49 protein-coding genes (1 of these 49 only partly in view) are annotated in these 57,671 nt (G+C 73.2%); 16 read left to right on the top strand and 33 right to left on the bottom strand.

Annotated elements, in window-relative coordinates; genetic code table 11:
• Positions 1–51 precede the first annotated feature (51 nt).
• Positions 52–213, top strand: coding sequence for a hypothetical protein (locus ACZ6RT_RS13860; protein WP_344904412.1), 162 nt, complete (start codon positions 52–54; stop codon positions 211–213).
• 751 nt (positions 214–964) lie between these two features.
• Positions 965–1,198 (top strand): hypothetical protein, encoded by a 234-nt coding sequence (locus tag ACZ6RT_RS13855; RefSeq protein WP_470153699.1) that lies wholly within the window; start codon positions 965–967, stop codon positions 1,196–1,198.
• A gap of 148 nt (positions 1,199–1,346) precedes the next feature.
• Here ACZ6RT_RS13855 and ACZ6RT_RS13850 read toward each other — a convergent pair whose 3' ends face one another.
• Positions 1,347–1,949 (bottom strand): LGFP repeat-containing protein, encoded by a 603-nt coding sequence (locus ACZ6RT_RS13850; RefSeq protein ID WP_399192115.1) that lies wholly within the window; start codon positions 1,947–1,949, stop codon positions 1,347–1,349.
• A gap of 331 nt (positions 1,950–2,280) precedes the next feature.
• On the opposite strand from ACZ6RT_RS13850, the gene ACZ6RT_RS13845 reads away from it, so the two are divergent.
• On the top strand, positions 2,281–2,676 hold the full coding sequence (locus tag ACZ6RT_RS13845; RefSeq protein ID WP_470153697.1) for a hypothetical protein: 396 nt from the start codon (positions 2,281–2,283) through the stop codon (positions 2,674–2,676).
• Positions 2,677–3,065: 389 nt separating this feature from the next.
• Here ACZ6RT_RS13845 and hisF read toward each other — a convergent pair whose 3' ends face one another.
• The 8 genes from hisF to hisD form a co-directional block, all read right to left on the bottom strand.
• Complete coding sequence (hisF, locus tag ACZ6RT_RS13840; protein ID WP_399192119.1) at positions 3,066–3,836, bottom strand: imidazole glycerol phosphate synthase subunit HisF; 771 nt, start codon at positions 3,834–3,836, stop codon at positions 3,066–3,068.
• A gap of 22 nt (positions 3,837–3,858) precedes the next feature.
• Positions 3,859–4,581, bottom strand: coding sequence for a bifunctional 1-(5-phosphoribosyl)-5-((5-phosphoribosylamino)methylideneamino)imidazole-4-carboxamide isomerase/phosphoribosylanthranilate isomerase PriA (gene priA, locus ACZ6RT_RS13835; protein WP_399192121.1), 723 nt, complete (start codon positions 4,579–4,581; stop codon positions 3,859–3,861).
• A gap of 4 nt (positions 4,582–4,585) precedes the next feature.
• Positions 4,586–4,927: a hypothetical protein gene (locus ACZ6RT_RS13830; protein WP_399192123.1), complete on the bottom strand. Its 342-nt coding sequence runs from the start codon at positions 4,925–4,927 to the stop codon at positions 4,586–4,588.
• Between the two features lie 66 nt (positions 4,928–4,993).
• On the bottom strand, positions 4,994–5,629 hold the full coding sequence (gene hisH / locus ACZ6RT_RS13825; protein ID WP_399192125.1) for an imidazole glycerol phosphate synthase subunit HisH: 636 nt from the start codon (positions 5,627–5,629) through the stop codon (positions 4,994–4,996).
• A complete protein-coding gene (locus ACZ6RT_RS13820) occupies positions 5,623–5,778 on the bottom strand; it encodes a hypothetical protein (protein WP_344904689.1) in 156 nt (51 codons plus the stop codon). Before ACZ6RT_RS13820 ends, hisH begins: the two co-directional genes overlap by 7 nt.
• Positions 5,779–5,803: 25 nt before the next feature.
• Positions 5,804–6,424, bottom strand: coding sequence for an imidazoleglycerol-phosphate dehydratase HisB (hisB, locus tag ACZ6RT_RS13815; RefSeq protein ID WP_470153694.1), 621 nt, complete (start codon positions 6,422–6,424; stop codon positions 5,804–5,806).
• Positions 6,421–7,491: a histidinol-phosphate transaminase gene (locus ACZ6RT_RS13810; RefSeq protein WP_399192285.1), complete on the bottom strand. Its 1,071-nt coding sequence runs from the start codon at positions 7,489–7,491 to the stop codon at positions 6,421–6,423. The genes hisB and ACZ6RT_RS13810 overlap by 4 nt, the downstream gene beginning before the upstream one ends.
• A 32-nt stretch (positions 7,492–7,523) precedes the next feature.
• A complete protein-coding gene (gene hisD, locus ACZ6RT_RS13805; protein WP_399192127.1) occupies positions 7,524–8,831 on the bottom strand; it encodes a histidinol dehydrogenase in 1,308 nt (435 codons plus the stop codon).
• A 99-nt stretch (positions 8,832–8,930) separates the two neighbouring features.
• Here hisD and ybaK point away from each other — a divergent pair, with 99 nt between their 5' ends.
• Positions 8,931–9,431, top strand: a complete 501-nt coding sequence (ybaK, locus tag ACZ6RT_RS13800; protein ID WP_470153692.1) for a Cys-tRNA(Pro) deacylase — start codon at positions 8,931–8,933, stop codon at positions 9,429–9,431.
• 280 nt (positions 9,432–9,711) lie between these two features.
• Positions 9,712–11,100, top strand: coding sequence for an amidase (locus ACZ6RT_RS13795; RefSeq protein WP_470153690.1), 1,389 nt, complete (start codon positions 9,712–9,714; stop codon positions 11,098–11,100).
• A gap of 158 nt (positions 11,101–11,258) precedes the next feature.
• Here the strand turns inward: ACZ6RT_RS13795 and ACZ6RT_RS13790 are convergent, their stop codons facing one another.
• Positions 11,259–11,810: a hypothetical protein gene (locus ACZ6RT_RS13790; protein ID WP_399192130.1), complete on the bottom strand. Its 552-nt coding sequence runs from the start codon at positions 11,808–11,810 to the stop codon at positions 11,259–11,261.
• 96 nt (positions 11,811–11,906) lie between these two features.
• Here ACZ6RT_RS13790 and murA point away from each other — a divergent pair, with 96 nt between their 5' ends.
• Positions 11,907–13,223: a UDP-N-acetylglucosamine 1-carboxyvinyltransferase gene (gene murA, locus ACZ6RT_RS13785; RefSeq protein ID WP_344904674.1), complete on the top strand. Its 1,317-nt coding sequence runs from the start codon at positions 11,907–11,909 to the stop codon at positions 13,221–13,223.
• Positions 13,224–13,275: 52 nt separating this feature from the next.
• The gene (locus tag ACZ6RT_RS13780; RefSeq protein ID WP_470153688.1) at positions 13,276–15,621 is read left to right on the top strand and encodes a transglycosylase domain-containing protein; all 2,346 of its coding nucleotides are present in this window, start codon (positions 13,276–13,278) and stop codon (positions 15,619–15,621) included.
• Positions 15,622–15,748: 127 nt separating this feature from the next.
• Here ACZ6RT_RS13780 and ACZ6RT_RS13775 read toward each other — a convergent pair whose 3' ends face one another.
• From ACZ6RT_RS13775 to ACZ6RT_RS13765, 3 genes are all read right to left on the bottom strand, one after another.
• Positions 15,749–17,110 carry a serine hydrolase domain-containing protein gene (locus ACZ6RT_RS13775; RefSeq protein WP_470153686.1) on the bottom strand — a complete coding sequence of 454 codons (1,362 nt, stop codon included), beginning with the start codon at positions 17,108–17,110 and terminating at the stop codon, positions 15,749–15,751.
• Positions 17,111–17,425: 315 nt separating this feature from the next.
• Complete coding sequence (dnaE, locus tag ACZ6RT_RS13770; protein ID WP_470153685.1) at positions 17,426–20,947, bottom strand: DNA polymerase III subunit alpha; 3,522 nt, start codon at positions 20,945–20,947, stop codon at positions 17,426–17,428.
• A gap of 180 nt (positions 20,948–21,127) precedes the next feature.
• Complete coding sequence (locus ACZ6RT_RS13765) at positions 21,128–22,207, bottom strand: chorismate mutase (RefSeq protein ID WP_470153683.1); 1,080 nt, start codon at positions 22,205–22,207, stop codon at positions 21,128–21,130.
• Between the two features lie 331 nt (positions 22,208–22,538).
• Here ACZ6RT_RS13765 and ACZ6RT_RS13760 point away from each other — a divergent pair, with 331 nt between their 5' ends.
• The 6 genes from ACZ6RT_RS13760 (at position 22,539) to ACZ6RT_RS13735 (ending at position 31,029) form a co-directional block, all read left to right on the top strand.
• On the top strand, positions 22,539–25,085 hold the full coding sequence (locus ACZ6RT_RS13760; RefSeq protein ID WP_470153681.1) for a serine/threonine-protein kinase: 2,547 nt from the start codon (positions 22,539–22,541) through the stop codon (positions 25,083–25,085).
• A 45-nt stretch (positions 25,086–25,130) separates the two neighbouring features.
• Positions 25,131–27,302, top strand: coding sequence for a serine/threonine-protein kinase (locus tag ACZ6RT_RS13755; protein WP_470153679.1), 2,172 nt, complete (start codon positions 25,131–25,133; stop codon positions 27,300–27,302).
• Positions 27,299–28,144, top strand: a complete 846-nt coding sequence (locus ACZ6RT_RS13750; RefSeq protein ID WP_470153678.1) for an AraC family transcriptional regulator — start codon at positions 27,299–27,301, stop codon at positions 28,142–28,144. Before ACZ6RT_RS13755 ends, ACZ6RT_RS13750 begins: the two co-directional genes overlap by 4 nt.
• Before the next feature lie 11 nt (positions 28,145–28,155).
• Positions 28,156–28,836, top strand: coding sequence for an AzlC family ABC transporter permease (locus ACZ6RT_RS13745; protein ID WP_470153676.1), 681 nt, complete (start codon positions 28,156–28,158; stop codon positions 28,834–28,836).
• A complete protein-coding gene (locus ACZ6RT_RS13740; protein ID WP_399192148.1) occupies positions 28,833–29,144 on the top strand; it encodes an AzlD domain-containing protein in 312 nt (103 codons plus the stop codon). The genes ACZ6RT_RS13745 and ACZ6RT_RS13740 overlap by 4 nt, the downstream gene beginning before the upstream one ends.
• A gap of 244 nt (positions 29,145–29,388) precedes the next feature.
• Positions 29,389–31,029, top strand: coding sequence for a serine/threonine-protein kinase (locus tag ACZ6RT_RS13735; protein WP_399192150.1), 1,641 nt, complete (start codon positions 29,389–29,391; stop codon positions 31,027–31,029).
• A 192-nt stretch (positions 31,030–31,221) separates the two neighbouring features.
• Here ACZ6RT_RS13735 and ACZ6RT_RS13730 read toward each other — a convergent pair whose 3' ends face one another.
• From ACZ6RT_RS13730 to ACZ6RT_RS13720, 3 genes are all read right to left on the bottom strand, one after another.
• The gene (locus ACZ6RT_RS13730) at positions 31,222–32,151 is read right to left on the bottom strand and encodes an RluA family pseudouridine synthase (protein ID WP_399192152.1); all 930 of its coding nucleotides are present in this window, start codon (positions 32,149–32,151) and stop codon (positions 31,222–31,224) included.
• The gene (locus tag ACZ6RT_RS13725; protein ID WP_399192154.1) at positions 32,144–32,722 is read right to left on the bottom strand and encodes a signal peptidase II; all 579 of its coding nucleotides are present in this window, start codon (positions 32,720–32,722) and stop codon (positions 32,144–32,146) included. The genes ACZ6RT_RS13730 and ACZ6RT_RS13725 overlap by 8 nt, the downstream gene beginning before the upstream one ends.
• 71 nt (positions 32,723–32,793) lie before the next feature.
• Positions 32,794–33,213, bottom strand: a complete 420-nt coding sequence (locus tag ACZ6RT_RS13720) for a TraR/DksA family transcriptional regulator (RefSeq protein WP_399192156.1) — start codon at positions 33,211–33,213, stop codon at positions 32,794–32,796.
• A gap of 475 nt (positions 33,214–33,688) precedes the next feature.
• Between ACZ6RT_RS13720 and ileS the strand changes: the two genes are divergently transcribed.
• Entirely contained in the window at positions 33,689–36,841 is a 3,153-nt protein-coding gene (gene ileS / locus ACZ6RT_RS13715) for an isoleucine--tRNA ligase (RefSeq protein WP_470153673.1), read from the top strand.
• A gap of 184 nt (positions 36,842–37,025) precedes the next feature.
• Here ileS and ACZ6RT_RS13710 read toward each other — a convergent pair whose 3' ends face one another.
• Entirely contained in the window at positions 37,026–37,196 is a 171-nt protein-coding gene (locus ACZ6RT_RS13710) for a hypothetical protein (protein ID WP_470153671.1), read from the bottom strand.
• Between ACZ6RT_RS13710 and ACZ6RT_RS13705 the strand changes: the two genes are divergently transcribed.
• Together ACZ6RT_RS13705 and ACZ6RT_RS13700 are read left to right on the top strand one after the other, a co-directional pair.
• Complete coding sequence (locus tag ACZ6RT_RS13705; protein WP_470153669.1) at positions 37,171–38,145, top strand: pentapeptide repeat-containing protein; 975 nt, start codon at positions 37,171–37,173, stop codon at positions 38,143–38,145. The genes ACZ6RT_RS13710 and ACZ6RT_RS13705 overlap by 26 nt on opposite strands.
• 723 nt (positions 38,146–38,868) lie before the next feature.
• A complete protein-coding gene (locus tag ACZ6RT_RS13700) occupies positions 38,869–39,024 on the top strand; it encodes a hypothetical protein (protein WP_470153667.1) in 156 nt (51 codons plus the stop codon).
• A gap of 329 nt (positions 39,025–39,353) precedes the next feature.
• Here the strand turns inward: ACZ6RT_RS13700 and ACZ6RT_RS13695 are convergent, their stop codons facing one another.
• The 16 genes from ACZ6RT_RS13695 to rsmH all read right to left on the bottom strand — a co-directional run.
• Positions 39,354–40,211: a DivIVA domain-containing protein gene (locus tag ACZ6RT_RS13695; protein ID WP_344904620.1), complete on the bottom strand. Its 858-nt coding sequence runs from the start codon at positions 40,209–40,211 to the stop codon at positions 39,354–39,356.
• Positions 40,212–40,260: 49 nt separating this feature from the next.
• Complete coding sequence (locus tag ACZ6RT_RS13690) at positions 40,261–40,548, bottom strand: YggT family protein (protein WP_344904616.1); 288 nt, start codon at positions 40,546–40,548, stop codon at positions 40,261–40,263.
• A gap of 82 nt (positions 40,549–40,630) precedes the next feature.
• Positions 40,631–41,134: a cell division protein SepF gene (locus ACZ6RT_RS13685; protein WP_344904613.1), complete on the bottom strand. Its 504-nt coding sequence runs from the start codon at positions 41,132–41,134 to the stop codon at positions 40,631–40,633.
• A 118-nt stretch (positions 41,135–41,252) separates the two neighbouring features.
• Complete coding sequence (locus ACZ6RT_RS13680) at positions 41,253–41,930, bottom strand: YggS family pyridoxal phosphate-dependent enzyme (RefSeq protein ID WP_470153818.1); 678 nt, start codon at positions 41,928–41,930, stop codon at positions 41,253–41,255.
• 119 nt (positions 41,931–42,049) lie between these two features.
• A complete protein-coding gene (ftsZ, locus tag ACZ6RT_RS13675) occupies positions 42,050–43,471 on the bottom strand; it encodes a cell division protein FtsZ (RefSeq protein WP_399192167.1) in 1,422 nt (473 codons plus the stop codon).
• A gap of 225 nt (positions 43,472–43,696) precedes the next feature.
• Positions 43,697–44,365: a cell division protein FtsQ/DivIB gene (locus tag ACZ6RT_RS13670; RefSeq protein WP_399192169.1), complete on the bottom strand. Its 669-nt coding sequence runs from the start codon at positions 44,363–44,365 to the stop codon at positions 43,697–43,699.
• Positions 44,366–44,416: 51 nt separating this feature from the next.
• Positions 44,417–45,826 (bottom strand): UDP-N-acetylmuramate--L-alanine ligase, encoded by a 1,410-nt coding sequence (gene murC / locus ACZ6RT_RS13665; RefSeq protein WP_470153664.1) that lies wholly within the window; start codon positions 45,824–45,826, stop codon positions 44,417–44,419.
• Positions 45,827–45,950: 124 nt separating this feature from the next.
• Positions 45,951–47,048, bottom strand: coding sequence for an undecaprenyldiphospho-muramoylpentapeptide beta-N-acetylglucosaminyltransferase (gene murG / locus ACZ6RT_RS13660; protein WP_399192173.1), 1,098 nt, complete (start codon positions 47,046–47,048; stop codon positions 45,951–45,953).
• A 14-nt stretch (positions 47,049–47,062) separates the two neighbouring features.
• Positions 47,063–48,373, bottom strand: coding sequence for a putative lipid II flippase FtsW (ftsW, locus tag ACZ6RT_RS13655; RefSeq protein WP_399192175.1), 1,311 nt, complete (start codon positions 48,371–48,373; stop codon positions 47,063–47,065).
• Positions 48,370–49,794, bottom strand: a complete 1,425-nt coding sequence (locus ACZ6RT_RS13650) for a Mur ligase family protein (RefSeq protein ID WP_399192289.1) — start codon at positions 49,792–49,794, stop codon at positions 48,370–48,372. The genes ftsW and ACZ6RT_RS13650 overlap by 4 nt, the downstream gene beginning before the upstream one ends.
• Before the next feature lie 148 nt (positions 49,795–49,942).
• A complete protein-coding gene (mraY, locus tag ACZ6RT_RS13645) occupies positions 49,943–51,001 on the bottom strand; it encodes a phospho-N-acetylmuramoyl-pentapeptide-transferase (RefSeq protein ID WP_344896777.1) in 1,059 nt (352 codons plus the stop codon).
• On the bottom strand, positions 50,998–52,395 hold the full coding sequence (locus ACZ6RT_RS13640; protein ID WP_470153662.1) for a UDP-N-acetylmuramoyl-tripeptide--D-alanyl-D-alanine ligase: 1,398 nt from the start codon (positions 52,393–52,395) through the stop codon (positions 50,998–51,000). Before ACZ6RT_RS13640 ends, mraY begins: the two co-directional genes overlap by 4 nt.
• Before the next feature lie 12 nt (positions 52,396–52,407).
• A complete protein-coding gene (locus ACZ6RT_RS13635; protein ID WP_399192179.1) occupies positions 52,408–53,952 on the bottom strand; it encodes a UDP-N-acetylmuramoyl-L-alanyl-D-glutamate--2,6-diaminopimelate ligase in 1,545 nt (514 codons plus the stop codon).
• Positions 53,953–53,993: 41 nt separating this feature from the next.
• Positions 53,994–55,724: a peptidoglycan D,D-transpeptidase FtsI family protein gene (locus ACZ6RT_RS13630; RefSeq protein WP_470153817.1), complete on the bottom strand. Its 1,731-nt coding sequence runs from the start codon at positions 55,722–55,724 to the stop codon at positions 53,994–53,996.
• Between the two features lie 1,147 nt (positions 55,725–56,871).
• Entirely contained in the window at positions 56,872–57,285 is a 414-nt protein-coding gene (locus ACZ6RT_RS13625) for a hypothetical protein (protein WP_399192183.1), read from the bottom strand.
• 82 nt (positions 57,286–57,367) lie between these two features.
• A protein-coding gene (rsmH, locus tag ACZ6RT_RS13620; RefSeq protein WP_399192291.1) for a 16S rRNA (cytosine(1402)-N(4))-methyltransferase RsmH crosses the window boundary here: on the bottom strand, positions 57,368–57,671 show its end. Its footprint extends 632 nt past the window's final position; the window shows 304 of its 936 coding nt (coding positions 633–936); its start codon lies beyond the right edge, outside the window; the stop codon is at positions 57,368–57,370.

Here is a 57,671-nt window from a genome sequence, read left to right as displayed (position 1 = left end):
CGATAAAATTCGGGTATATACGGCTGGGATTGGAACTGCCAGGAGGCCCCCATGCAGGTCAAGAAGGTCCTCACCTACCTCGCGGTAGCGTTCGTGGTCTTCTATCTGTTCACCAAACCCGCCGAAGCGGCGAGTGCGGTCAACGGAGTCTTCGACGGAATCGTGACCGGAGCGGATCGATTGGCTCTGTTCGTCACCCGAGTGCTCAACTGACCGTCGGGCGAGGCCCGGCCCCGCCCTGAACCATCGTCACCGCGCTCCCGGCCGATCCATGGGGGAGCGCGAACCTCTCCCGGACCCCGGACCGCCACACGATCGCCCAGCCCTTCCCGGAAACGACGCGCGGCCACCGCGACGACGGCACTCCGGCCGGTGACCCCGGTACCAGGCCACACCCCCCTCCGCCGCCCGAAGCCGCGCGGCCCCACCGTACAGAGCGGTACGGACACACCTCGCACGACGTGACATCGTCACCCGTACGGCGAACGCCCTGACCCGATCATGGGTGACCGCGGAGGGCATCGAGGCGCTCCCTTGATGATCTCTCCGGCATCGTGAGGGCAAGGTCCGTTTCTCGTACGGGGGATCGTCCATGCGGGGCAGTCAGGGTTTCTTCCGAGCCGGAATGATCATCGCCGGAGTCCTGGCGTACGGCCCCCCGGCCGCCGCGACGACCGTGCCACCGGCCACCGGCCGCCCCCCGATCCCGGCCCCCGCCGCCCTTCAGGCCCCCCTCCAGGTCCCCCGCCCCGTCCCCGCCCCGGACCCGGACCCGTCCCTCCCCTTCCCCGGCTCCCCGGCCACCCCGGTACCCCCGACCACGATGGCCCCGACCGCCCCGACGCCTCCGACGACGTCACGCCCCAGATCCCTCTCCCGGCCCGTCCCCCGCCCCCCGGCGGCCCACCCCGTCCTCGGCCGTTTCGGCGCCCCCGCCGGGCGGCCCCTGAGGGGCAGGATCACCGTGGCCGCCCCGGCAGGCGAGACGCCCGGCTTCAGGGTCCCCGACCCCACCCTGCTGCCCGCCGGGATCACGATCGACGCCGACGGCCTGCTCGGCGGCGCCTCCCGGGTGCCCGGCACCTGGGCGGTCCCGGTCGAGGCGTGCACCCTCGCCGGAGGCTGCACCACCGGCACGGTCACGATCACCGTCACCCCCCGGTGCGCGGCCCCGCCCTCGCAGGCCCCCGGCGCCTGACCCCGCACCCACCGGTGTCCCACCCGTCAGCGGCCCTGTGAGCCGCGGGATCGAGCCCGCCCCCGCCGACCGGCTCGACCCCGCCCCCCGGACACCCCCGCCGCCGTGACCCTCACCCGCTCCCCCGCGGCTCGCCGGACGCGACGGCTCAGTGCGCGACCCGGATGGACGTGGGAATGCTCCAGGGCCCGCAGTCGGAGCTGAACGTGCCGCGGTCACACCCCTGGACGACGAAGGCGAACCTGTTGACCTCGTGCCCGTTGGTGGTGCTGCACACGTCGCCGTCGCAGTAGGGCGTCATGACGTACTGGCCGCTCCACGGGGTCAACCGGCCGACCTTGGCCTGGGTGGCCCGGCCGCCGTCCTTGCTCCAGCGGACGTTGAAGAAGTCCCAGTCGCGCCCCACGCCGCTCCATTTGAAGACGATTTTGTTCCCCTTCTCGTACACGCGCACCAGGGTGCCGTTGCCCAGGTTCGGAGACCAGACGATCTTGCCGTTACGGAAGGTCTGCCAGGAGCCGCGTTTGTCGGGGTAGCCGAACTCCTTGCTGGTGGGGCAGCCGTAGACGCTGCTCTGGCCACCGTTGGAGCGCCACAGACCGCCGATCAGGCTGCCCTCGGGTGCCACCAGTGACGCGTCGCACGCGCTGTGAGCGGTCGAGGCCTGCGCGCCGGTCGGCACGGCGAGAACGGTGGCGCTCGCCGCGACGGCGACGGCGAGACCGAGAAGTGAACGAGAGGCGCGGCCCATGGAAGTGGTCCTTTCGGGTGGGATTCGCTGTTGCCCCTCATATGTACGATGAGCCGCTTTCACCCCGGCATCCACGCCTTGAGAATGACTTGCAAGCCGCATATCCGACCTTACAAAGCCCTAATATCTCGACATATCCATAAATACATAGGAGGTCAAAATAAAGACGGGAACCCTGACGCTCCCGGCCCTCGCCCTGCTGCTCTGCGGATGCACCCTCGTCACCGGGCGGGACGCGTCCCCGGTGCCGTACGTGACCCCGTCGGCGCTGCTGCCAGAACCACCGTCACCACCGCCGTCGTCGTCCCCCCGGCCGGACCGGGAGAGGCAGGTGGCACTGCCGCCCCCCGAGGGAAAGGGCGGCCGCGACCCCGGCGACGTCAACGGCGACGGGGACGACGACCTCGCGGTCGACCTGGGCCACGACATCTTCGGCCCCGGCCGCGTCGAGCTGTTCCACGGCGGAGGCTCCGGGCTGCGTCGTAGCGGGAAGACGACCCAGCGGCTCGGGCCGGCCACAAGCCCGACCGGCCGGAAGGAGTCCGGCTCGAACCGCCGGGCAGAACTGCAGACGGCGGCCGACTACGACGGCGACGGCCGGGACGAGCTGGCGCTGACCTGGTCCGCCCCTTACTCCGAGGAATCGGGGTGGGAGCGGGGGCTGTCGGTGTGGTGGATCACGGACGGCACCCGCGACGAGACCGTCTTCGGCACCGGCGGCTGGTGAGCGCGGCGCCGCACCGCGTCACGGGGGCCGTACCGTCGCCGAAGGGCCCGGCCCTGCGCTCCTTTCCGCAGGGGGCGCTTCAGCTACGGCGGCTCCCCCGGGCCGTCCCGCAGGGAGGCTTCAGCGCCGGCGCGCACCCTGGGCGGCCGGAGACGGAGCGGCTACGGTCTGCACCCCCTACGGCCGGATCGCGGTGCGCGGAGGCGGGCCGGTGCTCCGGGCGGCGTATGGAAAAGCGTAACCGTCGCGCCCGCCAGGCCGGAGGCCTGACCGCCGGAGCGTGCCACGACGGCCGCCCGGAGCACCGGCCCGCCGCAGCGCGAACCCCGCCCGCTCTCACCCCGGACGCCGCCCCACCCTGAGAATCACCACATCCAGGAAAACCAGGATCAGCGAACCGGATGCCCCGCCAGCCGCAGCGTCTCCTTGACGTCACCGATCTTCAACTGCCCGAAGTGGAACACCGAGGCGGCCAGCACCGCGTCCGCCCCCGCCTCCACCGCCGGTGGGAAGTGCTCCAGCTCCCCGGCGCCGCCGCTGGCGATGACCGGGACCGACACCGCGGCCCGGACGAGCCGGATCAGCTCCAGGTCGTAGCCGTCACGCGTGCCGTCGCCGTCCATGGAGTTGAGCAGGATCTCCCCCACGCCGAGCTCCTCGCCCCGCCGCGCCCACTCGACCGCGTCGAGGCCGGCGCCCCGGCGACCGCCGTGCGTGGTCACCTCGAACCCCGAGGCCATGGGCGGGCCGTCGACGACCCGGCGGGCGTCCACCGACAACACGATGCACTGTGCCCCGTACCGCTGCGACGCCTCGGTCAGCAGCTCGGGCCTGGCGATGGCCGCGGTGTTCAGGACGACCTTGTCCGCGCCCGCCCGCAGCAGCTTGTTCACGTCGTCCACCGAACGTATCCCGCCGCCCACCGACAGCGGGATGAACACCTGCTCGGCGGTCCGGCTGACCACGTCGTACATGGTCGTCCGGTCGGAGCTGGAGGCCGTGATGTCCAGGAACGTGAGCTCGTCGGCCCCCTCCGCGTCGTAGCGGCGGGCCAGCTCCACCGGGTCCCCGGCATCGCGGATGTTCTCGAAGTTGACGCCCTTGACCACCCGCCCGGCGTCCACGTCCAGGCAGGGGATCACGCGCACCGCGACACTCATCACAGGCTCCTCGAAAGGCAGATCATGAACGTACCGCCGCGAGGGCGTCCTCAAGGGTGAAGGCCTGGGCGTACAGCGCCTTGCCGACGATGGCGCCCTCGACGCCGATCGGGACCAGCGAGGCCAGGGCGCGCAGGTCGTCCAGCGACGAGACGCCGCCGCTGGCGACCACGGGCTTGTCCGTACGGGAGCAGACCTCGCGGAGCAGGTCCAGGTTGGGGCCGCGCAGCGTGCCGTCCTTGGTGACGTCGGTGACGACGTAGCGGGGACAGCCGTCGCCCTCCAGCCGCTCCAGGACCTCCCACAGGTCCCCGCCCTCCTGGGTCCAGCCCCGGGCCGCCAGGGTGGTCCCCCGCACGTCGAGGCCGATCGCGATCCGGTCCCCGTACTCAGAGATGATCTTCGCGCACCAGGCCGGGTTCTCCAGCGCGGCGGTGCCGATGTTCACCCTGCGGCAACCGGTGGCCAGCGCCAGCTCCAGGGTCGCGTCGTCGCGGATGCCTCCGGACAGCTCCACCTTGACGTCGAGCGCGCCCACCACGGTGGCGAGCAGCTCGCGGTTGCTGCCCCGGCCGAAGGCCGCGTCCAGGTCGACCAGATGGATCCACTCCGCACCGGCCTCCTGCCAGGCGAGCGCGGCCGACAGGGGGTCGCCGTAGGAGGTCTCGGTGCCCGCCTCGCCCTGGACCAGGCGGACCGCCTGGCCGTCGGCGACGTCCACGGCGGGGAGCAGCTCAAGCGACATCTGTTCAGGTCCTCCGGTCGAAAACAAGGGTGAGGAAAAGCGGTACGAACAACAGGGACAGAACCAGGGTGCCGAACCGTGCGGCCCACGAGGACCAGAGTAGCCAGGCGATGACCTGGACGATCAGGAACAGCACCGCCGCGACGGCGTTCTGCGCCCGGCGGCGCCGGGCCATGATGCCGCCCTGGGACACGATTCTGACGGGTCTGCCGGGCAGCAGCGCGGTCACCCTGCCGACGCGCTCGCGCCGGCGCGCCAGCCTGGCCTCCCGCTCGGCGCGCAGGGCCTCCTGACGGGCCCGCTCCGCCTCCCGCTCGGCCCGCCGCCTGGCCCGCTCCCTGCTCATCGGAACCTCACCGGCGGCCTGCCGGAAACCCTGCCGGAAATCCTGCCGAGGAACGTCATCAGGAACTCACCCGACACTCCCCAGCCAGTTCGCGAGCAGCTGGGCCCCGGCGTCGCCCGACTTCTCCGGGTGGAACTGGGTGGCCGCCAGCGGCCCGTTCTCCACGGCCGCGACGAACGGCACGCCGTGCTCGGCCCAGGTGACCAGCGGGTCGTCGAAGCCCGGCCCGGGGTGCAGCTCCCAGGAACGTACGCCGTAGGAGTGCACGAAGTAGAAGCGCGTGGCCGCGTCGAGCCCGGCGAACAGCGTGGTCTCCGCCGGGGCCTTGACCGTGTTCCACCCCATGTGCGGCAGGACCGGCGCCTCCAGGCGCTCCACCGTGCCCGGCCACTCCCCGCAGCCCTCGGTCGTGACGCCGTGCTCGACGCCCGTCTCGAAGAGGATCTGCATGCCGACGCAGATGCCGAGCACCGGCCGCCCCGCCGACAGGCGCCGCGCGACGATCCGCTCGCCCCGCACGGCCCGCAGCCCGGCCATGCAGGCGGCGAACGCCCCCACCCCGGGGACGACGAGGCCGTCGGCCTCCATCGCCGTCTCGTAGTCGGCCGTGACCGTGACGTCCGCGCCGACCCGGGCCAGGGCCCGCTCCGCGGAGCGGAGATTGCCCGAGCCGTAGTCGAGAACCGTTACCTTCTTCACCACCACAGCACCGCCGCCGTCGTCGCCAGGACCGCCAGGACGCCGAGCAGCACCGCGCCCCGCCTCAGGCCCTGTTTGATGAATGAGATGATCCCGCCGACGAGGAAGAGGGCCACGAAGGCCATCGCGACCGCCGACCAGTTGTCACTCACGGCCGCGCCCTCCCCTGGGAACCGGTCACAGCACGCCCTTGGTACTGGGCACCCCGGTGGCGCGCGGGTCGCGCTCCGAGGCCGCCCGCAGCGCCCTGGCCAGCGCCTTGAACTGGGCCTCCACGATGTGGTGGGCGTTGCGCCCGTACGGGACGCGCACGTGCAGGCAGATCGCGGCCTGGGCGACGAACGACTCCAGGATGTGCCTGGTCATCGTCGTGTCGTACTCGGCGCCGATCATCGGCGCCATGCCCTCGGGCTCGGTGTGCACCAGGTACGGGCGGCCGGACAGGTCGACCGTGACCTCGGCGAGCGACTCGTCCAGCGGGCAGGACGCGTTGCCGAACCTCCGCAGGCCCGACTTGTCGCCCAGGGCCTCGCGGAACGCGGCGCCCAGCGCGAGCGAGGTGTCCTCGATCGTGTGGTGGGAGTCGATGTGCAGGTCGCCCTCGGTCTTCACGGTCAGGTCGAACAGGCCGTGCTTGCCGAGCTGGTTCAGCATGTGGTCGAAGAACCCGACACCGGTGGACACCTCGACGTTCCCGGTGCCGTCGAGATCGACCTCGACCAGCACCGAGGTCTCCTTGGTGACGCGCTCGACACGACCGCGACGGGGCGCGGCCGTGCCGCCGGCAGTGATGCTCACAGGATCTCCTCCAGGGCGGCGCGGAACGCCGCCATCTCCTCGGTCGTTCCGATCGAAACCCTAAGCCACCCCGGCGGACCCACCTCACGGATCAGCACCCCGCGGTCCAGCAGGCCCCGCCACACCGCGTGCCGGTCCTCGAAGAGCCCGAACAGCACGAAGTTGGCGTCCGAGTCGGCGACGGTCAGCCCCCGGCCGCGCAGCCACTCCACGACGGCGTCCCGCTCGGCCCGCAGCGTGTCGACCGCGCCCAGCAGCTCGGCGCGGTGGGCGAGCGCCACGAGCGCCGCCGTCTGGGTGAGCGTGGACAGGTGGTACGGCAACCGGACCAGCAGCAGGGCCTCGACGACCGCCGGGTGGGCGGCCAGGTAGCCCACCCGGGTACCGGCCATGGCGAACGCCTTGGACATGGTCCGCGTGACGATCAGCCGCGGGTTGTCCGGCAGCAGGGTCAGCGCCGACGGGGTGCCGGTGCGGGCGAACTCGAAGTAGGCCTCGTCCACCACCACGACGCCCGGAGCCGCCTCGACGATCCGGGCGATCACGGCCGGGTCCAGCGCGGTGCCGGTCGGGTTGTTGGGCGAGGTCAGGAAGACGACGTCGGGCCGGTGCTCCTCGATCGCGGCGACCGCCTTGCCGGGGTCGATCCCGAAGTCCTCCTCGCGCGAGGCGGAGATCCACTCGGTGGAGGCACCGGTGGTGATGATCGGGTGCATCGAGTAGGACGGCTCGAACCCCATCGCCGACCGGCCGTGGCCGCCGAAGGCCTGCAGGATCTGCTGGAGCACCTCGTTGGACCCGTTGGCGGCCCACACCTGCTCCACGCCCAGGCCGTGGCCCAGATATCCCGCCAGCTCCCGGCGCAGCTCCAGCGCGTCCCGGTCGGGGTAGCGGTTGAGCTCGCCCGTGACGCCCCGTACGGCCTCGGCCAGGTCGGCGACCAGGGACGCGGACGGCCCGTAGGGGTTCTCGTTGGTGTTGAGCCTGACCGGGACGTCGATCTGCGGGGCGCCGTAGGGCGTGCGTCCCCGCAGGTCGTCCCGGATCGGCAGGTCCTCCAGCCTCACGGGCGCGCCGGCCTCACCGGACGAAGGAGCCGTCACGACGGCACCTCCCCGTCGAACCGGGCGCGGATCGCCGCGCCGTGGGCGGGAAGGTCCTCGGTGTCGGCCAGCACGCACACGTGCGCGGCCGCCTCGGCCAGGGCCTCGCGGCTGTAGTCGACGACGTGCACGCCCCGCAGGAACGTCTGCACCGACAGCCCCGAGGAGTGACAGGCGCAGCCGCCGGTGGGCAGCACGTGGTTGGAACCGGCCATGTAGTCGCCCAGCGAGACCGGCGCGTACGAGCCGACGAAGATCGCCCCGGCGTTGCGCACCCGGGCGGCCAGCTCGGCCGCCCCCGCGGCCTGGATCTCCAGGTGCTCGGCGGCGTACGCGTCGACGACGCGCAGCCCGGCCTCCATGTCGTCGACCAGCAGGATGCCCGACTGCCGCCCGGCCAGCGCCTCGGTGATCCGCTCGGCGTGCTTGGTGGCGGCGACCTGGCGGGGCAGCTCCCGCTCGACGGCCTCGGCCAGCTCCTCGGAGTCGGTGACCAGGACGGCGGCGGCGATCGTGTCGTGCTCGGCCTGGCTGATCAGGTCGGCGGCCACGTGCACCGGGTCGGCCGTGGCGTCGGCCAGGATCGCGATCTCGGTCGGGCCGGCCTCGGAGTCGATGCCGATCCGCCCCTTGAGCAGGCGCTTGGCCGCGGCGACCCAGATGCTGCCCGGGCCGGTGACCATGGCGACCGGCCGGCACTCCTCGGTGCCGTAGGCGAACATCGCCACCGCCTGGGCGCCTCCGACCGCGTAGACCTCGTCCACGCCGAGCAGCGCGCACGCGGCCAGGATCGACGGGTGCGGCCACCCGCCGAACTCGCGCTGCGCGGGCGAGGAGACCGCCAGGGAGGTCACCCCGGCCTCCTGGGCCGGGACCACGTTCATGATCACGCTGGACGGGTAGACGGCCCGGCCGCCGGGGACGTACAGCCCCACCCGGTCGACGGGGATCCAGCGCTCGGTGACCGTGCCGCCCGGCACGACCTGGGTGGTGACGTCGGCGCGGACCTGGTCGCGGTGGACGAGGCGGGTGCGGCGGATCGACTCCTCCAGCGCGGCCCTGACCCTCGGGTCGAGTTTCGCCAGCGCCTCGGTGATCACCTCGGCGGGCACGCGGGTGGACTCCAGCTCGACACCCTCGAACCTGGCGGTCAGCTCGCGCAGCGCGGCGACCCCGCGATGGCGGACGTCCTCGCAGATGGGCCGCACCTTCTCCAGGGCGGCTTCGACGTCGAGGTCGGCACGGGGCAGCACGTCGCGGAGGTCCTCCGGGAGGGCCCCTCGCAGGTCGGTACGGGAAATCACCCGTTCAGTCTACGGAGGCGCGCCACCCGTTATCGTCACGTCCACCATGCGGACAGCGCCTTTACGATGTAGATTTCGTTCAGCCGCTACGCTCCCTGCGTGAGCAAGAACAGGAACAGGGGCGGCCAGGGAACGCCCGCGACGGTGGCCCTCACCCAGGCCGGGACCGATTTCACCCTGCACCCCTACGAGCACGACGCGAACGCCCAGGCCTACGGCGAGGAGGCCGCCGACGCGCTCGGGGTGCCGTACGAGCGGATCTTCAAGACGCTGGTGGCCGAGGTGGAGGGCGGCCTGGCCGTGGCGGTCGTGCCGGTGGCGGGCAAGCTCGACCTCAAGGCGTTCGCGGCGGCGCTGGGGAGCAAGCGGGCGGCGATGGCCGACGCGGCCAAGGTCGAGCGGGTCACCGGGTACGTGGTCGGCGGCATCAGCCCGCTGGGCCAGCGCAGGCTCCTGCCGACCGTGGTCGACGCCTCCGCCCTGGAGTTCGAGACGATCTACTTCTCCGCCGGGCGGCGCGGGCTGCAGATCGAGACCTCCCCCGCGGACCTGGTACGCCTGACCAAGGCCGTCACCGCCCCCATCGGCAGGACCGCGTGACCCCCCACCGAGCCCACCGGCCACCCGTCGGGACCACGAGACCGCTCTCCGGAACCACGTGACCGCCGGGCAGGGCCGCGCGACCACCCGCCAGGGCCGCGCGACCATCGGGCGGGAGGCACCCGACGCCCCCTGAGTCCCGAAGCGAGCAGGTCCCCCCGAGGAGGTCAGGTGACGTTTCCCCACCTCCCCGCCGCCCCCGCTGTCGAAGGTTGCCGACGCGCCCCACCTCGCCGATCGGCCAGACTCGTCCGCGACGTCGTATCCGATCGGGGGAAAGATGCACTACCTGACCGCTACCGAGATGCTCCGGCTGCTGCGGACCAGGCAGGTCAGCGCGGCCGAGCTGCTCGACGCGCACCTGCGGAGGATCGAGGAGGTCAACCCGGAGGTCAACGCGCTCGTCACGCTGGTCGCCGACCGCGCCAGGAAGGAGGCCGAGGAGGCCGACCGGGACCTGGCCCGCGGCCGGTGGCGGGGGCCGCTGCACGGGCTGCCGGTCGCGCACAAGGACCTGACCGACACCGCGGGGATCCGCACCACGTACGGCTCGCCGCTCTTCTCCGAGCACGTGCCCGGCACCGACGCGCCGATCGTGCGGCGGATGCGCGAGGCCGGGGCGATCACGGTGGGCAAGACCAACACCCCGGAGTTCGGCACCGGCTCGCACACGGTGAACGAGATCTTCGGCGCCACCCGCAACCCGTACGACCTCTCCAGGTCGGCCGGGGGCAGCAGCGGCGGGGCGGCGGCCGCGCTGGCGACCGGCATGGTGGCGCTGGCCGACGGCTCGGACATGGGCGGCTCGCTGCGCAACCCGGCCTCCTTCTGCAACGTGGCGGGGCTGCGGCCCACCCCCGGCAGGGTGCCCGCGCCGTCGGCCACTGCGGCCTGGTTCACCCTCGGCGTGCCGGGGCCGATGGCCCGTACCGCCGAGGACCTGGCGCTGCTGATGAGCGTGGTCGCCGGGTTCGACGCCGCCTCTCCGCTGTCGATCGCCGAGAGCGGCGCCGGGTTCGCCGAACCGCTGGACCTCGACCTGACCGGGGTGCGGGTGGCCTGGAGCCCGGACCTGGGCGGGCTGCCGATCGACGCCGAGACGGCCGAGGTCACCGCGGACGCCCCGGCCGTGCTCGCCGCGCTGGGCGCGCGGGTGGAGCGGGTGGACGTGGACCTGACGGACGCCGAGGACGCGTTCCGGATCTACCGGGCCTGGTACTACGCCCTGTCCTACGGCGACCTGCCGCAGGATGGCCTGGGGGACAACGTCCGCTGGAACGTCGAGCGGGGCCGCGAGGTGACCGGGGCCGACCTGGCCCGCGCCGAGCGGCTGCGCAGCGGGCTGTACCGCAGGATGAACGACTTCTTCGGCACCTACGACTTCCTGATCGCCCCGGTCAGCCAGGTGCCGCCGTTCCCGGTGGAGGCGCCCTACGTCTCGGAGATCAACGGCGAGAGGCTCCCGGACTACCTGGCCTGGATGCGCTCGGCGTACTGGATCAGCGTGCTGCACGCCCCGGCGGCGTCGGTGCCGTGCGGCTTCACCCCGGGCGGGCTTCCGGTGGGGGTGCAGATCGTCGGACGCCCCTTCGCCGACATGGCGGTGCTGAGGCTGGCCCACGCGTTCGAGCGGGCCACCGGCCACGGCGCACGCCGCCCGCCCCGCTGACCTCCCCGCCGTGCGCCCCCGCGGGCCCCGGCCGTGAAAGCCGGCCCGCGGGACCCGGCCGTGGACCCCGACCGCAGAACCCGGCCGACGGGACCCGGCCGACGGGCTCCGGCCGCAAACCCGGCCCTCGGGACCCGCCCGTGGAACCGGCCGCCGCCCTACCGGTCGCTGATGTCGTACGTCGACCGCGGCGCGTACGGGTCGTCCCCGCCGAACGGGCGGCGCAGCGGGGACTCGCGGTAGCCCGCGACGCCCTCCAGGGCGAAGAAGAGCCCGGCGGCCAGGGTCGGCCACGCGTACAGCACGCCCCTGGCGGTCAGCTCCAGCGGCCCGGCCACCACCGAGGCGGACACCCCGGAGGCGGCGACGCTCACCGCGCCCACGGTGACCGACCGGCCCACCAGCAGCGCCAGGTGCGCGCCGAGCAGCCCCCCGGCCGCCAGGCCGGCCACCACCGGCACCGGGCGGCCGTTGCGCGACACCGCGTACCCGACGGCCCCGCACACGAGCCCGAGCACGCCGGTGACGACGGCGAACCACCCGTCCGCGGCGATCAGCGCCTGGGTGGAGGGGTCGGCCAGCAGCGGTCCCTGCTTCGTCACGACGTACGGGGGGCGCGGCGCGGCCAGTGACCACAGCACCCCGGCGAGGACCCCGGCGGCGGCGATCACCAGCACGGTGATCACGAAGTCACGCACAGCGCGCACCATGGCTCCCTCACCCTCTGTGCTGATGTGCCCGATGTTACCCATCCGTCCGGCCGGTGCCACCCAAGGCCGTGATGCGAACCCCGTTACTCTGGCGGGGTGAACGAAGAGGCATGGCTGATCGAGCCCTCCGGACCGCTCCGCGGTGACGTCGAGGTACGCGGTTCCAAGAACGGCGTCTCCAAGCACATGGTCGCCGCGATGCTCGGTACCGGTGAGAGCACCATCCAGAACGCCCCCGACGTGGGCGAGGTCGGCATCACCGCGCAGATGCTCAGGGCCCTCGGCATCGACGTGGAGATCTCCGCAGGGGAGATCGGCGTCGCCCCGGGGCCGCAGATCAACCCGCACGTCCCGGCGGCGTTCACCGGCCTGAACCGGATTCCGATCCTCATGCTGGGCCCGCTGCTGCACCTGGCGGGCGAGGCGTTCGTGCCGCTGGTCGGCGGCGACCCGATCGGCCGCCGCCCGGTCGACTTCCACGTCGAGGCGCTGCGCGCGATGGGCGCCGAGGTCGAGGTGAGCGACACCGGCGTGTACGCCAAGGCCAAGCGGCTGCGCGGCACCCGGATCGAGCTGCCCTACCCCAGCGTCGGCGCCACCGAGACGATCCTGATGTCGGCGGTGCTGGCCGAGGGCAAGACCGTGCTCAAGGGCGCGGCCATGGAGCCCGAGGTGGTGGAGCTGGCCCTGTTCCTGCAGCGGATGGGCGCCCGCATCGAGCTGAGCCCGGACCGGCGCATCGTGATCGAGGGCGTGGAGCGGCTGCACGGCGCCTCCACCTGGCTCAACGGCGACCGCATCGAGGCGTTCTCCTACCTGGCGGCCGGCCTGATCACCGGCGGGCAGGTGCGGGTGCACGGCTGCCCGCAGGACCGGCTGGTCACCGCGATCACCACGCTGGCCCGGATGGGCGCCGAGGTCGACATCACCGACGACTACCTGTCGGCGTCGGCCCCGCGCGGGCTGCGGGCGGCGGCGGTGCAGACCGACACGCACCCGGGGTTCATGACCGACTGGCAGACGCCCCTGATGGTGCTGTTCACCCAGGCCCAGGGCATGTCGGTGCTGCACGAGACGGTGTTCGAGAACCGCCTGGTCTACGTGCCCGCGCTGCAGAGGATGGGCTGCGAGATCGAGGTGTTCGACGTGTGCCTGGGCGGCCCGGCCTGCCGCTACCACGACACCAACGCCAAGCACTCGGCGGTGGTGCGCGGCGTGTCCAAGCTGAGCGGCGCCGACGTGACGCTGCCCGACATCCGCGCCGGGTTCTCCGCGGTGCTGGCCGCCGCGGCGGCCGAGGGGACGTCCACGCTGCGCGGGGTGCACCACATCGAGCGGGGGTACCACCGGCCGTTCGAGCAGTTCGCCTCGCTCGGGCTGAAGATCCGTCGAGAGAAGGTGCAGAACGGGTAAGGATCGGGTGATCGGCGTTTGCGGCTGATCACCGGGTCGCACGTTACTATGCGTGACATCCCGCTCGGAGCCGAGACGTGACCTCGCCGCCTGCCTGCGCGCCCTGGCGGCCTGCGGGGTGCTGGGCGGGCTGCTGGCCGCGCTGGCCGCGCTACCGCTGGTCGGCACGGCCGGGATCACCGTCAACCGGGTCAGCCGCACCCTGACCGACCTGCCGGACGGCCCCCGGGAGAACCCGCTCCCCCAGCGCACCGTGCTGCTGGACAGGAACGGCAAGCGGTTCGCCCAGTTCTACACGGAGAACCGGACGGTGGTGCCGCTGGAGCGGATCGCCCCCGTCATGCGGGACGCGATCGTGGCGATCGAGGACTCGCGCTTCTACGAGCACGCGGGCCTGGACGTCAAGGGCACCCTGCGCGCCCTGGTGACCAACACCAGGGCGGGCGGGGTGCGCCAGGGCGGGTCCTCGCTCACCCAGCAGCTCGTGAAGAACATCCTGGTGGAGAACTCCGAGAGCGAGAGCGAACGCGCCCAGGCCCGCGCGCCCAGCATCCAGCGCAAGATCACCGAGCTGCGGTACGCGCTGGCCATGGAGCGCCGCTACACCAAGGCCGAGATCCTGGAGCGCTACCTCAACATCGCCTACTTCGGCGCGGGCGCCTTCGGGGTGGAGGCCGCCGCGCAGCGGTTCTTCTCGGTCCCGGCCTCCCGGCTGACCCTGCCGCAGGCCGCGACGCTGGCCGGCGCGGTCCGCACGCCGTACGCGACCGACCCGTCGCTGGACGCCCGGCGCCGGGAGCGGCTGCGCGAGCGCCGCGACCTGGTCCTGGAGCGGATGGCCCAGCTGTCCTACGTCCCCCGCGCCCAGGCCGAGGCCGCGATGAGGAAGCCGCTGGCCATCCGGCTGCGCCCCGAACCCGGCGGCTGCAACGGCAGCGACCACCCCTACTTCTGCCTGTACGTGCACCGGGAGCTGCTGACCAACCCGGCCTTCGGCCACACCCGCGCCGAGCGGGAGCGCCGCCTGGCCAGGGGCGGCATCGTGCTGCGCACCACCCTGGCGCCCAAGGCCCAGCTCGCCGCCGAGCGCGCCGTCTCCGCACGGGTCCGCGCCCGCGACACCGAGGTGGCGGCCGAGGCCATGGTCGAGCCGGGCACCGGCCGGATCCGGGCCATGGCCGCGAGCAAGCGCTACGGCCGCAACGCCGGCGACGACGGCCGCAGCTCCTACGGCCCCCGTACCACCTACAACCTGCCCGCCGACACCGCGCACGGCGGCGGGCAGGGCTTCCAGGCGGGATCGACGTTCAAGGTGTTCACGCTGGCGACCGCGCTGGCCAAGGGGTGGCGGTTCGACCAGGGGTTCATGACGCCCGGCAGCTTCGTGCCCGCGAGGGGTTTCACCGACTGCGCCGGCAACAGGGTCAACGACCCGCGCGCGAAGATCTTCAACGCGAGCGGAGAGGGCAAGGGCGGCCCGCAGAGCCTGTCCACCGGCACGTGGAAGTCGGTGAACGTCTTCTACATGATGCTGGAGCAGAGGGTGGGCCTGTGCCCGGTGGTGCGGACCGCCCGCGCGCTGGGGATCGTCCGCGCCGACGGCGCCCCGCTGCGGGAGGTGCCGACCTTCACCCTGGGGGTGAACGAGATGGACCCGGTGACCGTGGCCGCCTCGTTCGCCGCGTTCGGCGCGCGGGGCCGCTACTGCCGTCCGATGGCGATCGTCGAGATCGTCGAGCGGGACGGCGAGAGCCTGCGCGTCCCGCCCAGCTGCGCGCAGGCGATCGAGAAGGACGTGGCCGACGCCGTCAACCACCTGCTGTCCGGGGTGTTCACCAAGGGCACCATGACCGGCCAGGGCATCGGCCGCCCGGCCGCGGGCAAGACCGGCACCAACAACGGCTACACCTCGGCCTGGTTCGCGGGCTACACCCCGGACCTGGCCGCGGCGGTCAGCGTGGGCGACATCCGCGGCTCCTACCGCTACCCGCTGCGGGACGTGGAGATCGGCGGCGAGTACTACGGCTCGGTCCAGGGCGCCTCGCTGCCGGGACCGATCTGGGTGGCGTCGATGGCGGCGGCGCTGGAGGGGACCTCCGAGACGCCGTTCCACCGTCCCGACATGGGCCGCTTCGGCGGCGGGTTCACCCCCGGCATGGCCGAGGCCCTGGCCGCCGAGCGCGAGGCCGGGCGGGACGGCGGGCGCCGGCCGGTCCACCGCGGTCACCGCCCCCGGGGCGGCACGGACGCCTACGGCCACCGCGGGTACCGGGAGCCCCGCGGGTACCGGTACCCGCGGGCGTACCGGGAACCGCGCGGGTACGGGCGCGGCGGGACGGACGCCCGCCGCGCGGAGCGCGCCCCGGCGTGGTGGCGCTACCGCGACCGCGACCGCTGAGCCACCGGTGGCCCGGTGCCCGGCCGGGCGCCGGGCCACCGGGTGACCGAGCGGCCGGACACTCGAACGGGAACCGGGCCACCGGGCCGTCGGCCGATCGGTGCTCGACCGGTCGGCCGACGGGCGGTCAGCGCTTGACCAGGACCTGCTGGGTCGGCAGCAGCGGCGGCCATCCGGAGCGGCGCGCGGTCGTCGCGGCCGGGCCGCAGAGCGCCTCGTCGAGGTGCCGTGCCATGGCCATGTCGATGGCGTGCGGCACCGGGTAGCCGTTCTCACCGATCCGCTGGTACTTCATGAGGTTGAAGCCGTAGGAGACCTGGCGGCGGCCGTCCGGGCTGGACATCGAGATCGTCCCCATGCCGAACACGCTCCCGTCGTGCCCCCAGAACCGGCCGCAGGGGATGTCCTGGGCGTAGATCCCCAGGCCGTAGTGCATCGCGACGCCGCCCTGGCCGTCGGGGACCGGCACCGTCGTCCGCATCTGGTCGAGCTGGGCCTCCTTCAGCAGCCCGCCGCCGAGCAGGACCCGGTAGAAGCGGTTGATGTCCTCCATCGTGGAGACGATCGCGCCCGCGGTGGTCGCCCACGACATGTCGTAGACGCTGTAGTCGCGCGGCGGGTCGATGTAGCCGTACAGCGCCTCGTACGCCTTGGAGTGCGGGCCGGGGACGAAGGGGGTGCGCGGGAAGGAGGTGTCGCGCAGTCCGGCCCTGCGGATCACCTCGCGGGTGATGTACCGCTCGGCGTCGGTGCCGGTCACCTTCTCCAGCAGCAGCCCGGCGATCACGTAGTTGGTGTTGGAGTACGACCAGTTCTGCCCGGGCTCGCCCGTGCGCGGCGCCTCCAGCCCCAGCCGCACCAGCTCCTCGGGGGCGATCCTGCGGAACCGGTGGTCGTCGAGGCTCTGCGGGGAGGCCTTGACGAGCGAGGGGAAGGCGCCCGCGACGTAGTCGCCGATGCCGCTGGTGTGGTTGAGCAGCATCCGTACCGTGACCGTGCCGGCCAGGTCCTGGGGCAGCAGGCCGGGCAGGTACCGCGCGACCGGGGCGTCCAGCTCGACGTGGCCGCGCTCCACCTGCTGGAGGATCGCCACCGCGGTGAACGTCTTGGTGATGCTGCCCACCCGGTGCAGCATCCGCGGGTGCACGGGCCGCCGGGTCCGCACGTCGGCGACACCGGCCGCGCCGGTCCACCGCTCGCCGCCGTTCCGCACCGCGGAGTAGGAGCCGTACATCCCGGCCTCGTGGATCGCCCGGATGGTGGTGCGCAGTGCCTCACGGTCGAGGGCCGCCCGCCCGGACTCGCCGGCCGGCGTGGTCGGCGTGGTCGGCGTGGCCGCCGGGGCGGGTTCGGACCCGGCCGACGCGGCGGGTGCCGGGGGTTCGGGGGCGGCCAGCGCGGGGGACGCTGCGGCGCAGGTGAGCAGTACCGCGCTCAGCCCGAGTCCGGCGACGGTCCGTCCGCGGTGAGGGAGTCCCGCGAAGGTCATCGACTGTCATCTCCTCTGGTTCCGGAAAGAACGACAGGATGATCATCTCAACTCCGCGGGCGACCTTCCTCCTCTTTCCGGATGAGATTCATCGATTCGAAACGAATGTCCCCTTCACCGGCACCGGGCATGGCTCGCCCCTCCTCCCGGGGAACGCTCCCTTCTTCCCGGACGCCCCTTCTCGGGGAAGGCCCCGCTCTTCCCGGACGCCCCTTCCCGGGGAACGCCCCGCTCTTCCCGGACGCCCCGTTTCTCGTCCGTACCGGATGACCCCCCCGCGCGGGCCGGCCCGTGCCGGTGCCAGGGACGGGCCCGTCAGGCTCCCAGGCAGGCGGGGCCGAGGAGCTGCTTCAGGTCGCCCATCAGGGCCGGGGACGGCGAGACACGCAGGCGGTCGTCCAGGCGCATGACGGTGGTCCTGGGACCGTTGTGGACCTGCAGGTGGACCTCGGTGGTGCCGGGGTGAGCGGTCAGGACCTCCTTGAGGCGCCCGACCACCGGCGGGGTGCACCGGGCCAGGGCGAGGCTGACCGACAGCGGCCCCCCGGCCTCGCGGGTCAGGTCCGGGGCCGTCACCTCCATGGCGATGATCTTCCCGACGTCCTCGCGCTTGTCCAGGCGTCCCTTGACGAAGACGATGGCGTCCTCGGCGAGGATCGTCGCGCAGAGCTGGTACGCCGACGGGAAGATCATCACCTCGATGGAGCCCTCCAGGTCCTCCAGCTGGGTCAGCACCCAGGTGTCGCCCTTCTTGGTGACCTTGCGCTGGAGCCCGCTCAGGATGCCGCCGACGGTGACGATCTGGCCGTCCGGGCGGTGCTCGTCCTGGAGCGAGGCGATCGAGCAGTCGGCGCCGGAGGCGAGGATGTGCTCCACGCCGAAGAGGGGGTGGTCGGAGACGTACAGGCCGAGCATCTCCCGCTCGAACTGCAGCAGGGTGTTCTTGTCCCACTCCCCCGCGGGGATCTGCACGTCGAAGGTCTGGTCCTCGGCGCCCTCGATGGCGCCGAACAGGGAGTCCTGCCCCTGGGCCTCGTTCTTCTTGATGCCGATGATGCCGTCGACGGCCTGCTCGTGGACCATCACCAGACCCTTGCGCACGTGCCCGAACGAGTCGAAGGCCCCGGCCTTGACCAGCGACTCGATGACCCGCTTGTTGCAGACCACCATGGGCACCTTGCGCAGGAAGTCCTTGAAATCGGCGAAGCGGCCCTTGTCCTTGCGCGCGGAGATGATCCCCTCGACCACGTTGCCGCCGACGTTGCGGATGGCCGACAGCCCGAAGCGGATGTCGGTGCCGCGCGGGGTGAAGTCGAAGTCGGAGTCGTTGACGTCCGGCGGGAGCACCTTGATGCCCATCCGGCGGCACTCGTTGAGGTAGAGGGCGGACTTGTCCTTGTCGTCCTTGACCGAGCTCAGCAGCCCGGCCATGTACTCGGCCGGGTAGTTGGCCTTGAGGTAGGCCGTCCAGTAGGAGACCAGGCCGTAGGCGGCGCTGTGCGCCTTGTTGAAGGCGTAGTCGGAGAACGGCAGGAGGATGTCCCAGAGCGTCTTGATCGCGGCCGCGGAGTAGCCGTTGTCCTTCATGCCCTGTTCGAACGACTCGAACTGCTTGTCCAGCTCGGACTTCTTCTTCTTGCCCATCGCGCGGCGCAGCAGGTCGGCCTTGCCGAGCGAGAACCCGGCGACCTTCTGCGCGATGGCCATGACCTGCTCCTGGTACACGATCAGGCCGTGGGTGGTGCCGAGGATCTCCTGCAGCGACTCCTCGAACTCGGGGTGGATCGGGACGATCTCCTGCAGCCCGTTCTTGCGCAGCGCGTAGTTGGTGTGGGAGTTGGCGCCCATCGGGCCGGGACGGTAGAGCGCGCCGACGGCGGAGATGTCCTCGAAGTTGTCGGGCTTCATCAGCCGCAGCAGCGACCGCATGCCGCCGCCGTCCAGCTGGAACACGCCCAGGGTGTCGCCCCGGCCGAGCAGCTCGTAGGTCTTGCGGTCGTCCAGCGGCAGCTTGAGCAGGTCGATGACCTCGCCGGTGTTGGCCTCGATCATCTTCAGGCAGTCGTCGATGATCGTGAGGTTGCGCAGGCCCAGGAAGTCCATCTTCAGCAGGCCGAGCGTCTCGCAGGTCGGGTAGTCGAACTGCGTGATGATCACACCGTCGGAGTCGCGGCGCATGATCGGGATGTAGTCGGTCAGCACCTCCGCCGACATGATCACCCCGGCGGCGTGCACACCGGTCTGCCGGATCAGGCCCTCCAGGCCCCGGCCCAGGTCCATCGCCGACTTGACGTCGACGTCCTCCTCGTACAGCTTGCGCAGCTCACCGGCCTCGTTGTAGCGCGGGTGCTCGGGGTCGAAGATGCCCGACAGCGGGATGTCCTTGCCCATCACCGCGGGCGGGAACGCCTTGGAGACCTTGTCGCCCAGCGCGTACGGGTGGCCGAGGACGCGGGCCGCGTCCTTGATGGCCGCCTTCGCCTTGATGGTGCCGAAGGTGGCGATCATGGCGACCTTGTCGGCGCCGTACTTCTCCGTCACGTAGCGGATCACGTCGCCGCGCCGGCGCTCGTCGAAGTCGATGTCGACGTCGGGCATGGAGACGCGGTCGGGGTTGAGGAACCGCTCGAAGATCAGGCCGTGCGGCAGCGGGTCGAGGTCGGTGATGCCCAGCGCGTACGCGGCCAGCGAGCCCGCGGCCGAGCCTCGGCCGGGACCCACCCGGATGCCGTTGTTCTTGGCCCACATGATGAAGTCGGCCACCACGAGGAAGTAGGAGGGGAACCCCATCTGCAGGATGACGTTCATCTCGAACTCGATCTGGGCGCGGTGCTCCTCGTCGATCCCCTCGGGGAAGCGCCGCTCCATGCCCCGCCAGATCTCCTTGCGGAACCAGCTCTCCTCGGTCTCCCCCTCGGGCAGCGGGAAGGTGGGCATCAGGTTCTTGAAGCCGAACATGCCGCTCGGGTCGACCTTCTCGGCGACCAGCAGGGTGTTGCGGCAGCCCTCGGCCCACAGGTCGGAGGAGTCGACGGCCCGCATCTCGTCGGCGTTCTTGATGTAGTAGCCGCTGCCGTCGAAGCGGAAGCGGTCGGGGTCGGAGAGCTGCTTGCCGGTCTGGATGCACAGCAGCGCGTCGTGCGAGGTGGCGTCCGACTCGTAGGTGTAGTGGGAGTCGTTGGTGACCAGCGGCGGGATGTTCAGCTCGCGGGAGATGCGGGTCAGGCCGTCACGGACCCGGCGCTCGATCTCCAGCCCGTGGTCCATGATCTCCAGGTAGTAGTTCTCCCTGCCGAACAGCTCCTGGAACCTGGCCGCCGCCGCCAGCGCCTCGTCGTACTGGCCCAGCCGCAGGCGGGTCTGCACCTCACCGGACGGGCAGCCGGTGGTGGCCATCAGCCCCTCGGCGTGCTCGGCCAGGATCTCGGCGTCCATCCGGGCCCACTTGCGGACGAAGCCCTCGGTGTAGGCGCGCGAGGAGAGCTTCATCAGGTTGCCCAGACCCTTGGCGTTCTTCGCCCAGATGGTCATGTGGGTGTAGTAGCCGCCCGCCGAGACGTCGTCGCGCTTCTGGTGCGGCTCCCCCCACAGGACCGGCTTCTTCTGGTGGCGGGAGGCGGGGGCGACGTAGGCCTCGATGCCGATGATCGGCTTGATCCCGGCCCCGGTCGCCTGCCTGTAGAAGTCGTAGGCCCCGTGCATGTTGCCGTGGTCGGTGATCGCGATGGCCGGCATGCCCAGATCGCCGACCTGCTTGAACATCTGCTTCAGCCGGGCGGCGCCGTCCAGCATGGAGTACTCCGTGTGAACGTGCAGATGCACGAACGAGTCTGACATGCGGCTTCGTCCTCCCCTGGTCCCACCGTCGGCGGGGCAAGAGTACCCAAACAAGGGAGGCCGGAGGGACTCCTGCGCCTCGCGTCGCCGGTCTCGCGACCATGATTCTTCCGCGTCCGGGGCCGGTGTCCCGGATGACCGGATCGGCCCGGACGCGCCGGGATCCACCGGGGCCCCGGGTCAGTTCGGGGGCGGCGGGCGGCGCTCCTCTGCGAGGTGCAGACCCGCCTCGATGACCGCGTTCATGATGGGGGCGAGCCGGGTCTCCCCCAGGGTGGGGGCCCGGCGCGCCATCTCGGCGACCAGGCGGCGCTCGCGGTCGGCGTCGCGACCGGCGAAGCCGCCGACCGGCTTGAGGCGCTGGATGGTCACGGCCAGCTCGGCGCGGCGCTCCAGCAGGACGGCCAGGGCCGCGTCCACCCGGTCGATGGCCTCCCGGGCGGCGGGGACCGAGGCCGGGGCCTCCTGGCGGGTGACCGCGCCGATGATCCTCGCGGCCTCCCGTACGGCCAGCGCGTCCCGCTCGGCGGAGCCGGGGGGCAGGAGCAGGCCGTCGGCGCCCGCCGCCACCGCCGCCGCGGCCAGCGCGGGCCCGTCCCCGTGAACGGCCCCGTCCTCACGACCGGCCCCGTCCCGGTGACCGGTCGCGGCACGAGCACCCCCGCCGCCTCCGGAACCGGCCCCCGGACCGCTCCCGGAACCGGCTTCGGGAACGGCCGGGAGACCGGCGCCCGTTCCCAGGTGAGCGCCGAGGTCGGCCAGGACGGGACGGCCCGACAGCTCGCGGGCGGCGCGCATCAGGGCCAGGTCGAGGACGAGGCCGCCCCGGGCGGTGCCGTCGCCGCTCTCGCAGAGCAGCACCCGGTCGTTGCCCTCCGCCACGCAGTCCTCGGCCGCCGCCAGCCACTCCCGCAGCGTCGCCGAGGGCGCGCGCCGCAGGATCACCGGCAGGCCGAGCCGGGCGACGGCCCGTACCAGGGCGGGGTCCCGCATCCAGGCCGCACCGGCCACCGCGCCGTCGGCGCTCTTCGCGATCACCGGCAGGTCCGCCGCGCAGGACGGCTCCACCAGGACCGGTCCCGGCCACCGGGCGCGGGCCGCGGCCACCGCCTCCGCGGCGGACAGACCGGCGCGGTGGCCGCGCAGGCTGATCCAGCGGGCGTCCGCGCCCGGCCCGCCGATCACCACGGCCGGTCCGGCCCCGATCGTGAGCGCGCCGAGCCCCACCGGCACGCGTTCCCTGTGTACGGTCGACGACATGAGGCTCTCCCATGCTCGGCCGGCACGCGTCCCGCGAGCCGGCGGCCGTTCGTAAGAGACGTTCGGAAACAGAAAAAGGCAGAGACTTCACGTCTCCGCCTCGGGGCCGGCTCCGGCTGGTCGTCAGATCACGCTGTCACGACCGGCTCTCCGGAGCCGGCTCGATAAACGCGAAACAACAGGTCATATGCACAATCTTAGGTCATCCCCCCGGCGCACGCCACGGACCGGACGGCATGTCTCAGGATATGGACTTCTCCGCGGCGGGTGAGTCGATCACTTTACCGGGCTATGAGAGTATTCGGGGGTTCCGAAGGAGGTAAGCCGGTTGATGGCCGAAGCACAGCCCGAGGGGCGCCGTATCGCCTCTCGCTACCACCTGCTCGAAGCCATCGGCCGGGGTGGCATGGGCATCGTGTGGCGGGCCCACGACGAGCTCCTCGACCGCGAGGTCGCGATCAAGGAGGTCCGTTACGCCGACACGCTCGGCGAGGACAGCCAGGAGGACTTCAACAGGCGCACCAAGCGTGAGGCGCGTGCCGCCGGCCGGCTGACGCACCCCAACGTGGTGGTCGTCCACGACGTCGTCGAGGAGGACGGGCGTCCCTGGATCGTCATGCAGCTGGTGGAGTCGCGCTCCCTCGGCAAGGTGCTGCGCCAGGACGGGCCGCTGCCCCCGCAGCGCGTCGCGGAGATCGGCCTGCAGGTGCTGGAGGCGCTGCGCGCCGCCCACGCCCAGGGGGTCCTGCACCGCGACGTCAAGCCGGAGAACGTGCTGCTCGCCGACGACGGCCGGGTGGTGCTGACCGACTTCGGCATCGCCACGCTGGAGGCGGAGACCGCGCTGACCATGACCGGCATCGCGGGCACCCCCGCGTTCATCCCGCCGGAGCGCATCAAGGGCGGCAGCGCGCAGCGCGAGTCGGACCTGTGGTCGCTCGGCGCGACCCTGTACGCCGCCGTCGAGGGCAAGCCCCCGCACGACCGGGGCGGGGCGCTGCCGACCATGCACGCCATCCTGAACGACGAGCCCGAACCTCCCGTGCACGCCGGGCCGCTGGCCCCGGTGCTGGAGGGGCTGCTCCGCAAGGACCCCGCGCTGCGCATGCCCTACAAGGAGGCCGCGCGACTGCTGCGCAAGGTGGCCGAGGGCCCCGAGCGTACGGCCCGGCAGCAGCCCGCCAGGACCGCGGTGATGCCGGCCGCGAGCCGCCCGGACGGCACCGACCCCTCGGCCGACACCGACCCGGGCGCTCGCTTCCGGCCCGGGGGCGTCCCGGAGACGGGCGCGAAGCTGGGCGCCGCATCCCCCGCGGGTGCGGCGGGACCGGCGGCCGCACCGCCCACCCCCACCCGCCGCGAGGAGTGGCCGGAGCCCGTACCGCCGGCGAAGGACGCGGGCGGACGGCGCCAGGACGGCCCCGCGGTGAGCCCCGGAGCGGCCGGTACGGCCGGAGCGGCCGGTGCGGCGAAGGCGGCGCCCTCCGCGGCCGTGCCGGAGGCCAGGCCCGCGAAGGACGGGACGCCGAAGGACGGGAAAGCCGCAGGCCGGACCGGCGGGGACGGTGCCGGTGAGGACGGGGCGGCACCGAAGGCCGCTCCCGGTGCGAAGGACGGCGCGGCCGGCCGGGTGGGACCGAAGTCGACCCCGGGCCCCGCGTCCGGCAAGGCCGCCCCCTCGGGCCCCGCCGCCTCGGGCAAGGACGCGTCCAGGGCCGTCCCCGGGCGCGCGCCCGCCCCCGCGAAGGGGGACGACGCGCCCGCGTCGGCGGGCAGGAAGGCCGCGGCGGCCGCCGCGGCGAGCGCCTCGGTGGACGCGGCGGACCCGGTCGAGGACGTCCCGGCCCCGCGCGGGGGCCCCGCCTCCGCACCCGGCACCGGGGACGCCGCGTCGCGGGACGGATCCGCGAGCGCCTCCGGCGCGGGACGCAAGGGCGCCGCACCGGACGCGGACGCCCCCGCAAGACCCGTCCCCGCTCCGCGGCCCAACCCCTTCCCCCCGGTGACCGCGGCCTCCCGCGAGAACACCCCGCCCCCGAAGCCCTCCCGCGACCCCGCTCCCCCGGCCGTGGCTCCGGCGACCGCGGCGTCCTACGCCGGGCACCACTCCGGCGAGGCCACGATCGTCCCGCGCGGGACGGGCGGTTCCCAGATGAGACGGGGGCTGCTGGTGCTGCTGCCGGCGCTGCTGATCGTCGGGGTGGTCGCCGGCTGGCTCGGCATGCGCAGCCGCGCGAACGAGGGCACCTCGCAGGCCGGACGCGGCGTGCCGACCGCGACCGGCGTGTCGGACGGCCCGACCGGCGGCGCGGTGAACGACCCCTCGAAGGGGTCGCCGGAGCCGTCGGCCCCCTCGTCCTCCTCACCGCCGTCCTCGTCGCCCTCGTCGTCCCCGTCCGAGCCGAGCCCGTCCCCCGGCAGGACCGAGAAGAAGTCCCCCCTGCCCGGCGGCTGGAGGATGCACAAGGACCCCAACGGCTTCTCGATCGGCCTGCCCAAGGGGTGGAGCGTGGACGACCGGCGCGACACCCGGGTGTGGTTCCGCGGGCCGGACCGGACGAGCTTCGTGATGATCGACTACGTCGACAAGGCGGGCCCCGACCCCAAGCAGGACTGGCTGGACTACGAGCCGACCGTGCGCGGCCAGTTCTCCGGCTACAAGCGGATCCGGATCGAGAACGTCTCGTACATGAAGAAGGCCTCCGACTGGGAGTTCACCTGGAACACCAACTCGGGCAAGGCCAGGGTGATCAACCGCGGCTTCGTCACCAAGGGCGGCCGCGGGTACGCGATCTACTGGCATACCCTGGCCAAGAACTGGAAGAAGAACATGTATCTCTTCGAAGGGTTCGCCGCGACCTTCTCCTCGAAAAAGTGAGCGGCATCCCTACCGGCTGCGATCCGTGAGCTTGGGGGGACGGGCATGACGGAGAGAAAGGTCGCGGGCCGCTACCGGCTGATCGAGCACATCGGCGAGGGCGGCATGGGCATCGTCTGGCGTGCCCACGACGAGCTCCTCGACCGGATCGTGGCCGTCAAGGAGGTCCGTTACGGCGGGGTCGACGAGACCGCCAGGGCCGACCTGAACCGGCGCACCATCCGCGAGGCCCGGACCGCCGGTCGCCTGGACCACCCCTCCGTGATCATCGTGCACGACGTGGTCGAGGAGGAGGGGCGTCCCTGGATCGTCATGCAGCTGGTCCGCTCCCGGTCGCTGGGCGAGATCGTCCGCGTCGACGGGCCGCTGCCGCCCGAGCGGGTCGCCTCGGTGGGGCTGCACGTGCTGGGCGCGCTGCGCGCCGCGCACGCCGCCGGGGTGCTGCACCGCGACGTCAAGCCGGAGAACGTGCTGCTCGCCGACGACGGCCGGGTGGTGCTGACCGACTTCGGCATCGCCTCGATGACGCAGGAGAAGAGCATCACCCGTACCGGCGCGATGATCGGCACTCCCGCGTTCCTGCCCCCGGAGCGGCTGCACGGGCTGCCCGCGACCCCCGAGTCCGACCTATGGTCGCTGGGGGCGACGCTGTACGCGGCGCTGGAGGGCAGGCCGCCGTTCGAGCGGCCCACGGCCGCGGCCACCATGATGGCCGTCCTGCACGGCGAGCCCACCCCGATGGCACGTTCCGGCCCGCTGGAGACGGCGATCCTCGGCCTGCTGGCCAGGGACCCGGCCGCGCGGATGGTGCCCGAGCAGGCGGAGGCCCTGCTCGGCCGCGCCGCCGGTCATCCCTCCTCGGGCCCCTCCCCCTCCGGTCACGTTCCCATGGGCGCCTCCCCATCAGGTCACGTCCCGCCGGGGCGCGCCTTCCCGGGTCACCGGCCCCCGGGCGACGCGCGTCCCGGTCCCGCCGTCCCGGGGCACGTGTCCCCGGGTCCCGCCCCTTCAGGTCACGTGTCCCCGGGGCACGCGCCCCAGCGTCACGCCGCCCCGGGTCACGCCGCCCCGGGTCACGGGCCTCAGGGACACGCGCCCGGGGGGTACGGCACCCAGGGGTACCAGGGGTACGCCCCTCTAGGTCACACGCCCCAGGGCCACACTCCTCAGGGTCACACGCCCCAGGGTCACGCCGCGCCCGGTCATCCGTCCCCGGCCTTCGGCCAGGGCGCCTTCCCCGGCACCGGTGGCGGCCAGGCGGATCGTCCGGCCCCGTGGGCCGCGGCCCCCTGGTCGCCGGACGCTGCCTCGCAGAACCCCGCGTCCCACGACCCCTCGTCCCAGGGCCAGGCGTACGGCCTCCACACCGGCGGCCCCACCCATCAGGACCGGTCCCCGTACGGGCCCGCGCACACCCTTCAGGACCCCTCGGCCCACACCCGCCCAAGACCGCATGGACGCCAGGGGCGGCAGGGGCACGGTTCCGAGCCCCTGCCCCCCAATGCCTGGCCGTTGGGCGAGCAGACCACCGGCACCGCCGGCACCGGGACCGCCGCCCCCTCCGGACGGCGGGCCGGGCCGACGGTGCCGGTGCCGGTGCTGCTGGCCGGAGGGCTCGCGCTCGCCGTGCTGGCCGGGGTCGGCGGGTGGCTGATCATGCGGGAAGGCGACGACGCGCCGGACCCGCGTCCCAGCGGGTCGGTGGTCACCACCGGGGCCCCCACCCCCTCGGAGCCGGCGACCGGGCCGACGACCGCGACCCCGCGCCCCGGCCGTACCCTCCCCGCGGGCTGGCGGCTGCACCGGGACCCGATGGGCTTCACCGTCGGGGTGCCCGCCGGCTGGCGGGTCAAGCGGTTCCCCGGGCGCGACCGGGTGGAGTTCCGCGCCCCGGGCTCGGACTCCTTCCTGTGGATCGAGTCGACCGACGACCCCGAGAAGGACCCGGTCAGGCACTGGGAGAAGGTGGAGCGGGCCGGGACGGCCGACGGCGTCTGGCCGGGCTACCGGCGCATCGGGATCACCGAGCTGACCTACCGGGGGGTGCCGGCCGCCGACTGGGAGTTCACGTACCTCAAGAACGGGGTCCGCACGCACGTCCTGGACCGGGGGTTCCGCACCGCCGCCGACAAGCCGTACGCGATCTACTGGGAGAGCCCGGAGTCGGAGTGGAAGCGCTCCTCCTTCGAGGCGATCACCGGTACCTTCCGGCCGTGAGCGACCTGGAGAGGGCGCGGCTGTGGCGCCCCGCCGCCCTGCCCGGGGTGGAGCTGCTCAAGGCCAGGTACATCACCCACCGCTTCACCCTGCACGCGCACGAGGGCTACGCGATCGGGATGGTGCTGTCGGGGGTGGAGGAGTTCTTCTACCGGGGCGCCGTCCACCGGGCGGGCGCGGGCAGCCTGAGCACGCTCAACCCCGAGGAGGTGCACGACGGCTACCCGGGCGTTCCCGGCGGATGGTCCTACCGGGTGCTGTACCCGTCGGTCGCGTTCGTCTCCGGGATCGCCGCCGAGCTGATGGCCGGGAGCGGCACCCCCTGCTTCCCCGAGGTCCTCACCCACCATCCGCCCACCGTCGCGCTGCTGCGGGCCGCGCACGCCGCGGCCGAGCGGGGCGACGACCTGGCCTCCTCCACGCTGGCGCGTACCGCCTTCGCCGCGCTGCTGCGCAGGAACGCCGCGCGCCGGCCCCCGGACGCCCCGGTCCGGGACGTCGGCCCGTCGGTACGGCGGGCCCGGGAGATCCTGCACGAGCGGCTCGTCGACCCGCCCACCATCGAGGAGCTGGCCCGGGCGGTGGACGCCTCCCCGTTCGCCCTGATCCGGTCCTTCAAGGCGGCCACCGGGCTGCCCCCGCACGCCTACCTGAACACGCTGCGGATCATGAGGGCCCGGCGGCTGCTGCAGGCCGGTACGCCTCCCGCGCAGGTGGCCGGGGACGTGGGCTTCACCGACCAGGCCCACCTGAGCAGGCACTTCAAGCGTGCCGTGGGCGTGCCCCCGGCCGCGTACCAGCGCGCAGGAACGTACAAGAGCGGGATCGGCACCCCGGCATAGGCTCGCCTCCCATGGAAGCAACCACTCGTTCCTCTGCGATACGGGACGGACTGGGCGTGGGGATCGCCGTCGGGTTGTCCGGGGTGGCCTTCGGCGCCGCCGCGACCACCGCGGGGCTGAGCGTCGCGCAGGCGTGCGCGCTGAGCCTGTTCGCCTTCACCGGCGCCTCGCAGTTCGCCCTGGTCGGGGTCGTCGCCGGCGGCGGCAACCTGATCGCGGGCACGGCGGGCGCGGCCCTGCTGGGAGCCCGCAACGGCCTGTACGGCCTGCGCATGGCCGGGACGCTCGACCTGCGGGGCTGGCGCAGGCTGCCGACCGCCCACGGGGTGATCGACGAGACCACGGCGGTCGCCATGGCCCAGCCGGACGAGGAGTCGGCCAGGACGGGGTTCCTGGTCACCTTCGTGAGCCTCTACCTGATCTGGAACGCCACCACCCTGGCCGGGGCGCTGGGCACCTCCTGGCTGGCCGATCCCGCCGTGCTCGGCCTGGACGTGGTCGGCCCCGCGACGTTCCTGGCCATCCTGTGGCCACGGCTGTCCGGGAAGGACCCCGAGGCCCGCGGCCTGCGCCCGATCGCGGCGGGCGGGGCGGCGATCGCGCTGGCCGCGACCCCGTTCACCCCGCCGGGCGTGCCCGTGCTGCTGGCCGCGCTGGTCGTGCTCGCACTGCTGCTGAGGAGGCCGCGATGAGCGTCTGGTGGGCGATCGCCGCCACCTGCGTGGCGTGCTACGCGTTCAAGCTCGCCGGGCTGTCGGCGCCACGCCGGATCCTCGACCACCCGGGGGTGCAGCGCTTCGCGACCCTGGTCCCGGTGGCGCTGCTGGCGGCGCTGATCGCCGTGCAGACCTTCGCGGACGGGCAGGCGCTGCACCTGGACTGGCCGCGGACCGCGGGGCTGGGCGCGGCGGTGGTGGCGCTGCTGCTGCGCGCCCCGTTCCTGGTGGTGCTCACGGTGGCCGCCGCCGTCACGGCCGCGCTCCGGTACGTCCTGGGCTGAGCCGGGAAGGCCGGGAAGGCCGGGAACATCTGGGACGCCGGGACGCCGGGAAGGCCGGGGGCGCCGGGGGTTCCCGCGTTGGAGCACGTCACGGCCCCCGCGCGGGAACTCCCCCGAGCGGCCCGGGAGAACTCCCGGTGAACCGGAGAGGCCGTTGGGTAGATCATGGGTAAAGAAGTGTCTTCGTGATGGTCCGCGGCACCTATCCCGAATGCCAAGGGAAATCCTGGGTACTCGCCAGCGCATGACCGATTCTCAGGGGATCATCGGAGCCCGCTACCGCCTGCTCGAACCCATCGGCCGAGGAGGCATGGGGACGGTCTGGCGCGCCCGGGACGAGGTGCTCGGCCGTGAGGTGGCGGTCAAGGAGGTCATCCCCTCACCCGATCTGACCGGCCCGGAGCGCGAGGTCTTCACCGTGCGCACGCTCAGGGAGGCCAGGGCCGCCGGCCGAGTCGGCCATCCGGGGGTGGCGACCGTCTACGACGTGATCGAGGAGGAGGGCCGTCCCTGGATCGTCATGCAGCTGGTCGACTCCCGTACCCTCGGGGCGGTCGTCAGGGAGGACGGGCCGCTGCCGCCGACGCGGGTGGCGCGGATCGGCCTGGAGGTGCTGAGCGCGCTGGTCGCCGCCCACCACGCCGGCGTCCTGCACCGGGACGTGAAGCCGGACAACGTGCTGCTGGCCAGGGACGGGCGGGCCGTGCTCACCGACTTCGGCATCGCGGTGCTGGAGGGCGACTCCTCGATCACCAGGACCGGCTCGCTCATCGGCACCCCGGCGTTCATCGCGCCGGAGCGGGCCGCCGGCGGGCCGGCCGAGTTCGCCTCCGACCTGTGGTCGCTCGGCGTGACGCTGTACGTGGCGGTCGAGGGACGCTCCCCCTTCGAGCGGGCCCACCCGCTGGCGACGCTCAGCGCCGTCATGCACCACGAGCCGGAGCCGATGCGGCTCGCCGGGCCGCTCGCTCCGGTGATCTTCGGTCTGCTCCGCAAGGACCCGGCCGAGCGCATGCCCGCCCACGAGGTGCAGGCCCACCTGGCGTCCCTGGTCAACGGGGTCGCCCCCGAGCCGACCATACCGATCGAGCTGCCCACGGCCACCGCCGCGGCGGCCGTCACCGCGCCGGGCGGCGCGCCCGTGACAGCCGGGGCGCCGGTCGTCCCCGCTGCACAGGCGGCACCGGCCGCGTTCGCCGCGGGCGCCGTGCCTCCCCCTCAGGACCCGTCCGAGCCCACCCCGATCGTGCCCGCCCCGCGCAGAAGGCGCCCGGCCGTCGCCGGGATGGCCGCGGCGGTCGTGGCCGTCGCGCTGGCCTCCGGCGGGATGATCTGGGTCGCCACCAACGCCCAGGACACGCCCACGAACGAGCCGACGACCTCGGCGAGCGTGCCGCCCTCGAAGAAGAAGCCGACCGGGGAGGCCGAGCAGGCCAAGGTGCCGGCGAGCCAGGACGCCTCCCGGGACGGCGACGCCCCCTCGCGTCCCACCCAGGACACGCCCCGGACCGACGAGCCGGCCCCCCGGACCCCGACGGGCGAGCCCTCGTCGAAGCCCTCGGCCGAGCCGTCCCAGGACGAGTCCCAGGCCCCCGAGGACCCGGCCGACGAGCCGGGCCAGGAGCAGGACCAGAGCGGCGAGGGCGGCGGCGGGGACGACGGGAGCGGTGAGAGCGGCGGCGGCGAGGGCGGCGGCCAGGACGACGGGGGTGGCGAGGGACAGCAGGGTGACTCCCCCGAGCAGGTCGATCCCGGGGCCGGCGCCGAGGCCCTCGGCGCGAAGGCCCCCGGCCAGGCCAAGAAGGCCGGGGCCGCCGCCAAGGGAGCGTCCGCCAAGAAGGCGAAGTGGAAGAAGCCGGGCAAGGTCACGAAGGTGAAGGCCTGACGAGTCCCGGGACCTCACCGGCCCGGAACCGGCCCGGGACCGGCCCGCCCACGCCGGGGACCGGCTCACGGCAAGGGCTCACCCTCGTCGGGGACCGGCTCGCGACGAGGGACGCTCCACGCCGAGAGCCGGTCCACGACGGGGGCCACCGCGAGGGCTCACCACGGGGGCCGGCTCACGGCGAGGACCCGGCTAGGACTCCTCGGCGACGACCTTCAGCGCGTGCGCCAGGTCGTCGGGGTAGGCGGTGCTGAAGGAGACCCACTCGCCGGTGGAGGGGTGCTCGAAGGCCAGCGAGACCGCGTGCAGCCACTGCCGGCTCACGCCCAGGCGCGCCGCCAGGGTCGGGTCGGCCCCGTACAGCATGTCGCCGACGCACGGGTGGCGCAGCGCCGACATGTGGACCCGGATCTGGTGGGTCCGTCCCGTCTCCAGCTTGATGTCCAGCAGGGACGCGGCCCGGAACGCCTCGATCGTGTCGTAGTGGGTGATCGAGTCCTTGCCCCCGGCCACGACCGCCCAGCGGCCGTCCCCGACCGGGTGGCGGTCGATCGGCGCGTCCACGGTGCCGCGGTGCGGGTCGGGGTGCCCCTGAACCAGCGCGTGGTAGCGCTTGTCGACCGTGCGTTCCTTGAAGGCCCGCTTGAGGTGGGAGTAGGCGTGCTCGCTCTTGGCGACGACCATGGCACCGGTGGTGTTCGCGTCCAGCCGGTGCACGATGCCCTGGCGTTCGGCCGCGCCGCTGGTGGCCACCCGGTGACCCGTGCCGAGCAGCCCGCCGATCACGGTGGGGCCGGTCCAGCCGGTGGTCGGGTGGGCCGCCACGCCGATGGGCTTGTTGACCACGACGATGTCGTCGTCCTCGTACACGATCTGCATGCCGGGCACCGGTTCGGCCACCGGCATCGGCGCGCTGGGCGGCGGCGGGAGGGTCACCTCCAGCCACGCTCCCCCGTGCACCCGGTCGGACTTGGACGCGGTCGAACCGTCCACCAGCACGTCACCGGCGACGATCAGCTCGGCCGCGCGGGTGCGGGAGAGGCCGAACAGGCGCGACAGGGCGGCGTCGAGCCGCTCGCCCTCCAGCCCGTCGGGCACCGGGAGGCTCCGCCGGTCAGTCATCGTCGTTCCCCTTCGCGTCCCGCGTGGACCCGGTGTCGCGGGTGCCGTCGATCTGGTAACCGCGCCAGGCCAGCAGGACCGCCAGGATCCCGCCGCAGACGATCGCCGAGTCGGCCACGTTCCAGACCGGGAAGTGCCCGGGGAAGGTCTCCACGAAGTCGACCACGTGCCCCTGCAGCGGTGAGGGACGCCCGGGGCCGAAGCCCGAGGGCCAGCGGAAGAGCCGGTCGGTGAGGTTGCCCATCGCCCCGCCGAGCAGCAGGCTCAGCGTGATCGCCCAGGGCAGGCTGCGCAGGTTGCGCGCGGTGCGCAGGATCGCCACCACGACGGCGGCGGCGACACAGGTGAAGACGATCGTCATCCCGGTGCCGAGGCCGAAGGCGGCCCCGGAGTTGAAGATCACCCGGAACTGGAGCAGGCCGGGGACGACCACGAGGGGTTCCCTGCCCTCCAGCGTCCTCAGCACCAGCGTCTTGGTGGCGAGGTCGAGGACGTAGACGATCGGGACGATCACCGCGAGCACGGCGACCCGCCGTCTTGCGAGCGGGGCGGCCGGGACCGCCCCGTCCACGACATCGCCGGTGTCACCGGTGCCGCGGGGCCCGCCGGTGTCGCCGGGGTCACCGGTGCCGGTGTCGCCGGTCAGCGGCGCTCCTCCCGCTGCTTGCAGGCCACGCAGAGCGTCGCCCTCGGAAACGCCTGAAGGCGCTCCTTTCCGATCGGCTGATGGCACGATTCGCACACTCCGTAGGTCCCCGCGTCGATCCGGGCGATCGCTCGCTCGTTCTGCGCGACCAGATCGCGCGAGTTCAGGGTAAGGGCGATTTCACGCTCGCGTTCATACGTACGGGCTCCGGCGTCCGCCTGGTCGTCACCCGCCCCGTCCGTCACGTCGCTCGACGCGATCTCCGTCTCGGACTTCGCGATCTCCTCGGTGAGCTCACGGACCTCCTCGGCAAGCTGCCCGCGGACCTCCGCGAGCTCCTCGGCCGACCAGGTGACGACGGCGCCGTCCTTCGACGACGCCACCGCGCTGTTGTCTGCGCGCACGGTCGCGGCCATGGCGGCCTCCTTGTTCGATGGACCGTATCCGATGTGGTAAACGGTGCGGGCAGCTTAGGTCCCCCATAACAGAACGGCAAACGACCCGCCGTGATGTTTACCACTCCAGTAACATCCGGTCGCTTCTTCCTGATTCCGTCCTACGCCCCCCGACATCCGGAAGCCTCCACCCTGCGGGTGCGTTATCGTGTGAGCCTGCAGGGCGTTGATGGGGACAGCCACCTCCGCATCCCCTCGCACGAGCGACCCGGGGACGGTGTGAGCCCGGGGCGAGGCGCGGTGGGAAGATCACCCCGGAGCCGCCGGAAGAACGGCCGCGGTGACCCGCCAGGGTCCGCGGCCCACTAGACCCGGCAGCAGACCCAAGGAAGAGGGCCTCTCCGCGCGGAGGGGTCAAGGAGGGTGGTACCGCGGGGCCCGACGGCCTCGTCCCTCCACGCCACAGCCGGTTTCCAGCGTGGAGGTCCCGCCCATCATGTCCGCCCATTTCCGCTCCCTTCCCGCGCAGGTCGACCTTCCCGCGATCGAGCACGAGGTGCTCGGCCGCTGGCAGGACGGCAAGATCTTCGAGCGCTCGGTCGAGCAGAAGGCGGGCGCCCCGACCTGGGTCTTCTACGAGGGCCCGCCCACCGCCAACGGCATGCCCGGCGTCCACCACGTCGAGGCCCGCGTCTTCAAGGACGTCTTCCCCCGCTACAAGTCGATGCGGGGCTACAGCGTGCCGCGCAAGGCCGGCTGGGACTGCCACGGCCTGCCCGTCGAGGTCGCCGTCGAGAAGTCGCTCGGCCTGTCCGGCAAGAAGGCGATCGAGGAGTACGGCATCGCCGAGTTCAACGACAGGTGCCGCGAGTCCGTGCTGAAGCACGTGGACGCCTTCGAGCAGATGACCGAGCGGATGGGCTACTGGATCGACCTGTCCCAGGCCTACCGCACGATGGACCCCGAGTACGTGGAGTCCGTCTGGTGGTCGCTCAAGGTCATCTTCGACAAGGACCTGCTCTTCCGCGACTTCCGGATCACCCCGTACTGCCCCCGCTGCGGCACCGGCCTGTCCGACCACGAGCTGGGCCAGCCGGGCGGCTACGAGACCGTCACCAGCCCCTCGGTCCACGTCCGCATGCCCGCCACCTCCGGCCCGCTGGCCGAGCTGGGCGCCTCGCTGCTGATCTGGACCACCACGCCGTGGACGCTGGTCTCCAACACCGCGGTGGCCGTGCACCCCGACGTGACCTACGTGGCGGCCCGCCCTGCCGGTTCCGACGAGGTCCTGGTGGTGGCCGAGCCGCTGCTGGACGCCGCCCTGGGCGAGGGCGCCGAGGTGCTGGCCTCCTTCACCGGCACCGAGCTGGAGCACACCACCTACACGCGCCCCTTCGACCTGGTCGACATCCCCGGCGCGCACTACGTGGTGCTCGGCTACTACGTCACCACCGAGGACGGCACCGGCCTGGTCCACCAGGCCCCCGCCTTCGGCGCCGACGACATGGCGACCTGCAAGCGCTACGGGCTGCCCGTGGTCAACCCGATCGGCCCCGACGGACGCTTCCTCGACACCGTGCCGCAGGTCGGCGGCCGGTTCTTCAAGGAGGCCGACGAGGACCTCACGGCCGACCTGCGGGAACGCGGCCTGCTGTACCGGGGCGGCCACTTCGAGCACAGCTACCCGCACTGCTGGCGCTGCCACACCGCGCTGCTGTACTACGCCCTGCCCGCCTGGTACATCCGCACCACCGCGATCAAGGACCGGATGCTCGCCGAGAACGAGAAGACCGGCTGGTACCCCGACACGATCAAGTGGGGCCGCTTCGGCGAGTGGCTGCGCAACAACGTCGACTGGTCGCTGTCGCGTTCGCGCTACTGGGGCACCCCGCTGCCGCTGTGGGTCTGCACCGTCGACGAGTCGCACGTCACCTGCGTCGGCTCGCTGGAGGAGCTGGGCCGGCTGTCCGGGCAGGACGTCTCCGCGCTCGACCCGCACCGCCCCTACGTGGACGACGTCACGCTGCCCTGCCCCACCTGCGGGAACGAGGCGCGCCGGGTGCCGGACGTGATCGACGCCTGGTACGACTCGGGCTCGATGCCGTTCGCCCAGTGGGGGGCGCCGTACCGCAACGCGGAGATGCTGGACAAGGCCTACCCGGCGCAGTTCATCTGCGAGGCCACCGACCAGACCCGCGGCTGGTTCTACTCGCTGATGGCGGTCGGCACGCTCGTCTTCGACCGGTCCTCCTACGAGAACGTGCTCTGCCTCGGCCTGATCCTGGCCGAGGACGGCCGCAAGATGAGCAAGCACCTGGGCAACGTGCTCCAGCCGATGCCGCTGATGGACCGGCACGGCGCCGACGCGCTGCGCTGGTACATGGCCTGCTCCGGCTCCCCCTGGGCCGCCCGCAGGGTCGGGCACGGCGCCCTGGAGGAGATCGTCCGCAAGGTCCTGCTCACGTACTGGAACACCGCCTCCTTCTTCACCCTGTACGCCAACGCCGAGTCCTGGTCACCGGCGCACCTGGCCGAGGCGCCCGCGTACGCGGAGCGCCCGCTGATCGACCGCTGGGCCCTGGCCGAGCTGCACCGGACCGTGGCCGAGGTCACCGCGTCGATGGACGTCTTCGACACCGCCCGGGTCGGGCGGCGGCTCGCGGAGTTCCTCGACGACCTGTCCAACTGGTACGTGCGGCGCTCCCGCCGCAGGTTCTGGGCCGGGGACACCGCGGCGTTCGCCACGCTGTACGAGTGCCTGGAGACCGTCACCCGGCTGATGGCGCCGGTGGTGCCCTTCACCACCGACTACGTCTGGGACGTGCTCCGCGACGCGGGCTCCCCGTCCTCGGTCCACCTGGCCACCTGGCCCGAGGTGAACGCCGAGCTGCTGGACCCGGAGCTGTCGGAGCGGATGGCCCTGGTCCGCCGCCTGGTCGAGCTGGGCCGCTCGGCCCGCGCCTCCAGCGGGGTGAAGACCCGTCAGCCGCTGGGCCGCGCCCTGGTCGGTGCCCCGGGCTGGGCCGCGCTGCCCGTGGAGCTGCGCGAGCTGGTCGCCGAGGAGCTCAACGTGAAGGGCCTGGAGGACCTGTCCGGGATCGGCGCCGACCTGGTCTCCTTCACCGTCAAGCCCAACTTCCGGGCGCTGGGCAAGCGGTTCGGCTCGCAGACCAAGCTGGTCGCCGCGGCCGTCACCTCCGCCGAACCCGCCTGGCTGGCCGCGGCCCTGCGTACCGGCGCGCCGGTCGCGGTGGAGGTGGGCGAGCTGGGCGTGGTGGAGCTCGGCACCGAGGACGTGATCGTCACCGAGCAGCCGAGGTCGGGCTGGGCGGTGGAGAGCGGGGCCGGGGAGACCGTCGCCCTCGACCTGACCATCACCGACGAGCTGCGCCGCTCGGGCCTGATCCGCGACGTCGTCCGCCTGCTCCAGGACACCCGCAAGTCCACCGGCCTGGCGATCTCCGACCGGATCGACGTGTGGTGGTCCACCGACGACGCCGACCTGGCCGAGGCGCTGCGGACCGAGGGCCGGACCGTGTCCACCGAGGTCCTGGCCGTCTCGCTCACCGAGGGCGGCGCCGAGGACCTCCCCGTCCACCGCGATGACGAGCTGGGCCTGACCTTCCAGCTCCGCCGCGTCGCCTCCTGACCGGCTCCCGATCGGTTCACGGTCCTTCTCCCGCCCGGTGACCGGGCGGGAGAAGGACCGCGGGACGTACGCCGTCCGGTGGTCCGGTGGCGAGGGCGTCGGGCCGTCCCTGAAGCCGACGGGTCCGGAAGCGACGGGTCCCGAGGACGACCTCGGGACCGGTCCGTTCAGGACGCGGCGTCGTTCAGGACGCGGCGTCGTTCAGGCAGACCGAGCAGGTGCTCAGCCCGGCCTTCTCCGCCTCGCCGAGCGTCGTGGACTCGACCCCGCCGTCGCCCACGCCCTTGAGGAGGGGGCAGGCCGGGTCGTGGAAGCGGCGGGTGCCGACGATGACCATGACGGTGGCGTCGTCCACCGCCTCCTTGCGGTCGTCGGAGGGCGACTCGTCCTTGACGGCGGGGATGCCACCGGGAGAGGTGTCGTCATCGTCCCGGTCGGAGGAGCGCCCGTCCCCGGTGGGGGTCGCGTCCCCGGACGCCACACCTTCGGACGCCGCATCTCCGGAGGCCGGGCTCTCGGACGCGGTGCTCTGGGACGCCGTGCTCTCGGACGCGGTGCTCTGGGACGCCGTGCTCTCCGGCGCCGTCTTCCCGTCCGCCTCGCTCTCTGACGCCGTGTCGGGCCCTTCCGAACCGGGGCCCTCCTCCCGCGTCGCGGGCACGGCCTCGTCACCGGCTTCTCCGGTGCCCTTCGCTGGACCACCGCCCTCGGAGGTGGCGCTCCCGGACTCGGTGAACGCGGGTCGTGCGAGCTTCGGCCTCGTGGGCTCCGGCTCGGCGGCCTCCGGCTCCTCCGGCTCGGAACCGGTCTCGGCGGCCACGGTGGAGGCGACGGCGGTGGAGGCGACGGCGTCCTTCCCGTCGCTCTCCCGTCCGGTGCGCTCGGACGCCCCGTCACGCCCCTCCCCGGGCGTCTCGGCCCGGCTGCCGGAGGAGGCGGGCCCGGACACCGCGGGCTCGGGCGCCGCGGGCTCGGGCGCCGTGGACGTGGGAGGCGTGGACGTGGGAGGCGTGGACCCGGCGGACGTCGCGGACGGACCGGCGTCGGCCTTGGCCTCGGGCTCGACCTCGGGCTCGGAGGGCCGGGCGGGCGTCTCCGGCCCGGTCGGGTTCTCCGGTTCGGCCGCGGGTGTCCGGGTGACCGCGTCGCGGCTGAACCAGCTGGTCGCCTCGGACGCGGCATGCGGGATCTCGGGGATCTTCGGCAGCCGGATCGGCAGCGCGGGGGTGGGCGCGTCCATGGCCCGGGCCGGGGCCCTCTCGGGCTCCTGGGGCCTCTTCTGCGGTTCGGAGGAGTGGACGTAGGGCCGTGCCACCGGAACGGCGGGCTCCTGCGGGGAGCGCGCTCCCTCCTGGCGGAACACGGTGGTCTCGCGGGCCGCGGACGTCTCCCGGGACGCGGCGCCCTGCTCCCGCCCCGCCGGGGCGTCGTCTCCGGCGGACGGCGAGCCCGGCCCGCGCTGCGAGGTCCCGGGACGGGTGCCCGGGTCCTGGGAGTCGTGGGGGCGAGCCTGCGAGGCGGCGAAACCGGCCCTCGGGGACTCGGCCCTTGCGGAGTCGGACGCCGAGGACTCGGTCCTCGCGGACTCGGATCGCGCCGACTCGGGTCGCGCCGCAGAAGGCGTCCTGCCGGTGGACCCGTGCCCCGTGGAACCGGTGGAACCGGAACCGGAGCCGGTGGAACCCGTGGCCCCCTGCCCGGCGGACGGCGTCACCGATCCGTACGGGGAGGCGAAGCGGGTGGTGGCGGTCTCGCGCTGGGCGGGCCGTGCGGAGCCGGGCTCACCGGGGCCGTCTGCGGGACCGGACTCGCGGAGTTCGCGGAGCTCGCGGGAGACGGTCAGCGACCCGGCGGGTTCCCGTACCCCTGACGGGTCGTCCTGCGGCCGGGTCCCGGCCACCGGGTCGGGCAGGCACGTGGTGCAGGGCGTGAAGCCCTCCTCGCGCGCCTCCTCGTGGGTGAGCTCCTCATGCTCCCTGCCGGCCAGCTGACGGCATCCCTCGACGTGGTAACGCTTGCGTCCCGGGATGACCAGGACGATCGCGTCGGCGGGCAGGGAGTCCCGCCTCGCCGTCGTTGCGGTGGCGGGCCCGGTCACCGGGCCGCTGCGCGGCCGGCCCGGGACGACGGGCACCTGCGGCCGCATCCCGTGGTGCGCTGCCGCGGGGTGCACCGCGACCTGATGCGCTGCCGCCGGGTGCGCTGCCGTGGGAGGCCGGTTCGGCATTCCGTGCGGTACGGGCATCGGCCCGGCCGGCACCGGTCCCTGCGGGCCGGAGGGCTCGGAGGCCCCGGCGCGCCCGCCGGGGAACAGCTCGTGGCGGCGCAACAACGCCCCGATCACCAGGAAGACGGCGGACAGCATGCTGACCGCGATCGACCATACGACCAGGTACAGCTCGGCCAGCACGAACCCCGCGATGAGCAGGATGATGGCCGTGAGTACCAGACCGGCGCTGATGAGGATCACAGAGAGACTCCCGGATGCGGGTCAAAGGAATGACCCGACACCTTAGCGGCGGTCGTTGTGAGGACCGTCAACACCCTGGAAGGCGCCCGAATGCTGCGAGGGCTCGCCACCGAACGGGTTGGGCGCGCTCTGCAGCGTCGGCTGACCGCCGGGAGCCACCGCGTGGGACATGGCCGGGGGCCCGCTCACGATCGGGAACCCGCCGCTGCCCTCGGCGGCGACGTTCAGCTCGGCCAGCTGGTTCTCCAGGTACAGCTTCAGGCGGCTGCGGTACTCGCGCTCGAAGCTGCGCAGCTCCTCGACCTTGCGCTCCAGCTCGTCACGGGTCTGCACCAGCGAGCCCATGGCCTGGCGGTGCCGCTCCTGCGCGTCGCGCTCCAGCGTCTCGGCGCGGGCACGGGCGTCACCGATGACCTGCTCGGCCTGGCGGCGCGCCTTGCCGAGGATGTCGTCGGCCTCGCGGCGCGCACGGGTCACGGTCTCGTCCGCCTCCCGGCGGGCGTCCGCGATGGCCTGGTCCGCGGTCTGCTGCGCGAGGGCGAGCACGCGCGCGGCGGTGTCCATGTTGTCCTCGGCCGGGGGCATTCCCATGCCGACCGGGACGGGCTGCTGGTGCTGCACCGGCTCGGGAGCGCGCATCGGCTCCGGCTGCTGCATCATCATCTCGGGCTTGGGCTCGGCGATGGGGGCCGGCGCCATGGCCATGCCCATCCCGCCGGGCACCTTGCCCCGCAGGCACTCCGCCAGCTTGGCGCGGAGCTCCTCGTTCTCCTGGATGAGACGGTCCAACTCGGACTCGACCTCGTCGAGGAAGGCGTCTACCTCCTCCTCGTCGTAGCCCGGCCTGAGGCGGGTCGTACTGAATTGCTTGTTCCGCACGTCGGCGGGCGTCAACGGCATTTCGGTCTCCTTGGCGCGCTTGGAGTCTGTCCGGGGGGACGGTACCCGATCAAAAACGCGCGGACACGAGTTGGATCAAGACCACGACCAAGATGAACAGCAGTGTGAAGCTTAGGTCAAAGGCCACCGTACCCAACCGGAGTGGTGGAATGAAACGGCGGAGGAACTTGAGAGGTGGGTCGGTCACCGTGTATACGAGCTCCGCCAGCACCAGGACGATGCCGGTGGGCCGCCACTGACGGGCGAACGCCTGCACCGTCTCCAAGATCATTCTGCCGATCAGCAGAACGAGGTAGATCGACAGGACAAAGACCAGGACCCCACTAACGATCTCCACGGTCCGCCCCCGCCTCCACTTCGCTCCGCCGTCCGCTGCCCCGTCGGGACCTGTCGGGCCGGTCACTGTTCATGATGGAACTCTAGCTCTGGTTGAAGAATCCGCGTTCCGCGATTCGGGCCTTGTCCTCGGCGGTCACCTCGACATTGGCTGGGGACAACAGGAACACCTTGTTGGTAACACGTTCAATGCTGCCGTGTAGGCCAAAGACCAGACCTGCCGCGAAATCGACGAGGCGCTTTGCGTCACTGTCAACCATCTCGGTCAGATTCATGATGACCGGTGTGCCGTCCCGGAAGTGCTCGCCGATGGTCCGCGCCTCGTTGTACGTACGGGGGTGAAGGGTGGTGATGCGTGCCAGATCGGTCGTACGACGCTCCAGGACGGCCGTCGCGGGCCTGACGGCGGGTACGGCCGGGTCGGTGTCGTCCGGAAGGTCGTGGACCGTGCCAGGGCGCTCGTCGCCCTCGCGGCGCGTGTCGTCGAACTCCTCGTACTCGTCGTCGGGGTAGCTGTCGTATCTCTCGTAACGGTCGTCCTCGACAAGACCGAGGTAGACCGCCATCTTGCGCATCGCGCCGGCCATCGCTACTTCTTCCTCCGTCTTACCTCGATGCGCCCGAGGGGCCGGCCGACCGCCTTGAGCTCACCACCGTTCGACCGCTGTCAGGACACGTGGATGCCAAGGTCCACTTGAAGGGACATTACCTGACGAAGGGCTTCCTGCGACCGAGCAACGCCGTACCAACACGCAGGTGTGTCGCGCCGTTGGCAATGGCCTGGGACAGGTCCCCGCTCATCCCTGCCGAGACGACGACGGCCTCGGGGTGGGCCTCGCGGACGGAGTGCGCGATCTCCCGCAGCCGGGCGAACGCCCTGCCGGGGTCCTGGCCGAGGGGGGCGACCGCCATCACCCCGCCGAGCGCGAGTCCTCCGGCACCGGCGACGGCGTCCGCCAGCGCCTCGACCTCCTCGGGCCGCGCGCCGCCCCTGGCCGGGTCCCCGTCCAGGGCCACCTGCACCAGGCAGGTGATCCGGCGTCCCGCCGCGAGCGCCTCCCGGTTGAGCGCGGTGACCAGGCGCGGGCGGTCGACCGAGTGGACGACGTCGGCGTAGCCGACCACCGAGCGGGCCTTGTTGGTCTGCAGCTGGCCGATGAAGTGCCAGCGCAGGTCCAGGCCGGCGCAGTCGCGCGCCTTGGCCGAGGCCTCCTGGTCGCGGTTCTCCCCCACGTCGGTGATGCCGAGCCCGGCCAGCAGCCGCACGTCGGAGGCGGGGTAGGTCTTGCTCACCGCGACGAGCGTCAGCTCCTCGCGGTGACGTCCGGCCGCCCGGCAGGCCTCGGCGATCTCCGCCTCGACCCGGGCCAGGCCGGCCGCGATCTCGTCACGTCGTGTCGCCTGCGCCGCGTCCGCGCCGGCCGGCCGGTCCGCGGAGCCGTCCCCGTCGGCTCCCGCCGGCGCGGCGGGGCGCTCGTCCCCCGTTCCCGGGGTGACCGATCTCACTTGAGGAAGTCGGGGACGTCCAGCTCCTCCTCCTGCTCCTCGAAGATCACTGGTCGGCGCCGGGCCGGGTCCGGGACCCGCGCGGAGATCGGCGTGGGCTGTGACGGCTCGGGGGCGGGACGCGGGATCGACAGCGGCGGGGTGTGCGGCTCCTCCCCGCGGTGCGGCTCGCCGCCCTCGGACGGGGAGGACGCGGGCTGGACCGGGTGGATCTGCTGGGCGGGCTGCTCCACGGGCGCGGGCTGCGGGGTGGCGACCGGCCGCACCGACGGGGGCGGGGCGTGCTCCACCCTGGGCTCGGGCCTGGCCTCGTGGCGGCCCTCGTGCCGCGGCTCGTGCCGGAGCTCGGAGCGCGGCTCGTTCTTGACCGTGGGGGCCAGCGGCCGGACCGGGGCGGCCTGCGGTGCCGGGGCGGGACGCGTGGCCTGCTGGGGACGCGCGGCCGGCTGCGCGAGCTGCTTGGGCGCGGGCTCGGGCTCGTCGAACCCGGCGGCGATCACGGTGACGCGCACCTCGTCGCCGAGGGCGTCGTCGATGACCGTACCGAAGATGATGTTGGCGTCCGGAGCCGCGGCGGTGGAGACGAGCTGGGCCGCCTCGTTGATCTCGAACAGGCCGAGGTCGGAACCACCGGCGATGGACAGCAGCACGCCGTGCGCGCCGTCGATGCTGGCCTCCAGCAGCGGGCTGGACACGGCCATCTCGGCCGCGGCGACCGAGCGGTCGTCGCCGCGCGCGTGACCGATGCCCATCAGGGCCGAACCGGCCCCGGACATGACGGACTTCACGTCGGCGAAGTCGAGGTTGATCAGGCCGGGGGTGGTGATCAGGTCGGTGATGCCCTGGACACCGGAGAGCAGCACCTGGTCGGCCGCCTTGAAGGCGTCCAGCACGCTCACCTGCCGGTCGGAGATCGACAGCAGCCGGTCGTTCGGGATCACGATGAGGGTGTCGACCTCCTCGCGGAGGGTCTCGATCCCGGCGTCGGCCTGCATCGCCCTGCGCCGGCCCTCGAAGCTGAAGGGCCGGGTCACCACGCCGATGGTCAGCGCGCCCAGCGTGCGGGCGATGTTGGCCACCACGGGGGCGCCGCCGGTGCCGGTGCCGCCGCCCTCACCGGCGGTGACGAAGACCATGTCGGCACCCTTGAGGACCTCTTCGATCTCCTCGCGGTGGTCCTCGGCCGCCTTGCGCCCGACCTCGGGGTTCGCCCCCGCGCCGAGGCCGCGGGTGAGCTCCCGCCCGACGTCGAGCTTGACGTCGGCGTCACTCATCAGCAGCGCCTGGGCGTCGGTATTGATGGCGATGAACTCGACGCCCTTGAGTCCCTCCTCGATCATCCGGTTGACGGCGTTGACTCCGCCTCCGCCGATTCCTACAACCTTGATGACCGCGAGGTAGTTCTGCGGTGCTGCCACGACGAGGGGCCTTTCCGCTCGTTGACTTGCAATTTCATGCGGCACGGGGCCCGTGCCGTCGTTTTTGAAACCCTCACCCTCAAGTTGAGATTTAGCTTTATGTCAACCTGAGGAGTGATACGGACAGTAGGAGTTGCGCTCCTGGCGGGTCAACTAACCGCGCCGCAAGCACGTCCAGCGTGTCGCGGGCCGTCCTTTTCCGGGAAGGCCCGCCCTTCGATGAGATCACTTGACGGTCACCACGTCAGGCGAACTGACGTCATAGCTGTCGGCCCGGCGTTCGAGCAGCGTAACAAGGATGCGCGCCTTGTCGGCGGGACGGTCGCCGCCGCCCCAGACGACCGAGCGGCCGTCCTTGAGGCGGAGCGAGACCGTCTCCGCCGAGGGGGCGAGCACCTCCGCGACCCGGCGCGCCAGATCGTCCGGCAGCGCGGTGATGACGGTGAGCGCCGCCGCGGTCGCCGGGTCCCCGGGGCCGGGCCGGGCCACCCGCAGCACGGGCAGGACCGGCGGGGCCACGTCCCTGACCTCGACGACCACCCCGTGCCGGTCCATCAGCGCGGACCGGCCGCCGGCCGGCACCACCGCCACCGGCTCGCGCTCGACGACCTGCACCCGCAGCGTGTCCGGCCAGGTGCGGCTGACCTTCACCGACTCGACCTGCGGGATGGCGCGGATCCTGGAGGTGACCTCGGCCACGTCGACCGTGGCCAGCGGCCTGCCGTCGGCCACCTGCGCCGTCCGCCGGATCTGCTCGTCCGACACGTCCGCGTTGCCCACGACCTCGATCTCCCGCACCCCGAGCACCGGCGAGAAGAACACCAGCCAGGCGGCGATGCCGACGACCGCCACGGTGAGCAGCACCAGGACGCCCGATCTCCACACCCCGTTCATCACCGGTTCATCACCGCCCCTCCGCGGTGGGCCCGAACCCGCCGGCGCGCGTCACCGCGCGGCCAGCTCCGCCACGATCCTGGGCCCCAGCTCGGTCACGTCGCCCGCGCCCATGGTCAGGACGATGTCACCGGGCCGGGCCCGGCCCGCCACCAGGGCGGGCACCCCGTCCCGGTCGGGCGCGTAGGCCACCCGCTCGGCGGGCAGCGTCACCTTGCCCGCCACCAGCGCCCCCGACACCCCCGGCTCGGGGTCCTCGCGGGCGCCGTAGACGTCCAGCACGATGGCCTCGTCGGCCAGGCCGAGCGCGGTGCCGAACTCGTCGGCGAAGAACCTGGTGCGCGAGTACAGGTGCGGCTGGAAGACCGCGATGACCCTGCCGTCGCCGGAGGCGAAGGACGCGACCACGTCCCGGGCCGCGCGCAGGTCGGCGGCGAGCTCGGTCGGGTGGTGGGCGTAGCTGTCGAAGACCGCCACCCCGCCCGCCTCGCCCTTGGCCTCGAAGCGCCGCTTGGCGCCGGTGAAGAGCGCCAGGCCGTCGCGGATCTCCCCGAAGGAGACGCCCAGCTCACCGGCCACCGCGATGGCCGAGGCCGCGTTGAGCGCGTTGTGGCGGCCGGGCACGGCGAGCCTGACCTCACCGTGGCCGCCGAGCCTGAAGCTCAGGCCCAGCCCCTCGGGGGTGATGTCGCTCACCCTCAGGTCGGCCTCCCCGGACTCGCCGTAGGTGACGACCTTCAGGCCGCGGGCGCGGGCGATCGGGATCAGCGCGGCCGAGCCGGGGTCGTCGGCGCAGAGCACCACGGTGGTGCCGACGCGCTCGACGAAGCGGGCGAAACTGTCGTGCACGGCGCGCGGGTCGCCGTAGTTGTCCAGGTGGTCGGGCTCGACGTTGGTCACCACCGCGATGTCGGGGGCCAGCATCAGGAACGACCCGTCGCTCTCGTCGGCCTCGGCGACGAACACCGTGCCCGAGCCCTCGTCGGCACCCAGCCCGGTCGTCACCAGCTGCCCGCCCACGCAGTACGAGGGGTCGGCGCCGCACTTCTGCAGGGCCACGGTGAGCATCGAGGTGGTGGTGGTCTTGCCGTGGGTGCCGGCCAGCGCCACCCCGGTCCTGCCCGCCATCACCGAGGCGAGCGCCGCGGCCCTGGGGATGACCCGCAGGCCCTGGCGGAGCGCCTCGCCCAGCTCGGGGTTGGAGTCGCGGATCGCGGTGGAGACCACGACGGTGTCGACCTGCCTGATGTGCGAGGCGGCGTGGCCGATGTGGATCCTCGCCCCCAGCTCCCGCAGCTCGGTCACCATCTCGGACCCGCGCGCGTCGCTGCCGGAGACCGGCACGCCCCGCTTGAGCAGGATGCGCGCGATCCCGGACATGCCGGAACCGCCGATCCCGATGAAGTGGACCCGCCCCAGGTCGCCGGCCGCGACCGGATCCACCAGCTTGACAAGGCTCATCGGCCGCTCACTCCTCCTCGTACGCCGCGCCGGCGGCCTCGTGTCCCACCCGTTCGCGCCCCTGTCCACCCGTGCCGCGCCGGGTGAGCGCCGCGCCGGATCCGCCGTGCGCCCGCCCGCGCGCTCATCCGGCGGCCCTGCCCTGCGCCGCCACGCGCAGCACCCGGTGCGCCAGCGCCACGTCGGCGTCCTTCCTGCCCATCCTGGAGGCCGCCTCCGACATGCCGACGACCCGCTCGGGGTCGCGCAGGACGGGCAGCACGTTGTGCACGATCCACTCCGGCGACAGCTCGGCGTCGTCGACCATCATGCCTCCGCCGCCCTGCACGATCGGCGTGGCGTTGAGCCGCTGCTCGCCGTTGCCGTGCGGCAGCGGGACGTACACCGCCGGCAGGCCCACCGCGGTCAGCTCGGCGCAGGTCATGGCGCCGCTGCGGCACAGGACGAAGTCGGCCGCGGCGTAGGCCAGGTCCATCCGGTCGACGTACTGCAGCACGACGTACTGCGGGTCGCCCGGGGGTGGCGGCTCCTGTTCCAGGGTGTTCTTCGGCCCGATGACGTGCAGCACCTGCACGCCGGCGCGGCGCAGCGCGGGGGCGGCGGCCAGGGCCGCCCGGTTGAGCGAGCGGGCCCCCTGGGAGCCGCCGGTGACCAGCAGCGTCGGCAGGTCGGCCTCCAGGCCGAACCAGGAGCGCGCCTTGTCGCCCATGGAGAGCCGGTCCAGGTCGGCGATCTCGCGGCGCAGCGGGATGCCGACGTACTCGGCGTTGCTCAGCGGGGTGTCCGGGTGCCCGGTGAAGACGTGCTCGGTCAGGCGCGCGCCCAGCCGGTTGGCCAGGCCGGGACGCGGGTTGGCCTCGTGCACCACGATCGGCACGCCGCGCCGGCGCGCCCCCAGGTAGGCCGGGGTCGCCACGTAGCCGCCGAAGCCGACCAGCACGTCGGCCCGGACGCGGTCCATGATGGCGGCGGCCGCGTTGACGGCGCCCGCCAGGCGGCCCGGCACGCTCAGCAGCTGGGGTGTCAGGGCGCGCGGCAGCGGCACCGCGGGCACCAGCTCCAGCTCGTACCCCCTGGCCGGCACCAGCCGGGTCTCCAGGCCGCGCTCGGTGCCGAGGCAGGTGATGGCGATGTCGGGGTCGAGTCTGCGCAGCGCGTCGGCCAGGGCCAGCGCCGGTTCGATGTGACCGGCCGTCCCGCCACCGGCGAGGACCACCCTCATTTCGGTCCTTTCGCTCATCGTCGTCCGCGGACCGGCCATCGTCTCCGGGCCGGACCACCCAGGCCAAGCCAGCTTAGGCCCCGCGCCACCGGTCCGGGGCCATGGGCGGCGAGCGCCTCGCGGGCGCCGGGTTCGTGCTTGGCGAACGACAGCAGCATGCCGAGCGCGGCCAGGGTGGGCAGCAGCGCCGACCCCCCGTAGGAGACCAGCGGCAGCGGGATGCCGGTGATGGGCAGCACGCCGATGACCGCGCCGATGTTGACGATGGCCTGGCCGACGATCCAGGCGACCGTGGCGACGGAGGCGAGCCGGACGAACGGGTCCTTGACCCGGGTGGCGACCCGCAGCCCGGCGTAGCCGAGCAGCCCGAACAGCGCGATCACGACGAGCGTGCCCATCAGGCCGAGCTCCTCGCCGAGGATGGAGAAAATGAAGTCGCTCTCGGCGTGCGGGATCCAGCTCCACTTCTGCCGGCTGGAGCCCAGGCCGAGGCCGAACCAGCCACCGCTGCCGATGGCGATCTGCCCCTGTACGGCCTGGAAGCCCGATCCCTGGGCGTTGCCCCACGGGTCGAGCCAGCCCGTGACCCGGTCCCAGCGGTAGCCCTCCGTGGTGATCATGACGACGGTCGCGAGCACGGCCATCGCGAGGATGCCGCCGAACAGTCTCAGCGGCGCCCCCACCACCCACAGCAGCGACAGGAAGATCATCATCAGCACCAGGGTGGTGCCCAGGTCGCTGCCCAGCATGACCATGACGGCCAGGATCGCGGTGCCCGGCATCAGCGGGATGAGCAGGCTGCGCCACTCGATCAGGCCGCCCCGCGCCCTGCGGGCCAGCAGGTCGGCCCCCCACAGCATCAGCCCGAGCTTGGCGGGCTCGGACGGCTGCAGGTAGATCGGGCCCAGGTCGATCCAGCGCTGGGCGCCGAGCTGGGAGGTGCCGACGAACAGCACCAGCACCAGGGCGAGCAGGGAGAGCACCATCAGCGGGTACCCGGCGAGCCGGAAGAACCGCAGCGGCAGGTGCGCGCAGATCCACATCAGCGGCAGGCCGAGCGCGGCCGAGATCGACTGCTTGAAGAACCAGTAGAAGGGGTCGCCCACCTCCTGCAGCGCCTCGATGCTGGAGGCCGACAGCACCATCATCAGGCCCAGCACCAGCAGCAGCGCGCTGCACCCCAGGATCAGGTAGTACGAGGTCAGCGGCCGGTCGAGCATCTCGCGCAGGGCCGTCAGGTGCTCGCGGAACCCGTCGGGGCGGCCGGGGACCTTCTCGTGCGCGGTCTTCTCCTGCGCCGCCCTCTCGTGCGCGGTCGCGCTCACGCCCGCGGTCCGCCGTCCGTCCCGGTGCCGGTCCCGGCGAGGCGGTGCACGGCCCTGGCGAACGCCTCCCCTCGGGCGGGGTATCCGGTGAACATGTCCCAGGAGGCACCGGCCGGGGCCAGCAGCACGGTGTCTCCGGGGGCGGCGAGCCTGGCGGCTTCGGTGACGACGCGATCCATGACCCCAGTGTCTTGCCCGGCCACCTCCACCACCGGAACATTCCCGGCGTGTCGCGCCAGAGCCTCGCGAATTCGTCCGCGGTCGACGCCCAGGAGCACCGCTCCGCGGAGCCGGGGCGCGGCCCGGCGCACCAGCTCGCCGACGTCGGCGCCCTTGAGCTGCCCTCCGGCGACCCAGACGACCGAGGGGTAGGCGGCCAGCGACGCGGCGGCCGCGTGCGGGTTGGTGGCCTTGGAGTCGTCCACGTAGTCCACCCCGGCGACCCTGGCCACGTGCGCGATCCGGTGCGGGTCGGGCACGAAGTCCAGCAGGCCGCGCCGGACCGCGTCCGCGGGCACCCCGTAGGCCCTGGCCAGGGCGGCGGCGGCGAGCGCGTTGGCCACGTTGTGCGGCGCGAGCGGGCGGACGTCGCCGAACGAGGCCAGCTCCTCGGCGCCGGTCACCGGGTCGGCGGTGAACGCCCGGTCCACCAGCAGGTCCTCGACCACGCCGAGCTGCCCGGGACGCGGGACGCCCAGGGTGAAGCCCACGCTCCGCACGCCCGGGGGCACCGTCGCCGGGACCGTCGCGGACCCGGGCACCGCCGCGGGCCCGGTCGCGCTCACGGCCGTGCCGGGCGCGGTCAGGTACGGCGCGGCCAGCCTGGTCGCCCACTCGTCGTCGGCGTTGTACACGACCGTCCCGGCCCGGGCGAAGATCTCCCCCTTGACGCGGGCGTACTCCTCCATGGAGCCGTGCCAGTCCAGGTGGTCGGGCGCGACGTTGAGCACCGCGGCAGCCAGCGGGGCGATGCCGGGCGAGCGGTGCAGCTGGAAGCTGGACAGCTCCACCGCCAGCACCTCGCACGGCCCGCCGACGGCCTCCACCACCGGGGTGCCGACGTTGCCGACGGCCAGTGCGCGGTGCCCGGCGGCCAGCAGCATCGAGGTGAGCATCCGGACCGCGGTGGTCTTGCCGTTGGTGCCGGTCAGCGCCAGCCAGGGGGCGGCCCCCTCGGGGCGCAGCCGCCAGGCCAGCTCGACCTCGCCGATCACCTCGATCCCGGCCGCCGCGGCGGCGGCGAGCATCGGGTGGTGCGGGGGCCAGCCGGTGGTGACGATCGTCGTGGTGCCCGGCGGGGGCTCGGCCGGCTCGCCGAAGCGGACCTCGACACCGAGCGCGGCGAGCTCGGCGGCGACCGTCCTGGCCCGCTCGCCGTCCCTGCCCTCCAGGACGACCACCTTCTCGCCCCGGGCGGCCATCACGCGGGCGGCGGCGACGCCCGAGACGCCCAGGCCCGCGACGCAGATCACCGGACGCCCCGCGCCGCGTCCACCGTGACGCCGCCGCTCACCCGGGCGCCGCTCATCCGGGCGCCGTGCGCCGGGTCGCCGTTCTCCGGTACGCCGTTCACAGCTTGGGCATCCATTCCACGTAGAACAGGCCCAGCCCGGCGGCGGCGCACAGGCCGGCGATCAGCCAGAAGCGGACCACGATGGTGGTCTCCGCCCAGCCCGACAACTCGAAGTGGTGCTGCAGCGGGGCCATCCTGAAGACCCGTTTCCCGGTCATCTTGAAGAAGCCCACCTGGATGATCACCGACATGGTGATCAGCACGCACAGGCCGGCGAGGATGATCAGCAGCAGCTGGGTCCGGGTGGTGATGGCCAGACCGGCGACCACGCCGCCCAGGGCCAGCGACCCGGTGTCGCCCATGAAGATCTTCGCGGGCGGGGCGTTCCACCACAGGAAGCCGACCAGCGCGCCGAGCACGGCCGCGGCCACCACGGCCACGTCCAGCGGGTCGCGCACCCAGTAGCAGTTGGGGCCGAGCTGGGTGGTGCAGCTGTTGCGCAGCTGCCAGTTGCCGATCAGCACGTACGAGCCCAGCACCACGCCGGTGGCGCCGCTGGCCAGGCCGTCCAGTCCGTCGGTGAGGTTCACCGCGTTGGAGAAGCCCACGATCATGATCAGCACCCAGATGGTGAACCCGACGATGCCGATCGAGGGGCCGAAGTCCCGCAGGAACGACAGCCGCGTCTCGGCCGGGGTGATCAGGTACTCGTTCGGGAAGCGGGTCACCAGCACCGCGAAGACCGCGCCCACGACGAGCTGGCCCAGCGCCTTGGCACCGCTCCGCAGGCCCAGGCTGCGCTGCTTGTAGATCTTGATGAAGTCGTCGAGGAAGCCGACCGCGCCCAGCCCCGTCATCAGGAACAGCACCAGGACGGCCGAGGCCGTGGGCGGGGTGAGGCTGTACAGGTGGGCGCAGGCGAAGCCGACCAGCGAGGCGATCACGATCACCGTGCCGCCCATGGTGGGGGTGCCGCGCTTGTCGTGGTGGCCCGACGGCCCCTCCTCCCGGATGCTCTGCCCGTAACCGCGCCGGGAGAACAGCCGGATCGCCAGCGGCGTGCCCAGCATGGACAGCACCAGGCTCACCGCGGCCGCGACGAGGATCTCCCTCATCGGCGGTCACCCCCGAGCAGGGCCGCGGCCACCCGTTCCAGGCCGGCCGCGCGCGGTCCCTTGACCAGCACGGCGTCTCCGGGCGCCAGCAGCGTGGCCAGCTCCTCGCCCGCACGGGTCACGTCGGCCGCGTGCGCGACCCGGGTGGCCGCCCCGGTGTCCCGTACGGCGGCCTGGGCGCCCGCCAGCACCGGCTCGGCGTCGGGGCCGACGACCAGCAGGCCGGCCAGGCCCGCGCCACCGGCCAGGCGGCCCAGCTCCTCGTTGAGCGCGTCGCTCTCCTCGCCCAGCTCGCGCAGGGCGGCGACGACGGCGAAGCGGCGCCGTCCGCCCGCGAGCGCGTCCAGCGCCGCGAAGGCCGCGCGCATGGAGTCGGGGTTGGCGTTGTAGGCGTCGTTGACCACGGTCACGCCGTCGGCGCGGTCGGTGACCTCCATCCGCCAGCGGCTGCGCGGCTCGGCCTCCGACAGCTCCTCGGCGATGGTGGCGACCGGCAGCCCGAGCTCGTAGGCGGCCGCGGCGGCGGCCAGCGCGTTCTGCACGGCGTGCTCGCCGTACAGCCGCAGGCCGATCGGGGCGGCGCCGGAGGGGGTGCGCAGCGTGAAGGAGGCGCGGCCCCGGTCGTCGACGGTGACGTTCTCGGCCCGCACGTGCGCGTCCCGCGCCCGGCCGTACCAGGTGACGCGGGCGCGGGTGCGCCCGGCCATCGCGGCCACCAGCGGGTCGTCGGCGTTGAGCACGGCCACGCCGTCTTCGGGCAGCGCCTCGACCAGCTCGCCCTTTGCGCGGGCGATCGCCTCCCTGCTGCCGAAGACGCCCAGGTGCGCGGTGCCGACGTTGAGGACCACGCCGATGCTCGGCGGGGCGATCCGGGCCAGGTGGGCGATGTGCCCGGCGTTCCTGGCGCTGAGCTCCAGCACCAGGTACCGGGTGTCCTCGCCCGCCTTGAGCACGGTCAGCGGGTGGCCGATCTCGTTGTTGAACGACTCGACCGGCGCGACCGTCGGGCCGATCCTGGCGGTGAGGCGGGCCAGCAGGTCCTTGGTGGTGGTCTTGCCCGCCGAGCCGGTGACGCCGACGACCGTGACGGCCGGCAGGTCCGCGCAGACGGCGGTGGCCAGCGAGGCCAGGGCCGCCACGGTGTCGCCGACGACGACGGCGGGGGCGTCGACCGGCCGGGAAGCCAGTACGGCGACCGCGCCCGCCTCGACGGCCCGCGCGGCGAAGTCGTGCCCGTCGGCCCGCTCACCCCTGATCGCGACGAACAGCGCCCCGGGTTCGACGGCGCGGGAGTCGATGACGACCGGGCCGCGCACCACCGCGCGTGGGTCGGCCATGCCCGCGAGGGCCCCCGAGGTGATCTCGGCGATCCTCGCCAGCGGCAACGGGATCATGATGCTTCTTCCCTACTCTCCATACGTGCTTCGGCGCCCGGTGCGGTTCCTGCGCCTGACGATCGCCTCGGCCACGACCTGCCTGTCGTCGAAGGGGAGCACCTGGTCGCCGACGTACTGGCCCTGCTCGTGACCCTTGCCGGCCACGACGACGACGTCCCCGAACCCCGCCCGGCCGACGGCCAGGTCGATGGCCGCGGCACGGTCCGGCTCAATGATCACATGTGCGCGCCCGTCCCGGGGCACACCGAGAACTCCGTCCATCATCTCGGCCAGGATCCGCAGCGGATCCTCGGAGCGGGGGTTGTCGCTGGTGAGAATAGCCACATCTGCGAGCCTTGCGATGGCTTCTCCCATCATTGGGCGTTTACCGCGATCGCGGTCACCCCCGCAGCCGAGCACCATGATGATCCGGCCCTTGGTGATCTCCCGCAGCGAGCACAGCACCGACTCGACCGCGCCCGGCTTGTGCGAGTAGTCCACGATGACCTGGAAGTCCTCGCCACCGGCGACCCGCTCCATCCGGCCGGGAACGCCCGGCAGCGACCCGACGCCGGCCACCGCGGCCCTCAGCGGCACCCCCGCCTCCACCAGCGCGACGATCGCGCCCAGCGCGTTGGCCACGTTGAAGGGACCCGGCAGGTTGATCGACACGGCCTCCTCGACGCCGCCGGGGCCCACCACCCGGAAGACGCCGCCCTCGGGCCCCAGGCTCGCGTCCAGGGCCCTCCAGTCGGCCTCGGGCGATCCCTGGGCCGAGAAGGTGGTCATCGGGATCTCGGCGATGTCCAGCAGCGCGCGCCCGTGGGCGTCGTCGATGTTGACCACCCCCACCCGGCTCATCGCGGCGGTGAACAGCCGGGCCTTGGCCGCGAAGTAGTCGTCGAGGTCGCGGTGGAAGTCCAGGTGGTCCTGGGACAGGTTGGTGAACAGCGCCACGTCGTAGAAGACCCCGTCCACCCGGCCCAGCGCCAGCGCGTGACTGGAGACCTCCATGGCCGCGGCGGTGACGCCCTGCTCGCGCATCAGCGCGAACAGGCCGTGCAGGTCGCTGGCCTCGGGCGTGGTGAGGCCCGGCGGGAAGTGCAGCTCGCCGACGTGGATCTCGACGCCCCCGATCAGGCCCGCCCGGTGCCCCGCGGCCCGCAGCCCGGCCTCCAGCAGGAACCCGGTGGTGGACTTGCCGCTCGTCCCGGTGACCCCGATGACCGTCACGTCGGCGGCGGGGTTGCCGTACACCCAGGCCGAGACCTGCCCGAGCACGGCGCGGGGGTCGGGCACGACGAGCACCGGCAGGCCGGTCGCGACCGCGGCCGCCCGTCCCGCCTCGTCGGTCAGGATCGCGGCGGCACCCGCGGCGAGGGCCTGCGCGGAGAAGTCGGCGCCGTGGGCCGCGGACCCGGGCAGCGCGACGTAGAGGTCTCCGCGGCACACCCGCCGGGAGTCGATGGTGACCCCGCGGACGGCGGCGAGCGGTGCCCGCGACGTGCCCGAGGGCGCGCCGATGAGGCTCGCCAGCCCCGAGAGCGGGCGGGGTGAACTGTTTGAGGGTCGCATGGACGACGGGGGACGCACGGCGGAGAGCGTACCTTCACTCGTCACTCCCCGGCGCGTATCCGCACCGGGGACGGCCGGGTTCCGGTCGGCGGGATCTTCCCGCTCTTCAGCGCGAACGTCATCACCCTCTTGAAGACCGGGGCGGCGATCTCACCGCCGTAGTGGCCCTCCTGGGGGTCCTGCAGGACCGCCAGGACGACCAGCCTGGGCTTGTCCGCCGGGGCGAAGCCGACGAACGTCGCGGTGTAGCCGCAGTAGCCCTGGCACCTGGTGTCGTAGCGCATCGCGGTGCCGGTCTTGCCCGCCACCCGGTAGCCGTCGATCGAGGCGAGGTTGCCGGTGCCGCCCTCGCTCACCGCGGCCTCCAGCATCGCGGAGACCTCCCGTGCCGTACGCTCGCTGATCACCCGGGTCCGCTCGGCCGGAGGGGACGCCGTGAAGGCGCCGTTCTCGCCGGTGGTCCCGGCCACCACCTGCGGCGTGACGCGCACCCCGCCGTTGGCGATGGTCTGGTAGACGCTGGCCGTCTGCAGCGCGGTCACCGAGACGCCCTGGCCGTAGGCGATCGTGCAGCGCTGGCTGCCCGACCAGTCCTTCCAGTCGGGCAGCAGCCCGGCCTCCTCCCCCGGCAGGCCGGTGCCGGGCCGGGTGCCGAACCCGAAGCGCTGCAGCATCGAGTGGAGCTTCTCGTCGCCGATCCGCTGGGTGGCCAGGATGGTGCCCACGTTGCTGGAGGTCGCCACGATGCCGGAGAAGGTCAGCCGCTCGACGGGGTGCGGGTGGGAGTCCTTGAGCACCTGGTCGGCGCACCGGATCTGGTCGGGGACCGTGAACGGGGTCTCCGGCCGCACCGCCCCGGACTCCAGGGCCGCCGCCGCGGTGATGACCTTGTTGGTGCTGCCCGGCTCGAACACGTCGGTGACCGACCGGTTGACCCGGTCGGCGCCGGCCGCGGCCATCCAGTTGCCCAGGTCCAGCTCGGGCGCGTTGGCCATGGCGACGACCTGCCCGGTCGGCACGTCCATCACGATGACGCTGCCGGTACGGGAACCGGTGGCCTCGACCTGTTCGGCGATCACCTTCTGCGCGGCCCACTGGACGTCGCGGTCGATGGTCAGCCGCACGTCCCTGCCCTCGATGGGGGCCTGCAGGGTGCTGCGGGTCATCGGGATGCGCTGCCCCTGGCGGCCCGTCTCGATGATCTGCTTGCCGTCGCGTCCGGCGAGCAGCTTGTCGTAGGTGCTCTCCAGCCCGGCCAGCCCGGTGCCGTCGGTGCCGACGAAGCCCAGCAGGGTGCCCGCCAGGTCGCCGCCGGGGTAGTCACGGCGGTAGCGGTGCTTGCTGCCGACGCCCTTGAGGTCGTGCGCCATGATCCGCTGGGCGACCGCCGGGTCGGCGGCCGCGGCGATCTGCTGGTAGCGGCTGGTGCGATCGGCCAGTTTGGCGAGGATCGTCTCCTTGGTGGTGTTCAGTTCCTTGGCCAGGATCGTGGCCACCTGGTCGCGCCTGTCGTCGGAGATCTCCGAGGGGTCCACGAAGATCTCGCGCGCCTCCAGGGTCAGCGCGAGCTCGTGGCCCTTGACGTCGGTGATCGACCCCCGCCTGGCGGGCAGCCTCTCCTCCTGGACGCGCTGCTTGGCCGCCTCGGCCGTGTAGACCTTGGAGTCCAGGCCCTGCAGCTGGATCAGCCGCCCGGCGAAGATGGAGAGCACGAAGGTCATCACCATCAGGCCGATGCCGATGCGCCGGCGGGGGTTGCCCAGGCGCAGCACCGCGACCGGGCGCGCCGGAGGCCGGGGCGGCCTGCCACCCGGGCCGCCACCGCGCCCGCCCGCGCGCGGGCGCTCACCGCGGGCACCGGGACGCGCCCCTCCGGACGGGGGCGGCTCGTCCGCGCGCGGGACCCGCACCGGGCCGCGCGGCTCCGCCCCGGGCGGCCTGCGCGTCGTCTCGGGACTCCCCGGCCGGACGGGCCCGCCCGGCGGCCCGGGACGGACCGGCCTGCCCGTCGTCTCGGCGGCCCCCGGCCTTGCGGGGGGCCTGACCGGCCTGCCGGGGGTCCCGGAGGCGCCGCCCCGGTCGGGACGCGCCGACGGGCGGCCCTCCGGCCGTCCGGTCCTGCCCGGCGAGCCCGAGGCGGACGGCCTGGCGGCCGGTCCCGGCCTGCCGGTGGGCGTCTGCCTGCCGGTGGGGCCGGGCCTGCCCGCCGCCCCCGGTCTGCCGGTGGGGTTCTGCCTGCCGGACGCGCCGGAGCCGCCCTGGGCGGCCGGTCCCCTTGCGGGAGATCCCGGCGCGCCGGACCTGCCGGGCTTCTCGGGTTTCCCGGGCGTGCGCGGGCCGCCCGGGGACGCGGGCGAGCCCGTCCTGGCCGGGCCCGGCGGGGTGACGGCCCCCCTGCCCGAGCCCGCGGAGCTCGCGGAGCCCGGCTGTCGTGCGGCCGGGCCCGGAGGCACGACAGGCCGGGCGGGTGCCGCCGAGGGCCGGGCCGCCGGACCGTTCCTGCCGGACCGTGCGGCGCCCTGGCGGGCACCGGAGGCCTTTCCCGGCCCCGCGGCCGCCCCGCCGGGCCCGGCCGCCGGGGACGCCTTCCCGGCCGGGCCGGGCCTGCCGGTCTGCTCGGGCCCCTCCCCCGGCGCGGGCCTGCCCTTGGCGGCCCGTCCGGACGAGCGGTCCGCGGACGGCCTGCCCGTGGAAGCGGACGGCCTGCCCGTGGAGGTCCTGCCCGCGGACGACCTGCCCGCGGGACCCGGCCTGCCCGCCGGGGACGGTCCGGGGGGACCCTCCACCGGGCGGGGGCCGCCGGAACCGCTCACGCCCGGGACGTTCGGCGCGCCCGGACGGCCGGACCGGCGGCCGGAGCCTCCGCCCGCCCCGCCCCGGGGATCGTCGCGCCCCGGCACGGGATTGCGTCCGCCGCTCTCACTCACCGGCCGGGCCCGGCACTCGTTCCCGTCCGGCGGGCGCGCGGGTGTCACCGGCGACCTCGCCCGAGGAGCTGCCGGGGATGATGACGCGTGCGGTGTCCCAGTCCGGCTGCTCGCCCTGGTTCTCGTCGTTGCGCGCCAGGACGCCCGGCATCTCCAGGCGCATGTTGACGCTCTCCTTCTGCTCCCTGGCCAGCTGCAGCTCGTTGATGTCCTTGCGCAGCTCGCTGGCCCGGAAGGAGTCCTTGGCGAGCACGGCGTTCAGCAGCAGCAGGCTGACCAGGCCCCCGCAGAGCAGGCCGACCACGAGCAGCAGGAAGGGAGCCCTCGGCGCCCGCCGGCGCCCGGCGGCGGGCGCCGCCTGGACCGGCGTGGCCGGGCTCGCGACGGGACCGGCCGCGGCCGGCACGGGCCGGCGTCCGCGGGGCGTCGCGCGGGGGACGCGCGCGGGACGGGCACCGCGGCTGGGCGCGGCGCGTCGGACGTCTGTCTCACTCCTCGTCAACTGCCTCACGGATCCTCTCTGCCGCCCGACACCGGGCAGAGGCCGCCCGCGGGTTGCGGGCCACCTCCTCTTCGCTCGGAAGCTCGGCTCCCCTCGTCAGGAGCGCGAACCGCGGCTGGTGGGCCGGCAGCGGGACGGGGAGTCCCGCCGGGCCGGTGTCCCGGGTCCGCGCGGTGATGACCTGCTTGGTCAGCCGGTCCTCGAGGGAGTGGTAGGCGAGCACGACGACGCGCCCGCCCAGCGTCAGTGCGTCGAGCGCGGCCGGGAGCGCGCGTTCCAGCGCCGTCAAC

The organism is Streptosporangium sp. NPDC050148 (assembly GCF_055586505.1).
The sequence above is the reverse complement of the archived record's forward strand: the minus strand, read 5'-3'. Positions and strand labels throughout refer to the sequence as shown.

Bases quoted from the DNA above. Each gene is read 5' to 3' on its own strand.
- dnaE (WP_470153685.1), bottom strand. From the start codon at position 20,947: ATGTCAGACTCGTTCGTGCATCTGCACGTTCACACGGAGTACTCCATG.
- ACZ6RT_RS13650 (WP_399192289.1), bottom strand. From the start codon at position 49,794: ATGGCCGCCCGGGGCGAGAAGGTGGTCGTCCTGGAGGGCAGGGACGGC.
- ileS (WP_470153673.1), top strand. From the start codon at position 33,689: ATGTCCGCCCATTTCCGCTCCCTTCCCGCGCAGGTCGACCTTCCCGCG.
- ACZ6RT_RS13700 (WP_470153667.1), top strand. From the start codon at position 38,869: ATGACCAGGACGATCGCGTCGGCGGGCAGGGAGTCCCGCCTCGCCGTC.
- ACZ6RT_RS13730 (WP_399192152.1), bottom strand. From the start codon at position 32,151: ATGACTGACCGGCGGAGCCTCCCGGTGCCCGACGGGCTGGAGGGCGAG.
- ACZ6RT_RS13745 (WP_470153676.1), top strand. From the start codon at position 28,156: ATGGAAGCAACCACTCGTTCCTCTGCGATACGGGACGGACTGGGCGTG.
- ACZ6RT_RS13685 (WP_344904613.1), bottom strand. From the start codon at position 41,134: ATGGCCGGCGCGATGCGCAAGATGGCGGTCTACCTCGGTCTTGTCGAG.
- ACZ6RT_RS13695 (WP_344904620.1), bottom strand. From the start codon at position 40,211: ATGCCGTTGACGCCCGCCGACGTGCGGAACAAGCAATTCAGTACGACC.
- hisF (WP_399192119.1), bottom strand. From the start codon at position 3,836: ATGAGTGTCGCGGTGCGCGTGATCCCCTGCCTGGACGTGGACGCCGGG.
- ACZ6RT_RS13755 (WP_470153679.1), top strand. From the start codon at position 25,131: ATGACGGAGAGAAAGGTCGCGGGCCGCTACCGGCTGATCGAGCACATC.
- ACZ6RT_RS13795 (WP_470153690.1), top strand. From the start codon at position 9,712: ATGCACTACCTGACCGCTACCGAGATGCTCCGGCTGCTGCGGACCAGG.
- ACZ6RT_RS13850 (WP_399192115.1), bottom strand. From the start codon at position 1,949: ATGGGCCGCGCCTCTCGTTCACTTCTCGGTCTCGCCGTCGCCGTCGCG.
- ACZ6RT_RS13635 (WP_399192179.1), bottom strand. From the start codon at position 53,952: ATGCGACCCTCAAACAGTTCACCCCGCCCGCTCTCGGGGCTGGCGAGC.
- ACZ6RT_RS13765 (WP_470153683.1), bottom strand. From the start codon at position 22,207: ATGTCGTCGACCGTACACAGGGAACGCGTGCCGGTGGGGCTCGGCGCG.
- mraY (WP_344896777.1), bottom strand. From the start codon at position 51,001: ATGAGGGAGATCCTCGTCGCGGCCGCGGTGAGCCTGGTGCTGTCCATG.
- priA (WP_399192121.1), bottom strand. From the start codon at position 4,581: ATGTCGCTTGAGCTGCTCCCCGCCGTGGACGTCGCCGACGGCCAGGCG.
- ACZ6RT_RS13705 (WP_470153669.1), top strand. From the start codon at position 37,171: ATGACCATGACGGTGGCGTCGTCCACCGCCTCCTTGCGGTCGTCGGAG.
- ACZ6RT_RS13830 (WP_399192123.1), bottom strand. From the start codon at position 4,927: ATGAGCAGGGAGCGGGCCAGGCGGCGGGCCGAGCGGGAGGCGGAGCGG.
- murG (WP_399192173.1), bottom strand. From the start codon at position 47,048: ATGAGGGTGGTCCTCGCCGGTGGCGGGACGGCCGGTCACATCGAACCG.
- ACZ6RT_RS13640 (WP_470153662.1), bottom strand. From the start codon at position 52,395: ATGATCCCGTTGCCGCTGGCGAGGATCGCCGAGATCACCTCGGGGGCC.
- ACZ6RT_RS13760 (WP_470153681.1), top strand. From the start codon at position 22,539: ATGGCCGAAGCACAGCCCGAGGGGCGCCGTATCGCCTCTCGCTACCAC.
- ACZ6RT_RS13670 (WP_399192169.1), bottom strand. From the start codon at position 44,365: ATGAACGGGGTGTGGAGATCGGGCGTCCTGGTGCTGCTCACCGTGGCG.
- ACZ6RT_RS13740 (WP_399192148.1), top strand. From the start codon at position 28,833: ATGAGCGTCTGGTGGGCGATCGCCGCCACCTGCGTGGCGTGCTACGCG.
- ACZ6RT_RS13720 (WP_399192156.1), bottom strand. From the start codon at position 33,213: ATGGCCGCGACCGTGCGCGCAGACAACAGCGCGGTGGCGTCGTCGAAG.
- ACZ6RT_RS13775 (WP_470153686.1), bottom strand. From the start codon at position 17,110: ATGACCTTCGCGGGACTCCCTCACCGCGGACGGACCGTCGCCGGACTC.
- ACZ6RT_RS13860 (WP_344904412.1), top strand. From the start codon at position 52: ATGCAGGTCAAGAAGGTCCTCACCTACCTCGCGGTAGCGTTCGTGGTC.
- murC (WP_470153664.1), bottom strand. From the start codon at position 45,826: ATGAGCCTTGTCAAGCTGGTGGATCCGGTCGCGGCCGGCGACCTGGGG.
- ACZ6RT_RS13735 (WP_399192150.1), top strand. From the start codon at position 29,389: ATGACCGATTCTCAGGGGATCATCGGAGCCCGCTACCGCCTGCTCGAA.
- ACZ6RT_RS13790 (WP_399192130.1), bottom strand. From the start codon at position 11,810: ATGGTGCGCGCTGTGCGTGACTTCGTGATCACCGTGCTGGTGATCGCC.